The organism is Mesorhizobium zhangyense, assembly GCF_011045115.1.
In the GTDB taxonomy this organism is placed as follows: domain Bacteria; phylum Pseudomonadota; class Alphaproteobacteria; order Rhizobiales; family Rhizobiaceae; genus Mesorhizobium_M; species Mesorhizobium_M zhangyense.
Genome location: NZ_JAAKZG010000013.1, coordinates 56,673 through 110,363, shown reverse-complemented (window position 1 = coordinate 110,363; position 53,691 = coordinate 56,673). Strand labels below are relative to the sequence as shown.

The 53,691-nt window shown below is 63.0% G+C and carries 62 protein-coding genes (2 of these 62 running past the window's edge); 34 read left to right on the top strand and 28 right to left on the bottom strand.

All coding sequences use genetic code 11. From position 1 onward, the window contains the following. The 4 genes in view from G6N74_RS23995 to G6N74_RS23980 are tightly spaced (at most 59 nt apart) and all read left to right on the top strand, a layout consistent with a single transcriptional unit that may run on beyond the window. Positions 1-235: the final stretch of a response regulator transcription factor gene (locus G6N74_RS23995; protein WP_165120536.1), read on the top strand. Its footprint begins 440 nt before the window's first position; 235 of the gene's 675 nt are visible here — the last part of the coding sequence; the start codon falls outside the window, past its left edge; it ends in the stop codon at positions 233-235. Further along, on the top strand, positions 232-1,608 hold the full coding sequence (locus G6N74_RS23990) for a sensor histidine kinase (RefSeq protein WP_165120535.1): 1,377 nt from the start codon (positions 232-234) through the stop codon (positions 1,606-1,608). Before G6N74_RS23995 ends, G6N74_RS23990 begins: the two co-directional genes overlap by 4 nt. Positions 1,609-1,667: 59 nt before the next feature. Beyond that, a complete protein-coding gene (locus tag G6N74_RS23985; protein WP_165120534.1) occupies positions 1,668-2,117 on the top strand; it encodes an RrF2 family transcriptional regulator in 450 nt (149 codons plus the stop codon). Continuing rightward, a complete protein-coding gene (locus G6N74_RS23980; protein WP_165120533.1) occupies positions 2,107-3,003 on the top strand; it encodes an NAD(P)/FAD-dependent oxidoreductase in 897 nt (298 codons plus the stop codon). Before G6N74_RS23985 ends, G6N74_RS23980 begins: the two co-directional genes overlap by 11 nt. A 4-nt stretch (positions 3,004-3,007) precedes the next feature. Here the strand turns inward: G6N74_RS23980 and G6N74_RS23975 are convergent, their stop codons facing one another. After that, a complete protein-coding gene (locus G6N74_RS23975) occupies positions 3,008-3,787 on the bottom strand; it encodes a DeoR/GlpR family DNA-binding transcription regulator (RefSeq protein WP_165120532.1) in 780 nt (259 codons plus the stop codon). A gap of 242 nt (positions 3,788-4,029) precedes the next feature. Here G6N74_RS23975 and G6N74_RS23970 point away from each other — a divergent pair, with 242 nt between their 5' ends. The 5 genes from G6N74_RS23970 (at position 4,030) to G6N74_RS23950 (ending at position 11,470) form a co-directional block, all read left to right on the top strand. Next, on the top strand, positions 4,030-5,004 hold the full coding sequence (locus tag G6N74_RS23970) for an ABC transporter substrate-binding protein (RefSeq protein ID WP_165120531.1): 975 nt from the start codon (positions 4,030-4,032) through the stop codon (positions 5,002-5,004). A gap of 77 nt (positions 5,005-5,081) precedes the next feature. After that, positions 5,082-6,101: a quaternary amine ABC transporter ATP-binding protein gene (locus tag G6N74_RS23965; RefSeq protein WP_165120530.1), complete on the top strand. Its 1,020-nt coding sequence runs from the start codon at positions 5,082-5,084 to the stop codon at positions 6,099-6,101. A 4-nt stretch (positions 6,102-6,105) separates the two neighbouring features. Next, positions 6,106-8,139 (top strand): ABC transporter permease, encoded by a 2,034-nt coding sequence (locus G6N74_RS23960; RefSeq protein ID WP_246245911.1) that lies wholly within the window; start codon positions 6,106-6,108, stop codon positions 8,137-8,139. Further along, a complete protein-coding gene (locus G6N74_RS23955) occupies positions 8,139-9,032 on the top strand; it encodes a phosphotransferase family protein (RefSeq protein ID WP_165120529.1) in 894 nt (297 codons plus the stop codon). Before G6N74_RS23960 ends, G6N74_RS23955 begins: the two co-directional genes overlap by 1 nt. Further along, complete coding sequence (locus G6N74_RS23950) at positions 9,029-11,470, top strand: GcvT family protein (RefSeq protein ID WP_165120528.1); 2,442 nt, start codon at positions 9,029-9,031, stop codon at positions 11,468-11,470. The genes G6N74_RS23955 and G6N74_RS23950 overlap by 4 nt, the downstream gene beginning before the upstream one ends. 166 nt (positions 11,471-11,636) lie before the next feature. On the opposite strand, the gene G6N74_RS23945 is transcribed toward G6N74_RS23950, so the two are convergent. From G6N74_RS23945 to G6N74_RS23935, 3 genes are read right to left on the bottom strand one after another with little or no spacing between them, the layout of a single operon-like run. Further along, the gene (locus G6N74_RS23945; RefSeq protein WP_165120527.1) at positions 11,637-12,488 is read right to left on the bottom strand and encodes a C40 family peptidase; all 852 of its coding nucleotides are present in this window, start codon (positions 12,486-12,488) and stop codon (positions 11,637-11,639) included. Next, positions 12,485-13,417: a CHAD domain-containing protein gene (locus G6N74_RS23940; protein WP_165120526.1), complete on the bottom strand. Its 933-nt coding sequence runs from the start codon at positions 13,415-13,417 to the stop codon at positions 12,485-12,487. Before G6N74_RS23940 ends, G6N74_RS23945 begins: the two co-directional genes overlap by 4 nt. Then, on the bottom strand, positions 13,414-13,884 hold the full coding sequence (locus tag G6N74_RS23935; protein WP_165120525.1) for a CYTH domain-containing protein: 471 nt from the start codon (positions 13,882-13,884) through the stop codon (positions 13,414-13,416). The genes G6N74_RS23940 and G6N74_RS23935 overlap by 4 nt, the downstream gene beginning before the upstream one ends. Positions 13,885-13,962: 78 nt before the next feature. Here G6N74_RS23935 and G6N74_RS23930 point away from each other — a divergent pair, with 78 nt between their 5' ends. From G6N74_RS23930 to G6N74_RS23910, 5 genes are all read left to right on the top strand, one after another. Beyond that, a complete protein-coding gene (locus G6N74_RS23930) occupies positions 13,963-14,661 on the top strand; it encodes a CerR family C-terminal domain-containing protein (RefSeq protein ID WP_165120524.1) in 699 nt (232 codons plus the stop codon). Then, positions 14,658-15,602, top strand: coding sequence for an HlyD family secretion protein (locus tag G6N74_RS23925; RefSeq protein ID WP_165120523.1), 945 nt, complete (start codon positions 14,658-14,660; stop codon positions 15,600-15,602). Before G6N74_RS23930 ends, G6N74_RS23925 begins: the two co-directional genes overlap by 4 nt. 119 nt (positions 15,603-15,721) lie before the next feature. Further along, on the top strand, positions 15,722-16,639 hold the full coding sequence (locus G6N74_RS23920) for an ABC transporter ATP-binding protein (protein WP_165120522.1): 918 nt from the start codon (positions 15,722-15,724) through the stop codon (positions 16,637-16,639). Continuing rightward, a complete protein-coding gene (locus G6N74_RS23915) occupies positions 16,636-17,772 on the top strand; it encodes an ABC transporter permease (protein ID WP_165120521.1) in 1,137 nt (378 codons plus the stop codon). Before G6N74_RS23920 ends, G6N74_RS23915 begins: the two co-directional genes overlap by 4 nt. Positions 17,773-17,819: 47 nt before the next feature. After that, positions 17,820-18,629, top strand: a complete 810-nt coding sequence (locus G6N74_RS23910) for a DUF2066 domain-containing protein (protein ID WP_312857915.1) — start codon at positions 17,820-17,822, stop codon at positions 18,627-18,629. Positions 18,630-18,733: 104 nt separating this feature from the next. On the opposite strand, the gene G6N74_RS23905 is transcribed toward G6N74_RS23910, so the two are convergent. Further along, entirely contained in the window at positions 18,734-19,051 is a 318-nt protein-coding gene (locus G6N74_RS23905; protein WP_165120519.1) for a hypothetical protein, read from the bottom strand. A 166-nt stretch (positions 19,052-19,217) separates the two neighbouring features. On the opposite strand from G6N74_RS23905, the gene mbfA reads away from it, so the two are divergent. Further along, positions 19,218-20,201, top strand: coding sequence for an iron exporter MbfA (gene mbfA / locus G6N74_RS23900; protein ID WP_165120518.1), 984 nt, complete (start codon positions 19,218-19,220; stop codon positions 20,199-20,201). 243 nt (positions 20,202-20,444) lie between these two features. Here mbfA and G6N74_RS23895 read toward each other — a convergent pair whose 3' ends face one another. The 3 genes from G6N74_RS23895 to G6N74_RS23885 form a co-directional block, all read right to left on the bottom strand. After that, positions 20,445-20,789 carry an antibiotic biosynthesis monooxygenase family protein gene (locus G6N74_RS23895; RefSeq protein WP_165120517.1) on the bottom strand — a complete coding sequence of 115 codons (345 nt, stop codon included), beginning with the start codon at positions 20,787-20,789 and terminating at the stop codon, positions 20,445-20,447. Then, positions 20,786-21,118: an NIPSNAP family protein gene (locus G6N74_RS23890; protein WP_165120516.1), complete on the bottom strand. Its 333-nt coding sequence runs from the start codon at positions 21,116-21,118 to the stop codon at positions 20,786-20,788. The genes G6N74_RS23895 and G6N74_RS23890 overlap by 4 nt, the downstream gene beginning before the upstream one ends. A gap of 75 nt (positions 21,119-21,193) precedes the next feature. Beyond that, positions 21,194-21,418: a DUF1127 domain-containing protein gene (locus tag G6N74_RS23885; protein ID WP_165120515.1), complete on the bottom strand. Its 225-nt coding sequence runs from the start codon at positions 21,416-21,418 to the stop codon at positions 21,194-21,196. 70 nt (positions 21,419-21,488) lie between these two features. On the opposite strand from G6N74_RS23885, the gene G6N74_RS23880 reads away from it, so the two are divergent. After that, entirely contained in the window at positions 21,489-22,169 is a 681-nt protein-coding gene (locus G6N74_RS23880) for an ArsR/SmtB family transcription factor (protein WP_165120514.1), read from the top strand. Positions 22,170-22,371: 202 nt separating this feature from the next. Here G6N74_RS23880 and G6N74_RS23875 read toward each other — a convergent pair whose 3' ends face one another. Continuing rightward, a complete protein-coding gene (locus G6N74_RS23875) occupies positions 22,372-22,878 on the bottom strand; it encodes a YciE/YciF ferroxidase family protein (RefSeq protein WP_165120513.1) in 507 nt (168 codons plus the stop codon). A gap of 421 nt (positions 22,879-23,299) precedes the next feature. Between G6N74_RS23875 and G6N74_RS31270 the strand changes: the two genes are divergently transcribed. Then, entirely contained in the window at positions 23,300-23,431 is a 132-nt protein-coding gene (locus tag G6N74_RS31270) for a hypothetical protein (protein WP_091917298.1), read from the top strand. Here the strand turns inward: G6N74_RS31270 and G6N74_RS23870 are convergent. The 4 genes from G6N74_RS23870 to G6N74_RS23855 form a co-directional block, all read right to left on the bottom strand. Beyond that, the gene (locus G6N74_RS23870; RefSeq protein WP_165120512.1) at positions 23,425-23,796 is read right to left on the bottom strand and encodes a DUF1850 domain-containing protein; all 372 of its coding nucleotides are present in this window, start codon (positions 23,794-23,796) and stop codon (positions 23,425-23,427) included. The genes G6N74_RS31270 and G6N74_RS23870 overlap by 7 nt on opposite strands. Further along, the gene (locus tag G6N74_RS23865; RefSeq protein WP_165120511.1) at positions 23,793-25,901 is read right to left on the bottom strand and encodes a TRAP transporter permease; all 2,109 of its coding nucleotides are present in this window, start codon (positions 25,899-25,901) and stop codon (positions 23,793-23,795) included. Before G6N74_RS23865 ends, G6N74_RS23870 begins: the two co-directional genes overlap by 4 nt. 228 nt (positions 25,902-26,129) lie before the next feature. Further along, positions 26,130-27,089 (bottom strand): TAXI family TRAP transporter solute-binding subunit, encoded by a 960-nt coding sequence (locus tag G6N74_RS23860; protein ID WP_165120510.1) that lies wholly within the window; start codon positions 27,087-27,089, stop codon positions 26,130-26,132. Positions 27,090-27,241: 152 nt separating this feature from the next. After that, a complete protein-coding gene (locus tag G6N74_RS23855) occupies positions 27,242-28,531 on the bottom strand; it encodes an MFS transporter (RefSeq protein ID WP_165120509.1) in 1,290 nt (429 codons plus the stop codon). A 91-nt stretch (positions 28,532-28,622) separates the two neighbouring features. Here G6N74_RS23855 and G6N74_RS23850 point away from each other — a divergent pair, with 91 nt between their 5' ends. The 3 genes from G6N74_RS23850 to G6N74_RS23840 all read left to right on the top strand — a co-directional run bounded on the left by G6N74_RS23850 (position 28,623) and on the right by G6N74_RS23840 (position 30,832). After that, positions 28,623-29,081, top strand: a complete 459-nt coding sequence (locus tag G6N74_RS23850; protein WP_165120508.1) for a winged helix-turn-helix transcriptional regulator — start codon at positions 28,623-28,625, stop codon at positions 29,079-29,081. A gap of 141 nt (positions 29,082-29,222) precedes the next feature. Beyond that, complete coding sequence (locus G6N74_RS23845; protein ID WP_165120507.1) at positions 29,223-29,585, top strand: YciI family protein; 363 nt, start codon at positions 29,223-29,225, stop codon at positions 29,583-29,585. After that, entirely contained in the window at positions 29,558-30,832 is a 1,275-nt protein-coding gene (locus G6N74_RS23840) for an RNA polymerase sigma factor (RefSeq protein WP_165120506.1), read from the top strand. The genes G6N74_RS23845 and G6N74_RS23840 overlap by 28 nt, the downstream gene beginning before the upstream one ends. A gap of 11 nt (positions 30,833-30,843) precedes the next feature. Here the strand turns inward: G6N74_RS23840 and G6N74_RS23835 are convergent, their stop codons facing one another. Further along, the gene (locus tag G6N74_RS23835; RefSeq protein ID WP_165120505.1) at positions 30,844-31,464 is read right to left on the bottom strand and encodes a glutathione S-transferase family protein; all 621 of its coding nucleotides are present in this window, start codon (positions 31,462-31,464) and stop codon (positions 30,844-30,846) included. Between the two features lie 252 nt (positions 31,465-31,716). Beyond that, a complete protein-coding gene (gene cysK, locus G6N74_RS23830; protein WP_165120504.1) occupies positions 31,717-32,697 on the bottom strand; it encodes a cysteine synthase A in 981 nt (326 codons plus the stop codon). Here cysK and G6N74_RS23825 point away from each other — a divergent pair. After that, positions 32,690-32,842: a hypothetical protein gene (locus G6N74_RS23825; protein WP_165120503.1), complete on the top strand. Its 153-nt coding sequence runs from the start codon at positions 32,690-32,692 to the stop codon at positions 32,840-32,842. The genes cysK and G6N74_RS23825 overlap by 8 nt on opposite strands. 4 nt (positions 32,843-32,846) lie before the next feature. Here the strand turns inward: G6N74_RS23825 and G6N74_RS23820 are convergent, their stop codons facing one another. Beyond that, a complete protein-coding gene (locus G6N74_RS23820) occupies positions 32,847-33,461 on the bottom strand; it encodes a LysE family translocator (protein ID WP_165120502.1) in 615 nt (204 codons plus the stop codon). Positions 33,462-33,621: 160 nt separating this feature from the next. Between G6N74_RS23820 and G6N74_RS23815 the strand changes: the two genes are divergently transcribed. Next, a complete protein-coding gene (locus tag G6N74_RS23815; protein WP_165120501.1) occupies positions 33,622-34,224 on the top strand; it encodes a cytochrome b in 603 nt (200 codons plus the stop codon). 2 nt (positions 34,225-34,226) lie between these two features. Continuing rightward, positions 34,227-34,823, top strand: coding sequence for a YceI family protein (locus G6N74_RS23810; protein WP_165120500.1), 597 nt, complete (start codon positions 34,227-34,229; stop codon positions 34,821-34,823). A 13-nt stretch (positions 34,824-34,836) separates the two neighbouring features. Here G6N74_RS23810 and G6N74_RS23805 read toward each other — a convergent pair whose 3' ends face one another. The 3 genes from G6N74_RS23805 to hrcA form a co-directional block, all read right to left on the bottom strand. Further along, positions 34,837-35,034, bottom strand: a complete 198-nt coding sequence (locus G6N74_RS23805) for a hypothetical protein (RefSeq protein WP_165120499.1) — start codon at positions 35,032-35,034, stop codon at positions 34,837-34,839. A 51-nt stretch (positions 35,035-35,085) separates the two neighbouring features. Continuing rightward, the gene (locus tag G6N74_RS23800) at positions 35,086-35,949 is read right to left on the bottom strand and encodes a DUF2189 domain-containing protein (RefSeq protein WP_165120498.1); all 864 of its coding nucleotides are present in this window, start codon (positions 35,947-35,949) and stop codon (positions 35,086-35,088) included. A 175-nt stretch (positions 35,950-36,124) separates the two neighbouring features. Next, positions 36,125-37,201, bottom strand: coding sequence for a heat-inducible transcriptional repressor HrcA (gene hrcA / locus G6N74_RS23795; RefSeq protein ID WP_165120497.1), 1,077 nt, complete (start codon positions 37,199-37,201; stop codon positions 36,125-36,127). A gap of 150 nt (positions 37,202-37,351) precedes the next feature. Between hrcA and rph the strand changes: the two genes are divergently transcribed. From rph to G6N74_RS23765, 6 genes are read left to right on the top strand one after another with little or no spacing between them, the layout of a single operon-like run. Next, positions 37,352-38,068 carry a ribonuclease PH gene (gene rph, locus G6N74_RS23790; RefSeq protein ID WP_165120496.1) on the top strand — a complete coding sequence of 239 codons (717 nt, stop codon included), beginning with the start codon at positions 37,352-37,354 and terminating at the stop codon, positions 38,066-38,068. An 8-nt stretch (positions 38,069-38,076) separates the two neighbouring features. Further along, positions 38,077-38,487: a VOC family protein gene (locus tag G6N74_RS23785; RefSeq protein ID WP_165120495.1), complete on the top strand. Its 411-nt coding sequence runs from the start codon at positions 38,077-38,079 to the stop codon at positions 38,485-38,487. Continuing rightward, positions 38,488-39,135 (top strand): RdgB/HAM1 family non-canonical purine NTP pyrophosphatase, encoded by a 648-nt coding sequence (gene rdgB / locus G6N74_RS23780; protein ID WP_165120494.1) that lies wholly within the window; start codon positions 38,488-38,490, stop codon positions 39,133-39,135. Positions 39,136-39,146: 11 nt separating this feature from the next. Beyond that, on the top strand, positions 39,147-40,301 hold the full coding sequence (gene hemW / locus G6N74_RS23775) for a radical SAM family heme chaperone HemW (RefSeq protein ID WP_165120493.1): 1,155 nt from the start codon (positions 39,147-39,149) through the stop codon (positions 40,299-40,301). A gap of 5 nt (positions 40,302-40,306) precedes the next feature. After that, positions 40,307-40,630 (top strand): low molecular weight protein tyrosine phosphatase family protein, encoded by a 324-nt coding sequence (locus G6N74_RS23770; RefSeq protein ID WP_165120492.1) that lies wholly within the window; start codon positions 40,307-40,309, stop codon positions 40,628-40,630. 17 nt (positions 40,631-40,647) lie between these two features. Further along, a complete protein-coding gene (locus G6N74_RS23765) occupies positions 40,648-41,085 on the top strand; it encodes an EamA family transporter (RefSeq protein WP_165120491.1) in 438 nt (145 codons plus the stop codon). Positions 41,086-41,155: 70 nt separating this feature from the next. Here the strand turns inward: G6N74_RS23765 and G6N74_RS23760 are convergent, their stop codons facing one another. Further along, the gene (locus G6N74_RS23760) at positions 41,156-41,323 is read right to left on the bottom strand and encodes a hypothetical protein (protein ID WP_165120490.1); all 168 of its coding nucleotides are present in this window, start codon (positions 41,321-41,323) and stop codon (positions 41,156-41,158) included. Between the two features lie 166 nt (positions 41,324-41,489). Between G6N74_RS23760 and rsmI the strand changes: the two genes are divergently transcribed. From rsmI to G6N74_RS23745, 3 genes are all read left to right on the top strand, one after another. Continuing rightward, on the top strand, positions 41,490-42,362 hold the full coding sequence (gene rsmI, locus G6N74_RS23755; RefSeq protein WP_165120489.1) for a 16S rRNA (cytidine(1402)-2'-O)-methyltransferase: 873 nt from the start codon (positions 41,490-41,492) through the stop codon (positions 42,360-42,362). Continuing rightward, a complete protein-coding gene (locus tag G6N74_RS23750) occupies positions 42,355-42,726 on the top strand; it encodes a YraN family protein (RefSeq protein WP_165120488.1) in 372 nt (123 codons plus the stop codon). Before rsmI ends, G6N74_RS23750 begins: the two co-directional genes overlap by 8 nt. A gap of 79 nt (positions 42,727-42,805) precedes the next feature. Then, positions 42,806-43,633 (top strand): cyclase family protein, encoded by an 828-nt coding sequence (locus tag G6N74_RS23745; RefSeq protein ID WP_165120487.1) that lies wholly within the window; start codon positions 42,806-42,808, stop codon positions 43,631-43,633. Here the strand turns inward: G6N74_RS23745 and G6N74_RS23740 are convergent. Continuing rightward, positions 43,630-43,914 (bottom strand): acylphosphatase, encoded by a 285-nt coding sequence (locus tag G6N74_RS23740; RefSeq protein WP_165120486.1) that lies wholly within the window; start codon positions 43,912-43,914, stop codon positions 43,630-43,632. The genes G6N74_RS23745 and G6N74_RS23740 overlap by 4 nt on opposite strands. 11 nt (positions 43,915-43,925) lie before the next feature. Beyond that, positions 43,926-45,296, bottom strand: a complete 1,371-nt coding sequence (locus G6N74_RS23735) for a cytochrome P450 (protein ID WP_165120580.1) — start codon at positions 45,294-45,296, stop codon at positions 43,926-43,928. Positions 45,297-45,501: 205 nt separating this feature from the next. Here G6N74_RS23735 and G6N74_RS23730 point away from each other — a divergent pair, with 205 nt between their 5' ends. Beyond that, on the top strand, positions 45,502-46,092 hold the full coding sequence (locus tag G6N74_RS23730) for an NADPH-dependent FMN reductase (RefSeq protein ID WP_165120485.1): 591 nt from the start codon (positions 45,502-45,504) through the stop codon (positions 46,090-46,092). Positions 46,093-46,289: 197 nt separating this feature from the next. Further along, positions 46,290-48,764 (top strand): DNA topoisomerase (ATP-hydrolyzing) subunit B, encoded by a 2,475-nt coding sequence (gene gyrB, locus G6N74_RS23725; RefSeq protein WP_165120484.1) that lies wholly within the window; start codon positions 46,290-46,292, stop codon positions 48,762-48,764. Positions 48,765-48,871: 107 nt separating this feature from the next. Here gyrB and G6N74_RS23720 read toward each other — a convergent pair whose 3' ends face one another. The 6 genes from G6N74_RS23720 to ubiB all read right to left on the bottom strand — a co-directional run. Continuing rightward, positions 48,872-49,135: a hypothetical protein gene (locus G6N74_RS23720; protein WP_165120483.1), complete on the bottom strand. Its 264-nt coding sequence runs from the start codon at positions 49,133-49,135 to the stop codon at positions 48,872-48,874. Between the two features lie 232 nt (positions 49,136-49,367). Beyond that, the gene (locus G6N74_RS23715) at positions 49,368-50,660 is read right to left on the bottom strand and encodes an ArgE/DapE family deacylase (RefSeq protein ID WP_205826833.1); all 1,293 of its coding nucleotides are present in this window, start codon (positions 50,658-50,660) and stop codon (positions 49,368-49,370) included. 3 nt (positions 50,661-50,663) lie between these two features. Next, the gene (gene coaBC, locus G6N74_RS23710) at positions 50,664-51,881 is read right to left on the bottom strand and encodes a bifunctional phosphopantothenoylcysteine decarboxylase/phosphopantothenate--cysteine ligase CoaBC (protein WP_165120482.1); all 1,218 of its coding nucleotides are present in this window, start codon (positions 51,879-51,881) and stop codon (positions 50,664-50,666) included. Continuing rightward, a complete protein-coding gene (locus G6N74_RS23705; RefSeq protein WP_376767745.1) occupies positions 51,878-52,264 on the bottom strand; it encodes a type II toxin-antitoxin system VapC family toxin in 387 nt (128 codons plus the stop codon). Before G6N74_RS23705 ends, coaBC begins: the two co-directional genes overlap by 4 nt. Before the next feature lie 38 nt (positions 52,265-52,302). Then, positions 52,303-52,542: a FitA-like ribbon-helix-helix domain-containing protein gene (locus tag G6N74_RS23700; protein ID WP_165120480.1), complete on the bottom strand. Its 240-nt coding sequence runs from the start codon at positions 52,540-52,542 to the stop codon at positions 52,303-52,305. Between the two features lie 85 nt (positions 52,543-52,627). After that, positions 52,628-53,691: the 3' portion of a 2-polyprenylphenol 6-hydroxylase gene (gene ubiB, locus G6N74_RS23695; protein WP_165120479.1), read on the bottom strand. It continues 511 nt past the right edge of the window; the window shows 1,064 of its 1,575 coding nt (coding positions 512-1,575); its start codon lies beyond the right edge, outside the window; it ends in the stop codon at positions 52,628-52,630.

The following is a 53,691-nucleotide window of genomic DNA, read 5'->3' as shown; positions in this document are numbered from 1 at the left end:
GTTGACCTTGCCGCGGCGCGAATTGCTGGTGCTGGAGACCTTGATGCGGCGCACCGGCCGCATGGTTCAACGCTCCTCACTCATGGAAGCGGTGTTCGGCATGGACGACGAGATCCAGTCCAACGCACTCGACACCCACATCTCCCGCCTGCGCCGCAAGCTGGCGGATGCCGAAGGCGGCGTGACGATCAACGGCATTCGCGGCGTCGGCTATCTGCTGCGCGAGACGCCATGACCAAACGCTGTCATTATTCGCTGAAGTGGCGTCTGATTTTTCGCATCGCGCTGTTGCAGGGCGTGATGGTGACGCTGTTCATCCTGCTCATATTCGCGGCCATGATCGTTACCGGCGCCATTCCGCATGAATATGAGGGCGGGACGATGGATGTCCTCGTTGATGCCATGGACCGTGATGCGAACGGCAACCTTGTGCTCAAGGAGACGCACGAACTCACCAATTTACGGTCAAAAGTGCCTGACCTCTGGTTCATAGCCCGAGACAAGGATGGACACAGACTGGAGGAAGGCACCGTGCCGCCGGAATTCAAGCAGTTCGTGCCATTGCTCGACAATCTCAGCGACGCGCGCATCGACAGAACCCCTGGCGAGGGATCGCCACCCGCGGTCAGGATACGCTGGACGGATACCGCTGCCGGCAATGTCCAGATCATGACCGGAACAAAGGGCGAGCTTTCGCTTCTGCGCCTGCTGATGGAAGCGCCGCACTTCTTCCTCAAGGGTATCCTGCCCATCACCGGGCTGATGGGGCTGGCCACGCTGTTCGCCACGCCGTGGGTGGTGCGCGGCGCACTTTCGGGCCTTGGGCTTGTCGCTGCCGAAGCCGAGCGCATCGACATCCACAAGCGCGGCGTGCAATTGCCGGTGAAGGATATTCCGCAGGAAATCGTTCCGCTGGTCAACGCCGTCAACGACGCCTTGTTGCGGCTGGACAGCGGCTATGAGCGCCACAAGCGTTTCCTGTCCGACGCAGCCCATGAACTGCGCACGCCCGTCGCCATCCTCAGCACGCGCATCGCCTCGCTTCCGCCGACGCCGGAACGCGCGAGGCTGCTGCAGGACACGGCGAGACTCGCGACATTGACCGACCAGCTTCTCGACCTGCGCCGCCTCGACCAGCATCGGCCCAAGAGTTTCTCGCCCATCGATCTGGTCGAAATCGCGCGCAATGTCGTCATGGACCTTGCTCCGATCGGGTTCGCCGCCGGCTACGAAATAACATTCGAGCCATCTGCCAAGACGCTGTTCATCCACGGTGACAGCGTTGCGGTAGAGCGGGCCGTGACCAACCTCGTGCAGAACGCGATCGAACATGGCGGCAATTCCGGCAAGATCAGCGTCGCCGTGTCTGCGCCGGCGATCATCGAGGTTTCCGACGAAGGCACAGGCGTGCCGGAGAACGAAAGGGAGCGGATCTTCGAGCCTTTCTATCGCTCCGTCCCGCAAAACCGCGGCGCGGGTCTCGGCCTCACGCTGGTTCGGGAAATCATGGAACTGCACGACGGGCATATCGAACTGGCCGCGGCAAGCAGGGTCGGCGCCTGCTTTCGCATGATCTTTTCGCCAAGCGCCCTTCCCGCCCAGGCTTGAAAACCGGCGTGTTTTCGACGGCCATTGACGACGGTCAAATTCGTAACTAAATAAGTTACATGAAACGAAACAGCAAACTTTCCTCGACCCTGCACATCCTCGTCCACATGGCCGAGGCGCGGGAGGGCATTCAAACCTCCGAGCAACTCGCCTCCTTCATCCACACCAATCCGGTCGTCGTGCGCCGCACCATCGCCGGTCTGCGCGAAGCCGGCATCGTCGCCTCTGCGCGCGGCCATGGCGGCGGCTGGCAGCTTGCGCGAGCGCCGGAGACGATCTCGCTGGCCGAGATCTGCACAGCGCTCGGCGAAACGCTGCTGCCTTTCAGCACCGCGCCGGAAAGCCCCGGCTGCCTGGTTGAGCAGGCGGTGATTGCGGTGCTCGACGATTTTCGCGCCGAGGCGGAACGCCTGCTTCTGCAAAAGCTCGCCCGCGTGACGCTTGCCGACATCGCCGCCGATTTCCGCCGCCGCTATGCCGCACTTGGAGTGACCGACCATGCCGTATGATATCATCATCGTCGGCGGAAGCTTTGCCGGCCTGGCCGCAGCGACGCAGATCGCGCGGGCGCGGCGGCGGGTGCTGGTGATCGACGCCGGCCTGCCGCGCAACCGTTTTGCCGAACATTCGCACGGTTTTCTCGGACAGGACGGGCGAGCGCCGGCCGAAATCCTCGCAGACGCACGCAGGCAGCTTCTTGCCTATCCGACGGCCAAGATCGTCGATGGCCAGGCTACTAAAGCGGAGGTCACGGATTCCAGCCTTCGCGTCGGGATCGGCAGCGGCGAAACATTCGAAGCGTCACGGCTGATCCTGGCCACCGGCGTGCGCGATACGCTACCGGACATTCCCGGCCTTGCCGAGCAGTGGGGCAAGACTGTGCTGCACTGCCCCTATTGCCACGGCTACGAAGTGGCCGGCGGTGCGCTCGGGGTTCTTGCAACCGGCCCGATGGCCATTCATCAGGCCCAAATGATTGCCGACTGGGGCGATGTGACGTTGTTCACCAACGGCATTTTCGTGCCGAATGCGGAACAGCTGCAGGCGTTGAAAGCACGCAATGTGGCGATCGAGCCTGCGAGTGTGATCCATGTCGAGGGCGATAGCGCCAGCGGCCTTCTCCTCAAGCTCGACGATGGCAGCACGCGAAAGATCAAGGCGCTGTTCACCGCTCCGCGCACCAGCATGGCGAGCCCGCTCGCCGAACAACTGGGCTGCGAATTCGTCGATGGCTTTTTCGGGCCTGTCATCAAGGTCGATGAACGCCAGCAGACGACAGTGCAAGGCGTCTATGCCGCAGGCGATGTTGCGCGCGAGCCGCACAATGTGGCCTTTGCCGTCGCAAACGGCACATGGGCCGGCGTGGCGGCCCACCAGTCGCTGATCTTCGGGTAGTCGCTCAGGCCACTTCGCGATGGTCGCCGGCGATCCTCAGCCGTGTGCCGGCGGTATTGAGCGCGGCCACGATCTCGCGCGGCGGCATACGATCCGTCGCCAGCTCGCCAAAGCCGGAGAAGTTGCAGACCTGAACGAGGCCCTGCCGGCCGAATTTGGTGTGGTCGGTGATGACCACGGTTCGCGTGGCGCGCGACAGCACCATGCGGGCGAATTCGGCTTCCTCGAGATCGTAGTCCATCACGCCCATCTGGGCATCCACGGCGCCGGTCGAAATGACGGCGTGGTTGACGCTGAAGCGGCTGACGAATTCGATGGCCGAGACGCCGAAGGCCGCGCCTGAATCGCTGCGTAGCTCGCCGCCCGCCATATAGACCTTGTTGCCGTTGACGGTGGCCAGCGTGCGGGCGATGTCGGAAGAATTCGTCACCACGGTCAGCCGGCGATGGCCGAGAAGCTCGCGGGCGAGATAGCTCGTCGTCGTGCCGGTATCGAGCATGATCGACTCGCCATCGCGGATGGTTGCGGCAACCACCTGAGCGATCGCGCGCTTGGCCTCGGCGTTGTCGCGCATGCGCCGCTCGAAGGGCGCCTCGCCGACCAAGGTGGGCAGGCCGATGGCGCCATGCATCTTGATGACCGTGCCTTCGCTGGTCATCGGCTTCACGTCGCGCCGTATCGTCTCCAGCGACACGCCGAGCTTTTCAGCAAGCTCGGCAACGCTGATCGTGCCCTCTTCCTGAATGATCCGCAGTATCTCGCTGTGCCGTTTTGAATGGTTCATGGATCGCCGTGTCAGATGCCATCATCTATGCCCGCTTATTAAGCAATTTTGTGGCATTTAACAACTAGCTTGCTTTAATACGGTCAAAAAAACACAAAAGACCACAAATTTCCGTTGACAGCCACCTTACGTTGCGTGACACTCATCATCAGGGAACAGACCTGAAGCTGGCTGAGAAACACAGGCAACCGCAGCTTCGGGCGCATAAAACGAATACGAAAACGATGAGCAGGAGGGTCAGCATGCCATTGGGCACCCGCACCATCAGTTCCGCGTTCGGCGCGTTAGCGCTATCGGCGGCTGCCCTCCTCTCATCGTCGCAGTGGGCGGGGGCCCAGGAGTCGACCGATCCGATCAAGCTGACGCTGCATGACTGGACCGGACAGCTCATCACCACCCAGATCATGGGTGAGGTGCTGAAAAAGGCAGGCTACAGCGTCGACTATGTCCAGGCCGATTATCTGGCCCAGTTCGCCGGCCTCGAGACGGGCGATCTCGATGTGGCAATGGAAATGTGGGAGACCACCGGCCGCGACGCCATGGACGCCGCGACCGCCACCGGAAAGGTCGAGAATTTCGGCCCGACGGGCATGAAGGCCAAGGAAGAGTGGTGGTTTCCGGAATACATGAAGGAAAAGTGCCCGGGGCTGCCCAATTGGGAAGCGCTGAAGGACGAGAAATGCGCCGAAGCCTTCTCCACCGCCGAAACCGCACCCAAGGGCCGCTATCTCGGCGGACCGGTCACCTGGGGCGGCTTTGACGACGAACGTGTCGAGGCGCTCAATCTGCCTTTCGAAGTCATTCATGCCGGCACGGACGCGGCACTCTTTGCCGAACTGGAAAGCGCCTATCAGCGCAAGGCGCCGATCCTGCTCTGGATCTACGCGCCGCACTGGGCGCCGGCCAAATACAAGGGCGAGTGGATCGAATTCCCGGAATACACGAAGGAGTGCTACACCGACCCGAAATGGGGTTCGAACCCCGACGCGCAATATGACTGCGGCAAGCCGCATGGCGAGATCTGGAAGGTCGGCTGGGCCGGCGTGAAGGACAAATGGCCGGGCGCCCACAAGGCGATAAAGGCCTTCACGCTCGACAATGACGAGATGGGCCAGATGATCACCAAGGTCGACCTCGACGGCAAGAAGGTGGATGACGTGGTCGCCGAGTGGATGGGTGGCAACGAAGCGCGCTGGTCGGAGTGGATCAAGAAATAGGATAGAAATTGCCCCTGCCCGCCGCCCCGTGCGGCGGGTTTTTTTTGCTTTCACAGACACCCCAGACCGGACGGATGATGACCGCATCGGAACCAAAACTCATCTGTCGTAATGTTTGGAAGGTTTTTGGTGCCGGGGCCGGGGAGTTTCTGGGCGTGAAAGACGCCGATACGTCGTTGGCAAGCCTCAGCAAGGCCGGGCTGGTCGGGGCGGTGCGCGACGTCAATCTGGAAGTCCACGCCGGCGAAATCTTCGTCATCATGGGGCTGTCCGGCTCCGGCAAATCGACGCTGGTGCGCTGCCTGTCGCGGCTGGTTGAGCCGACATCAGGCGAAATCCTGTTCAACGGCGAAAACCTGCTGGCGGCGAGCGAAAGCCGCATGATCGAGATTCGCCGCCACCAGATGGGAATGGTGTTCCAGCATTTCGCGCTGCTGCCGCACATGACCGTGCTGGCAAATGTCGCCTTCCCGCTTGAAGTGCAGGGTGTCGACCGCGAGACCCGTGAAGCTCGCGCGAAAAAGATGATCGATCTGGTCGGGCTCTCGGGCAAGGAGAATTTCTTCCCGCGCGAGCTTTCCGGCGGCCAGCAGCAGCGTGTCGGCATCGCGCGATCCTTGTCTGTGGAGCCGGAGCTGTGGTTCCTCGACGAGCCGTTTTCGGCGCTCGACCCGCTGATCCGGCGCGAGATGCAGGACGAATTCGTGCGCCTGCAATCTGTACTGAAGAAGACCATCGTCTTCATTACCCATGATTTCGACGAAGCGATAAGGCTGGCCGACCGCATCGCCATCATGAAGGACGGCTCCATCGTGCAGGCCGGCACGCCGGAAGACATCGTGCTCAACCCGGCGACGCCCTATGTCGCGGAATTCACGCGCAACGTGCCCAAGGCCAAGGTGGTCAAGGTCGGCTCCATCATGCGCGCCGCCAAGTCTGCTTCCGGCACGGGTGCTACCGTGCGCGAACGCGCGACGATCGCCGAAGCCGCACCCATCTTCGCCAATGTCGACCGCATCGGCGTGATAGACAGCACCGGCAAGCCGGTCGGCGTGCTGCATCGCGACGATGTCGTCGAACTGATGATGCGGGGGTGACGCGATGAGCATGCCCGCCCGCCCTATAGAAACATCCGCGCCGGCGCAGCACCGGCCGCGAGAGGCTATGGGTGCCGCGCATCTCACGGCCTGGTTTGCGGCCTTGGCCATATTCGTCCTGCTCTGGCAGTTCGGCGAGCCGATCTCGAAATGGGCTTTCGACTATCCGAAAGCGTGGCAGATTCCGTTGGCGCGCTGGATCAGCGACGCGATGAAATGGCTGGTCAATGAAGCGAGTTTCGGCCTCTTCACCTTCACCGATCTGACCCGATTCATCGCCGATATCGTCAACCTGCCCTACCGGCTGGCGCTTAGCCTGCTTTCGACCGGCTTTCTTTCCGGACAGGGTTCGAGCGCGGTACAGATCCTGCCGCCGCTGTCGTGGATCGCGGTGATCGCCGTCGTCACGCTGATCGGCTACCATGCCGGCGGGCGCAGGCTTGCGGCAATCGTCGCCATCTGCTTCGGCTTTCTTGCCGTCTTCGGCCAATGGCAAAGCGCCATGGTGACGCTGGCGTCGATCCTCGTCGCCGTGCCGCTCGGCGTCGTCGGCGGGCTGCTGCTGGGCATCGCCGCCTATCGCTGGCCGCGTTTTGAGACGGCGCTGACGCCGATTCTCGACCTGATGCAGACCATTCCGGTCTTTGCCTATCTGGTGCCGATCCTGTTCCTGTTCGGCTTCGGACCGACGGCGGCAATCGTTGCAACGCTGATCTACGCCATGCCGCCGATGACGCGCATCACCGTAATGGCGCTGCGCGCGGTTCCGTCGGAGTTCCGCGATCTCGGCAACATGATCGGCTGCACGCGCCGGCAAATGACATGGCGGGTGCTGGTGCCTTCGGCCAAGGACAGCCTGATGGTCGGCGTCAACCAGGTGATCATGCTGTCGCTCAACATGGTCATCATTGCCTCGATGATCGGCGCCGGTGGGCTCGGCTTCGACGTGCTGGCCGCGCTGCGGCGTCTCGACATCGGTGCGGGGCTGGAAGCGGGGCTGGCCATCGTCGCCCTTGCAATCGCGCTCGACCGGCTGAGCCAGGCCTATGCCGCGCGCGCCGGCGCACCGGTCGCGCCTGCATCCACCGGCGGCCTCGTCGCCCGCCATCCCTATACGGTTGCTGCCGTCGCAGTGATCCTCGTCACGGGGGTCGCCGGGCTTATCCTGCCTGCGGTGCAGACCTATCCCGATGCACTGAAACTCTCGACCGGTTCGTTCTGGTCGAATGTCGTCGGCTGGATCAACGTCAATTTCTTCGACACCTTCGAGGCGGTCAAGAACGCCGTCCTGCTCAACATACTGATACCGTTCAAACGCCTGCTCGGCGGTCTTCCCTGGCTCGGCGTGACGGGCATGCTGGCCTTCGCCGGCTGGCGGCTCGGCGGCTTGAAGCTCGCCGCAATCGTCGGCGTGCTCGCCTTCCTCATCGCCGCTACCGGCCAGTGGGAAAAAGCGATGATCACCACTTACCTCTGCGGCATCTCGGTGATCTTCGCCGCACTTCTCGGCATTCCGATCGGCATATTGTCGGCTGAGCGGGCGCGGCTGTGGAGCTGGGTTCGCGTCATCATCGACACGCTGCAGACGCTGCCGTCCTTCGTCTATCTGATGCCGGCGGTGATGCTGTTCCGCGTCGGCGATTTCACCGCCATGATCGCGGTCGTCGCCTATTCGATCGCACCGGCGATCCGCTACACCGTGCACGGCCTGATGAAGGTCGACCCGCGCCTGATCGAGGCCGGCCGCGCCATGGGCTGCACGCCGTTCCAAATCCTCACCAAGATCAAGCTCAAGCTGGCGCTGCCTGAAATCATGCTGGGGCTGAACCAGACGATCATGTTCGCGCTATCGATGCTGGTGATTACTGCGCTCGTCGGCACGCGCGATCTCGGCCAGGAGGTCTATATCGCCCTGACCAAGGCCGACACCGGACGCGGGCTGGTGGCAGGATTTGCCGTCGCCTTCATCGCGATCATTGCCGACAGGCTGATTTCTTCGGGGGCGGCGCGAACCAAAGCAAGGCTGGGGTTGGTGTGATGGGAACGAAAACCGAAGACCGCATCCGCGCCCTGCCCTGCTGGAATGGCGGCATCGCCATCGAGCCGCTGAAGGGCGGGCTGAGCAACGAGAATTTTCTCGTCACCGACGCTGCCGGAAAACATGTCGTGCGCTTCGGCAGGGACTATCCGTTTCACCACGTCTACCGCGATCGCGAGATCATGACCGCGCAGGCGGCGTACGAGGCGGGCTTTGCGCCCGAACTGCAATATGCCGAGCCGGGCGCGATGGTCACCGCCTATCTCGGCGCAAAAACCTTCGGGCCGGATGATGTGCGTGAAAACCGCATCCGCATAGCCGAACTGGCGCGACGTTTCCACGAGGAGATGCCGAAGCATATTTCCGGCGCCGGCTTCATGTTCTGGGTGTTCCACGTCATTCGCGACTATGCCCGTACGCTCGAAGCCGGCGGCAGCCGCATGACGGCCGAGCTGCCCCACTATGTCGCGCTGGCCGACGAACTGGAGCGCGCGCAAATGGCGCTGCCGGTGGTGTTCGGCCACAACGACCTGCTGCCGGCCAATTTCCTCGATGACGGCAACAGGCTTTGGCTCATCGATTTCGAATATGCCGGCTTCAACACCGCAATGTTCGACCTCGCCGGCGTGGCCTCCAATGCCGGCATGTCCGAGCAGGAATCGGAAGACCTGCTTGGCGCCTATTTCGGCCACGCGCCGAACATCCCGCTGCGCCGCGCCCATGCGGCCATGCAATGCGCCTCGCTGCTGCGCGAGGCGATGTGGAGCATGGTTTCGGAACTGCACCTGACCGCGCCCGGCGCGGACTATGTCGCCTACACCGCTGAAAATCTCGAACGGCTCGATGCCGCTCTCGAGCACTACCGCATGATATATGGAAAGACCGCATCATGACCCTGCCATCCCATGCCCAGATCGTCGTCATCGGCGGTGGCATCATCGGCTGCTCGACAGCCTACCATCTGGCGCGCGACCACAAGGCCGACGTCGTGCTGCTGGAGCAAGGCCGTCTCACCTCTGGCTCGACCTGGCATGCGGCGGGCCTCGTCGGGCAGTTGCGCTCTTCAGCCTCGATCACGCGCGTATTGAAATATTCGGTCGATCTCTACAAGCGGCTGGACGAGGAAACCGGGCTCGCCACCGGCTGGAAGATGACCGGCTGCCTGCGGCTCGCCACCAACCAGGACCGCTGGACCGAGTTCAAGCGGCTGGCCACCACGGCCAAAAGCTTCGGCATGGAAATGCATCTTATCTCGCCCGAGGAGGTCAAGCGCATGTGGCCGCTGATGGAAACCTCCGACCTCGTCGGCGCAAGCTGGCTGCCGACCGACGGTCAGGCCAGTCCCTCGGACATCACGCAATCGCTGGCCAAGGGCGCGCGCATGCATGGCGCCAAGCTTTTCGAGGAGGTGCGCGTCACCGGCTTCGAAATGAAGGATGGCCGCATCACCGCGGTGAAGACCAGCAAGGGCGACATTGCCTGCGAAAAGGTGGTGAACTGCGCCGGCCAGTGGGCGCGGCAGGTGGGCACCATGGCCGGCATCAACGTGCCGCTGCAGCCGGTGAAGCACCAGTACATCATCACCGAGAAGATCGACGGGCTTTCCACCGACGCGCCGACAATCCGCGACCCCGACCGGCTGACCTATTTCAAGGAGGAGGTAGGCGGCCTCGTAATGGGCGGCTATGAGCCGAACCCGCAGGGCTGGACGACGGGCGACGTGCCGAACGATTGGGAATTCCGCCTGTTCGACGACGATTTCGACCATTTCGAGCAGCATATGACGCAGGCCATCGCCCGCGTGCCGGCGCTGGAGAAAGTCGGCGTCAAGCAGATGATAAACGGACCCGAAAGCTTTACGCCGGACGGCAATTTCATTCTGGGCATCGCGCCGGAGTGCTCGAACATGTTCGTCGGTGCCGGCTTCAATGCTTTCGGCATCGCCTCGGGCGGCGGCGCTGGTTGGGTGCTGGCGCAGTGGGCGGTGGACGGCGAGGCGCCGCTCGATCTGTGGACAGTCGATATCCGCCGCTTCTCCGGCCTGCATCGCGACCGGCAATGGGTGTCGGACCGCACGCTGGAAGCCTATGGCAAGCACTACACGATCGGCTTTCCGCATGAGGAATATCAGTCCGGTCGACCGCGCATCGTCTCGCCGCTCTATGAGCGGCTGAAGAAGCATCGCGCCGTGTTCGGCTCGAAACTCGGCTGGGAGCGGCCGAACTGGTTCGCGCCGGCGGGCATCGAGCCCAAGGACATCTATTCCATGGGGAGACAAAACTGGTTCGAGCCGGTGGGCGACGAGCACCGCCATGTGCGTGAAGCCGTCGGCATCTTCGACCAGTCGTCCTTCGCCAAATATGAGATGAGCGGCCCCGACGCGCTGAAGGCGCTGGACTGGATCTGCGCCAACGACGTCAACAAGCCGGTCGGGCGGCTGACTTACACGCAGCTTCTCAACACGCGCGGCGGCATCGAGGCCGATATCGTTGTGGCGCGGATTGCCGAAGAAAAATTCTACATCGTCACCGGCACCGGCTTCCGCACGCATGACCTGTCGTGGATCAGCGACCACATTCCCGCCGGCCTTGACGTGAAACTAACCGACGTGACCGAGGATTTCGGCACGCTGTCGCTGATGGGACCGCGAGCGCGGGACGTTCTGTCGGTGGTGACAGACGCCGAGGTCTGCAATTCGGCCTTCCCCTTCGGCCATGTCCGCGAGATCGTCATCGCCGGCCACACGGTTCGGGCCTTGCGCGTTACCTATGTCGGGGAACTCGGCTGGGAACTGCATGTGCCGATAGGTGCTGCCGGCGAAATCTTCGACGCGCTGATGGTGGCTGGCAAGCCGCATGGCATCCGCCCGGTCGGCTATCGCGCACTGGAATCGCTGCGCCTCGAAAAAGGCTACCGCGCCTGGGGCGCCGATATCACGCCCAACGACACGCCACAGGAAGCCGGGCTGGGCTGGGCGGTGAAGCTGAAGAAGAACACCGATTTCCTCGGCCGGCGCGCCCTGGAAGGGCTGAGCGGCGAGCCGTTGAAGAAGCGCTTCGCCGGCTTCACTGTCGATGACCCGGACGTGGTGCTGCTCGGCCGCGAGACCATCCTGCGCAATGGCGAGCCGGTCGGATATCTCTCCAGCGGCGGCTTCGGCTACACGCTGGGCAAGCCGGTCGGCTACGGCTATGTCCGCAACGCCGACGGCGTCAGCGACGAGTTTTTGACCTCGGGCGAGTATGAATTGGTGGTGGCAATGGAGCGTACCAAGGCGAAGATTCACCTCAAGCCATTTTATGATCCCGCAATGGCGAAGGTGAAGGCTTAGAGCCTTTCCGGCCCTGGCGGAATCGCCCCTCACCCTTACCCTCTCCCCGTGAAGGACGGGGAGAGGGGGCGTCAGCGCTGGAGCTTTATCCTTCTCCCTGTTTACGGGAGAAGATGCCGGCAGGCGGATGAGGGGCGATACTATGTGAGCCGGAAAGGCTTAAGCGCTACGGCAATTTCGCGGCGGTAATGTCCCGGCGGCTCGCCTCCGCAGCCGCCGCCGGTTCTTCCTCGACCGGCCGCTGTTCATCACCCCAGGTCACCGTCTTGTAGTCAAAACCATATTCCAGCGTCGGCTTGACGATCTGGAAATAGGGCGACAGGTCGAAGTCGCGCGGGGTGTAGAGCGAGTGATGGCGGATGTGCAGGATTTCCTGGCGCATATAGGTCGACTGTGCCGAGGCGCGGCCGGGGGCGCGGGTGATTTCGGGCAGGATCGGGTAGCGGATCTGGCCATAGGCTTCGGCGATCATCGACGAGCAGATGGCACGGGTCGGATCGCCCGACCCGAAGGCTATCAGCCGCCGGCGCCAGCGCACCGGTATGGGCGGCGTCGGCATGAAATAGCGCAACATGTCGGTGATGTTCTTCAGGTCGTATTTCAGGCCGAGTCGCTCGATCATGAACGCGACAACCTTGCTGCGGTCGTCCGGCGTCAGCCCGCGGGCGCGGCAGATGCGGGTGTTGTAGGTGCGGTATTTCGACAGTGGCACCGCCACGCAACCCTCACCGAGATTGACCTCGATCAGGCGCGGCCGCTCCGAGCCGTCCTCAGGTTCAGGCAGCGCGTCACCGACATAGAAGGCCGAATGCGACCAGGTCGATTGGGTGAGATATTTGATAACGGCCGAAATCCGCTGGTTGCCCTCGATGAGCAGGATATCGCCGGGCTCCAGCACGCGTCGCAGCGTTTCGGGATCGGACGGCGTGTAAGGCTGATAGCCCGAAGATTCCTGCTGCAGCCGGCCGGCCAGCCAATGACCGATCCGATCGAGCAGCGTGTCCCTCGGCCCCGTCATTGGCCTGTCGCGGGGCGCTCTTCATCAGCCCCGGCCTGGTAATTCTTCACGATCCGGCGGACCGTCTTGTTCGGCGCGTCGTCGAAAAGCCGCGCGGCTTCGCGCAAGGTTTCCTTCTTCAGCGCCTTCTCGGAGCGCTTGATCAGCCGGCGCAGCAGCGCCAGTTCCCTGCCATTGCCCAGCGCCTTGCCTTCCTCGTCGACCAGCCGGCGCAGCACGAAAAGGTCGTTCAGTTCGCCAAGCCGCTCGCCCAGCTCGTCCACCGCCTTGCGGCGCGGTTTCAGCGGGCGCGGCCAGAAGGCATGCAGCAGCAGAAGATGCATCCAGTGCGTCTTCACGCATTTGCGCAATTCGTGGAAATCTTCCGCCGCGCCATGCCTTTGCGCCTTTTCGAGCGCGCGCGACGCCTGCCGCATAGCCTTGCGGGCACCGTCGGCAAGGAGGTCGGCGGCAGCCTCCGGCTCGTATGGCAGCACGAAAGTGCCAAGGGCCATGCGCCCGCGTTCGCAGTCGGCGAGCGCCTCGTCGATATCGGCCTCCAGTCCGGCGCCATTGGTCGAGATCGCAGCGCGGCGCGCGACGAGGATGCCGCGCGGGCCGGCAAGCGCGTTATAGGCGGTGTCCTGCGGAAAGGCCTTGACCAGCCGGTCGATCGTTTCGATCAGCGCGGTCGCCTCGCGCGCTCCAGCCAGGCTGCGGCCAAGATCGCGATAACGGGCATTTTCGCTGCGGCAGAAATCCTCGTCCGCATCCCGCACCAGCCGGAACAGCGCGCGCAAGCGCTTGAAGCGGCGGCGCGAATGGTGAAGCTTGACCTCCGGCTCGGTACGAGCCGCCGCAAGGTCCTCCATCGCCGTGCCGATTTCCTCGGTGGCGATGCGCCGTATCTCGGCGGTGAGCGGCAGGCGCGGATCGATGCGAAACGTCATGCAACCTCTCCCGGCCGGCCGTGCAACGCCAGCGAAGCGTTGTAGAATTCCGTTTGCCCGGTCACTTCGCGGCCAAGCCAGGCGGGCAACGCACTATTCGGGACATCCTCCGGCGTTTCGAGCTCCGCCACGACCAGCCCGGCCAGATCGCCGCCAAAGACGTCGACCTCGTAGAGATGCCCGCCATGGCGGACATTGTAGCGCGTTTTTTCCACGACGCATCCGACGGCAAAGTCCAGCATTTCCTCCGCATCCGCCAGCGGGATCGTATATTCGAACTCGTCGCGGATGCGGGCATGGACCCCGAATTTGAGCGTGAGAAGTGCCGCGCCTTCGCGGATGCGCACGCGCACCGAGCGATCAGGCTCGGCATCGAGATAGAATTGTCGGATCGAGACGGCAGCCTCGGCCAAGGCACGCCAGCCTTCGCCAGTCACCAGGAATTTGCGTTCGATTTCCTTGGCCATGGCGCGAGAATAAAGCCTACCCGGCCCTCCGGGGCAAGCCGTATTGACTTTAATCATTCGATTGATTAAATTGTTTTCATGAACAGACGACCAAAAGACATTCCAGCGCTGCCGGCGTCCTCCCCGTCCGCCGACCAGACGCGGACCGCGCTCATTCGCGCCGCCCTGACGCTTTTCGGCGCCAAGGGCTTCGAGGGCACATCGACGCGCGAAATCGCCGCCCAGGCCAACGCCAATATCGGCTCCATCGCCTATCACTTCGGCGGCAAGGAGGGGCTGAGGACGGCAGCCGCCGACTATATCGTCGCCACCATTCAGGGCATTGCCGGCCAGGCGCTCGGCAATTTCGCAGCTGCGAGCGGGACAAAGATCACGCCGGAAGCCGCACATGCCCAGCTTCGGGCAGCCCTTGAACGTATGGTCGCCTTCGTGGTCGTCCAGCCCGAAGCAGGCGAGATCGTGCAGTTTCTGCTGCGCGAACTTGCCCATCCGACGGCAGCGCTGGACCGCATCTACAGCGGCGTGTTCGAACCGACCCACCGGCGGCTTTGCGCGATGTGGGAGGCGGCCACCGGAGAACCCGCCGAGGGCGAGGAGACCAAGCTCGTCGTCTTCACCCTGATCGGCCAGGTCGTCTATTTCCGCATCGGTCGCGAGGCCGTGAAGAGGCGTATGGGCTGGCCTGAAATCGGCCAGGCGGACGCGGCCAAGATCGCGGCAGTCGCCGGCCAAAATCTCGATGCAATCCTGAACTCCCGGAAAGGCAGGAAGCCATGAGCTTTCTTTGCGCCATCCCTCTTGCGGCATCGCTCTTTTCGTCCTGCGCGAGCGAAGCGCCACTGGCCGTCGGCTATGTCGAGGGCGACTATGTTCTGCTGGCCCCGATCGAGGTGGCGCAGGTCCGCTCTATCGCGGTGAAACGCGGCGACCGCGCCGAGCCCGGCAAGCCGATCGCGCTTATGGAAGACGCCGACGCGAAGATCGCGGTGGCGCAGGCGGAAGCCGCACTCGCCCAGGCGCAGGCCGAGCTTGCCGACCTGCAGATCGGCAAGCGGCCCGAGGAAATCGCCGTGCTGGAGGCGACCGTGCAATCGGCCAAGGCGCAGGCCGACGACGCGCAGCGCACGTTGAGCCGAACACAGGACCTGACCAAGCGCGGTGTCGCCACGCAGGCGCAGCTTGACGATGCGACGACAAAAATGGAGGTCGCGGCAGCGGCGATCGGACAGAGCACGGCCAATCTTGCAGTCGGCCGCCTGCCGGCACGGCCCGAGACGATCAAGGCTGCGGAGAATGCGGTTAAGGTCGCGCAAGCCAAACTCGAGCAGGCGCGCTGGCAGCTTTCCAAGCGGACCATCGAAGCGCCTGCACCGGGCCGCGTCAGCGACGTCATTCGCAATCCGGGCGATGTCGCCGGACCGTCCGCGCCGGTGATTTCCATGCTGCCCGACGGGGCGGTGAAGCTGAAGGTCTATGTGCCGGAAGGCCAGTTCTCGTCGGTCAAGATCGGCACCGAGCTGTCGGTGCGCTGCGACGGCTGCCGCCCGGATTTGAGGGCACGGGTGAGCTACGTCTCACCCGACCCTGAGTTCACGCCGCCGGTCATCTACTCGCTGGAGACGCGCCAGAAGCTGGTCTACCTCGTCGAAGCGCGGCCGGAGGGCGATGCGACGCCTCTGCAGCCGGGGCAGATCGTGGATGTGAGTTTAGGGCAGTAGGGGAGTAGGGGAGTAGGGGAGTAGGGGAGTAGGGGAAGGTTCGATCGGATGGAAGCGATGTCAAAATTACTCTTACTCCCTCACTCGCCTATTCCCCTACTCCCCTCGTGGGAACCACAATGAACGCCATCGAAGTCCACAACCTCGTCAAGCGCTTCGGCACCAAAACCGTCGTCGATCATGTGACGATGAGCGTGGCCGAGGGCGAGATCGTCGGCTTTCTCGGGCCGAACGGCTCGGGCAAGACCACGACCATCCGCATCATGTGCGGGTTGCTGACGCCCGACGAGGGCGACGGCCAGGTGCTCGGCTACGATCTTCTGACGGACAGCCTGAAGATCAAGCGCGAGGTCGGCTACATGACCCAGAAATTCTCCTTCTACGAAGACCTAACCATCGGCGAAAACCTCGAATTCGTCGCAAGGCTCTACCAGCTTCAGCCTGTGGAAGAGCATGTCGCCCGCACGCTGGAAGAGCTGGGGCTGACGACGCGGCGCGACCAGCTGGCCGGCACGCTCTCGGGCGGCTGGAAGCAGCGGTTGGCGCTCGCCGCCTGCATCATGCACAAGCCGAAGCTGCTGTTGCTCGACGAGCCGACCGCCGGCGTCGACCCCAAGGCGCGGCGCGAATTCTGGGACGAAATCCACCGGCTGGCGCGCGACGGCCTGACCGTGCTGGTCTCGACCCACTACATGGACGAGGCCGAGCGCTGCCATCGCATCAGCTACATCTCCTACGGCAAACTGCTGGCCACCGGCACGGTGGACGAGGTGATCGCTAATGCGGGGCTGTCGACATTCGTGGTCAGCGGGCCGAGGCTGAACGAGGTCGCCGCAGCGCTCGAAGGTAAGCCCGGCGTTGAGCAGGTCGCGCCTTTCGGCACGACGTTGCATGTCGTCGGCTCCGACCGCAAGCTGCTCGAAGCGTCCCTGAAGGAGATCAAGGCGCGCAAGGACACCAAGGTCGAGCCGGGCGAAACCAGCCTGGAGGACGTGTTCATCCAGTTCATGGCCGGGTCGAAGGACAATATGGCATGAACGCGGTGTTTTCCTTCGCCCGCCTCGGCGCGCTGTTGATGAAGGAATTCATCCAGATGCGCCGCGACCGCATCACCTTCGCCATGATGCTCGGCGTGCCGCTGATGCAGCTGGTGCTGTTCGGCTTCGCCATCAACAGCGATCCGAAGAGCCTGCCGGCGGCCCTCGTCGCCACCAGCAACGACCAGTACACCCGCGCTATGGTGTCGGCGCTGCAGATGACCGACTATTACCGCTTCGACTATGTCGCGCAGAGTGCTGAGGAGGCCGAAGAACTGATGGCCAAGGGCGCTGTCTCTTTCGTCGTCACCATTCCGTCGGACTTTGCGCGGCGCGTCGAGCGGCGCGACAGCCCGCAAATCCTGATCGAGGCAGACGCCACCGACCCATCAGCAGCGAGCGGCGCGGTTTCGACGCTGAGCACGGTTGCAAGCCAGGCGTTGCTGCGCGAACAGGGCATGCAGGCCGAGGCCGCCGAGACCGCCAAGACCCAGCTTCAGGTGGTCGTGCACAAGCGCTACAATCCTGAAGGCATCTCGCAATACAACATCGTGCCCGGCCTGCTCGGCGTCATCCTGCAGATGACCATGGTGATGATGACCTCTATGGCGCTGACGCGCGAGACCGAACGCGGCACGATGGAAAACCTGCTGGCTATGCCGGCAAGCCCGGCCGAGATCATGCTGGGCAAGGTGCTGCCCTTCCTGGTGGTCGGCGCGGTGCAGGTGGCGGTGGTGCTGGTGGCGGCCAAGCTGCTGTTTGCGATCCCCTTCATCGGTTCGCTGTCGCTGCTCTTGTCGGCCGTGCTGGTGTTCGTGCTGTCGCTGGTGCTGCTCGGCTACACCATCTCGACCATGGCACGCACGCAGATGCAGGCGATGCAGCTCACCTTCTTCTTCTTCCTGCCGTCGCTGCTCCTGTCGGGCTTCATGTTCCCCTATCGCGGCATGCCGGACTGGGCGCAGGTTCTGGGCGAGATTTTCCCGCTCACCCACTTCCTGCGCATCGTGCGGGCGGTCATGCTCAAGGGCGCTGATTTTCAAGCCATTGCGGGAGAGGTCAGCGCGCTGGTGCTGTTCGTGTTCCTGTTCGCGGGGCTGGCCTTGTTCCGCTTCCGGCGGACGCTGGACTGAATGGAGCGTCGAAGATGCGATACCGCGCTTCAAGATTTCTCGCGCTGGTGTTGGTTTTGGCGTTCGCTCTGCCTGTGCCGGCGCGAGCTGCCGAAAACGATCTTTACCAGACGAAGGCCGTCGTCAGCGGAACAGGCGAAGCACGGCGCGCGCTTGGCTTCAGCCAATGCCTGAGCGACGTTCTGGTGAAGGTTTCGGGCGACCCGCGCCTGCGTGACGACCCCCGCGTTGCGGAACTGGCGAAACAAGCGGGCGCGTTCATCTCCAGCTTCTCCTACCGCGACCGCCTGTCGGGCATTCCTATCCACGACGAGCAGGGCAGCTACGACCGCCCGCACGACCTGACATCCGAGTTCGACAGGGAAAAGATAGACGCTGTATTGAAGACCCTCGGCCGCGAGCCTTGGATTGGAGAGCGACCGCGCATCGTCGTCTTCCTGAGCGTCCGCAATCGGAAAGGCGCGGAAGCAATTCTCGCCGCCGACAGCCGCGGCGCAAGCGACGCGGACATGCGGTTCTCGCTTGCCGCTGCCGCTGAAAAGCTTGGGCTGACGATGGAACTGCCCACACAGGCGGAAATGATGAAAGCCGCCCTCACCACCACCACATTTCTGAAGGCCGATATCGCGAAGCTCAATCAATCAGCGAAGGCGGATGGCGGCATGGCTCTTGCCGGCTCGATGGTCTGGAGCGACGGCGCGCTCGGCTGGGTCGTGGATTGGCGGCTTGCCGCCGAGGCCAAGACCTATCAATGGCAGGTCCGGGGTGTCGGCTTCGACGACGCATTCAGGGACGGGATGGCCGGTGCCGCGCAAATCCTGTCGGGACACGGCCAGCCGCCCACGTCCCGACGGTGATTATGTTTTAGCTCGATGCCGCCCCTGTCCTCCGCTATGGCTCCGGGCGTTCGTCGCTCGAAAAGCCGAATCGTTGGCTTTTCGTCCGCTACGCGGACCGCTCCTCACCCCAAAAGCACGCTCTTGCGCTTGTCGCCGCCGGCCTTGCGCCATGCGTTGAGGCGGTGCGTGGCGGCAGCGAAGGAAATCTTCATCGCCTGCGCCACCGAGTAGCGGCTCTTGCCCTCGTCGAACAGGCGATAGCAGCATTCGACGCCGTCGGCGGTCAGCTTGCCGTCGCAGGTCTTGTTGCGCGGGTCGGCGGGGTCGAATTTCTGTGCCGGCGGCTGGAGCATGCCCTTGAGGCGTTCGAGATCGGACTCGATGCTGGCGATGAGTTCGAGCACGGGCTTGGGATCGAGAGGCTGCTTCCTGGCCGACATCGGGACGTCCTTCTTATGAGTATAGCTTAGCCTATATAGGTGAAGGTATGGCTATAAAAAGACCGAGGGCTGCTTTTTTGTCGCGGCGGCCCACGCTGCCTCGGCCATTGACCACGGCGGGACATAATCCTAGTTTAGAACTATTCTAAACTAGGTATTTGCACTCATGCTTTCCCGTGTTTTCGGCTTTGGCCGCCGCCCCTTCGAATCCCTGTCGGAACAGGAAATCCTGGCGCTTGCAATCTCGTCGGAAGAAGACGACGCGCGCATCTACCGCGCCTATGCCGACGGCCTCGCAGAGCAATATCCCGACTCGTCCAAGGTGTTCGAGGAAATGGCGGAGGAGGAGGACGGCCATCGCGCCGTGCTGATCGAATTGCACCGCAAACGCTTCGGCGAACGCATTCCGCTGATCCGGCGCGAGCATGTGCGCGGCTGGTATGAGCGCAAGCCCGACTGGCTCGTGCGCCCGCTCGGCCTTGACAAGGTGCGCGCCATGGCCGAGCAGATGGAGGACCAGGCCTACCGCTTCTACATCGAGGCGATAAAGCGCACCTCCGACGCCTCGACGCGCAAGCTGCTCGGCGACCTTGCGGCGGCTGAAAAGGTGCATGAGTCGCTGGCGGTGCGGCTTGGCCACAAGCATCTGACCGACGACGTGAAATCGCAGGAGGCCGCGACCGAGCGACGGCAATTCATCCTGACCATGGTGCAGCCAGGGCTGGCGGGCCTGATGGATGGTTCGGTCTCGACGCTGGCGCCGATCTTCGCCGCAGCCTTTGCCACGGGCGACACATGGCAGACGTTTCTGGTCGGCCTGTCGGCCTCGGTGGGTGCCGGCATTTCCATGGGCTTCACCGAAGCAGCGCATGATGACGGCAAGATTTCCGGGCGCGGCTCGCCGATCATCCGGGGGTTGGCTTCCGGCATCATGACGGCGATCGGCGGGCTCGGGCATGCCCTGCCCTATCTGATTACCGACTTCTGGACGGCAACGACGATCGCCGCGATCGTGGTCTTCATCGAACTCTGGGCCATCGTCTTCATCCAGAACCGTTTCATGGAAACACCCTGGCTGCGCGCCACGCTGCAGGTCGTGCTCGGCGGCGCGCTGGTGCTGGCGGCGGGCGTGCTGATCGGGAATGCTTGAGGCGGAAGATTTTGTAGCTTTCTCGACTTTGTCGCGCCCTACGTTGCCCCCCTCTGGCCTGCCGGCCATCTCCCCCACAGGTGGGGAGATTAGCGGTTTCGCCTACATCGCCCATTCTGCAATGCTGAAGGTTGGCGAAAGCGGGTATGAAAGCTGATCTCCCCACCTGTGAGGGAGATGGCCGGCAGGCCAGAGGGGGCGCGAAGGAATGCGACAGTGGCGATTTCAATCGCGGACGCATCGTCACCCATTCACCACCAAACTATCCGCCGGCGCTTCCGCCCGCTCATCCAACCCATAATCCCGCACGACATGGGCGATGCGCAGGCGGTAGCCTTCAAAAACCCCGCCGCGCCCGGCCTTCTGCGCCTGCCGGTGCTCCTCGGTGTTGCGCCACGCCTTCACCGCTTCCTCGTCGCGCCAGAACGACAGCGACAGCATGCGGTCGGGATTGGTCAGGCTCTGGAACCGCTCGACCGAGATGAAGCCGTCCATGCTCTCCAGCAGCGGCTTGAGGTTGCCGGCGATGCCGAGATAGGCGTCGCGCTTGCCTTCCGCGGGCGTGACTTCGAAGATGACTGCGATCATGGCAAGACCTTTGCGGCGTGCGGCCCCGAGGCCAGTTTCAGGAAGATGCGGTCTTCGCGGCGGATGAATTTTTTCTCCTTGGCGAAAGCGTAATTTTCTCTCCCGAGCGGGTCGGCAGTCAACCGGGCGCGGTAAGCCTCGTAGGCAGCGAGGTTTTCGATGTTGTAGACGCCGTAGGCCGTCGTTGCCGAGCCTTCATGCGGCGCGAAATAGCCGATGAGATCGGCACCGCAGCGCGGAATCGCCTGACCCCAGTTGCGCGCATAGTGCTCGAAATCGGCCTTGCCGAACGGGTCGATCTCGTAGCGGATGAAACAGGTGATGGTCATTTTTCTTTCCTCATGATTGCGGGAGGGGAATGGTTCGATCTTCATCGAAACATCCGGTCGGTCGATCTGTCATGCTCAGCGCCGCCAGAACGGCTTGGCGCATTCGCGCGCCACTTCGTGCGGCGAGATGCCGATGTCGCGCAGCAGGTGATCCTCGAGTTCGGCAAGGTCCTGGCGCTGAAGCCAGCGCTCGTAGAGGGAAACGATGCAACGGCAGCAACGGAGAAATGGCGCGAAGGCAGAGCCGGGCCTCTCGGGTTGCTCCAAATTCGCAGCGTCTCGAAGGGCGGTATCGGTCATGTTCTTCTCCATCGTCATGCAACGGAGAATACAGCTTGCAGCGCATCAATGCTTCGACTAGCATCGAACTATGAAGAACGGTCCAGACATAGCGCGCATTGCCAGCCTCGTAGGCGACCCGGCCCGCGCCAACATGCTGACAGCGCTGATGGGCGGCGGCGCGCTGACTGCCAGTGAGCTGGCGCTGGAAGCCGGCGTCACCGTGCAGACGGCGAGTTCGCATCTGTCGAAGCTGATGGAGGGCGGGCTGCTTTCACTCGCGGCACAAGGCCGCCACCGCTATTACGGCCTCGCCAGCACGCAGGTGGCCGGCATGCTGGAATCGATCATGGGCGTGGCCGCCACGTCCGGGCCGCAGCGCGTGCGCCCCGGCCCGCGCGACGCGACGATGCGGGAAGCGCGCATCTGTTACGACCACCTCGCCGGCGACCACGCCGTGGCGATGCTGGACGGGTTCCTGGCGCGCAAGATACTCATTCGCGACGGCGACAAGATCACGATGGGAAAGGCCTGCGCCGGTTATTTCCAGGCAGTCGGCATCGAACCGGAAACGCTGAAGAAATCCCGCCGGCAGGTCTGCCGCGCCTGCCTCGACTGGAGCGTACGGCGTTCGCATCTGGCCGGCACGCTGGGTGCCGCGATCTTCGACAAGATCCTTGCCGAGAAATGGGCGCGGCGCGACGCTGAAAGCCGGGCGGTGGTGTTTTCGCCAAGTGGCAAAAGGGAATTCGAGAAGGCTTTTCTTGGTTAAGCAAAAAGCTCTCGGTTAAGGCAAAAAGCTCAGCGTCATCCCGGAAGCCGTAGCGGAGCGAAGGTTAACCGGGACTCATTCCGTGACGTTGAAATTCCGGAATGGGTCCCGGGTCTTCGCATTCGCTTCGCTCATGCTCCGCCCGGGATGACGGTCGCTTTACCTGCCGGCGAATTGCCGGAGTAAACCACGCGCCTCAAAACTACTCGGCAGCCTGAAGGTTGATGTTGCCCTCGGCAAGCGTCGTCAGCTTCTTGTCGGTCGCTTCCTCTTCCCTGAGGTTCTTCACCAGCACGGCGGCGCAGTCGTCGCGGCCAAGCTGCTTGGCCCAGGCGGCCAAGGTGCCGTAGCGTGTGATCTCGTAGTGCTCGACAGTCTGAGCCGAAGCGATGAGCGCCGCGTCCAGAACCTGCTTGTCGTCGATGTCGCCGCTGACCTCGTCGGCCTCTTCCAGAATGCCGTCAATGGCCGGGCAATTGACCCCCTTGGCCGTGACCCCGTGCATCTCGAAAACCTGCTCGACGCGTTCGATATGGCCCTTGGTTTCCTGGAGATGCTTCTGGAAGCCAACCTTGAGGTCGGCGTTCGTTGCCTTGTCGATCATCTTCGGCAATGCCTTCTCGATCTGCTTTTCGGCGTAATAGATGTCCTGCAGCGTGTGCACGAAAAGATCGTCGAGTGTTTTGATGTCTTTCGAAAAAAAGCCCATGGTTTTGGCCCTTCCTGTTTCACGTTGATGTGGGAAGTTTTTGAGCATGTGTGCTCGTGTTCGAAGGAGGCCGGTCGAACCGGTGCTCCCTCAGCCGGGTCTCCCCGGTCCATTAGCCAACGTGCCGATACGGGCGCGGTTCCGTCAAATCGTCATCGAAACGGAAAAACTTGGTCTCGCACCGATGCAGGTAAGCTTTTGCGCGGTCGGCCGATTCAACGCAAAATATGTGGCGCAAAAGGCACAGTTGGTGGAATCACGACGGCTGCCGGAAAAACACCGCCAAACCAACGCTTTTCGGCCATGATCGGGGCCGGTTTTGTGAAGAAGTTAACATCGCATTCACCGTCTATTCACGACAATAGCCTAACAATCGCGTCCATATTCGGAAGGGACATCCGAGGGACTGGAAAGTAAGAAAATGGCACTCTGGCACCGCATCACCAACTACGCAGTAGCGCTCCGCGAATTCGTCGCGCCGACCTACCGCCCGGAGCGTCACTACATGCGCGGACCCGGTCCTGCCTGCGCTCGCCGCGCTGCATTTCATTGAGCAGATTGTTCACACGGCCTGATCGTTACCGGCGCGCCTGCGGCAGCGCCGATAACGGTGCATTGGCCGTTCGCACACAGCGACCAGCCCTCGCCCGTCGCGCCTGAAGCGGCAAGCATAAGCTCCGGCCGCGCCGGCAGCTTCGGCGCATAGACCCACCAGCCATCCTTCAGCACGGCATCCGCGGGCGGCTCCATGCCAGCGCCCGAACCCTTGATACGCGCCTCGACGATTTCGAGCCCGGCTGGCGTTACCCGCCAATCCTCCTCCCAACGCGTCTTCTGGACCGAGTGGGTCCACGACAGCGTGAAGGCGGTCGCCGCCATTACCGTGACCTTGCCGGCGGCGAGGATACAGAGGCTCATGCCGGTGCAGGCGCGTCACCCGCCTTGCGCGCCCGCCACCAGTGCCAGCCGATCCACAAAGCAGCGAGTGCGAAGCCGGCCTCGTCGGTCAGCGGCAGTGCGACGACCAGCAGGACGCCGGCCGCGAATGCGATCAGGCGCTCCCACAGCGCCATGCGCACGACCAGAAAGCCGACGACCGCTGCACCCCACAGGCCGATGCCGAGACAGGCCTTGAAGACGATGTAGACGACCTCGACGGGATAGCCGTAGGCAGCCGCCATCGGGCCGGCATCCTGCAGCATCAGCGCCGGCGTGTAGACCGCCATGAAGGGTACGACGAAACCGGCGACCGCGAGTTTCGTCGCCTGAATGCCGATCTTGAGGCCGGATTCCTTGGCCATGGGTGCTGCGGCAAAGGCTGCAAGCGCAACCGGCGGCGTCAGGTCGGCCATGATGCCGAAATAGAAGACGAACATGTGGCTGACGATGAGCGGCACGCCGAGTTCCAGCAGCGCCGGGCCGGCCAGCGACGAGGTGATGATGTAGTTGGGGATGGTCGGGATGCCCATGCCGAGCACGAGGCAGGTTAGCATGGTCAGCACCAGCGACAGGAACAGGTTGTTCTCGCCGATGGAGATGATCCAGCCTATGAAGGTCGAGGCGATGCCGGTCAGCGTCAGCGTGCCGATGACGATGCCGACGATGGCGCAGGCGATGCCAACCGGCAGCGCGTTCTTGGCGCCTTCGGCCAGCGAGTCGATGCAGATCACCAGCGTCTCGCGACCACCCTTGAACAGCGCGCAGGCGATGACCAGCGCGCCGATGACCAGCGCCAGGATGTTGACGCCGAATTTCATGAAGGCCGCTGCCGCCAGTCCAAGCGCGATCCAGAACACGACGCGGAAGGCGAACGGGCCGATGAGTGCTGCCAGCGGCGTGCCGAGAATGAGCACGACAGTCAGCGCCAAGCCCATCGTGCCGGCAAAGATGGGCGTGTAGCCGGCAAAGAGCAGATAGACGAGTGCCGCCAGCGGCAGCACCAGCGGCCAATGCTGCTTCACCGCTTGCCATGGGTTGGGCAGCGTTGCCTTGTCCATGCCGCGCAGATTGGCCTTGCCAGCCTCGAGATGCACCTGCCAGAAACAGGCGCCGAAATAGAGGATCGCCGGGATGATCGCGGCCTTGACGACGGCCGCATAGGGCACGTTCAGCGTCTCTGCCATGATGAAGGCGACCGCGCCCATGACCGGCGGCATGATCTGCCCGCCCATCGACGATGTCGCTTCCACACCGCCGGCAAAAGCCGAACGGAAGCCGAAGCGCTTCATCAGCGGGATGGTGAACTGGCCGCTGGCCACGACATTGGCAACGCCGGAGCCCGAAATCGTGCCCATCAGCGCCGACGACAGGATGCAGACTTGCGCCGGCCCACCGCGCCAGCCGCCGACGAGCCCGAGCGCGAAATCGTTGAACAGCGCGATCATGCCGGCGCGTTCGAGGAAGGCGGCGAAGACGACGAAGATGAAGATGTAAGCCGCCGAAACATAGATCGGCGTGCCGTAGATGCCCTCTGTGCCATAGGCGAAGTTTTCGATGATCTGATCGAAACTATAGCCACGATGCACAAAGGGATCGGGCAAATAATTGCCGAAGAAGCAGTAGGCGAGAAATAGCCCCGCGATGATGGTGAGCGGCAGGCCCATCAGCCGCCGTGCGCCTTCGAACACCAGCGCGATCAGCACCACGCCGACAAAGAGATCGACGTGGGTAAGGAAGCCGCTGCGCTGGATCAGCGGCACATATTCGACCCAGTTGTAGATGCCGGTGAGGAAGCCGACGATGCCAAGCAGCCAGAACCAGGCTTTTCCCGCCGTCGTCTTGGCGCGCAGATTGGCAATCAGCGCGAAGCCGAGCAGCAGCAGGAAGCCGACATGCATGGCGCGCACCACCTGGCTCGGCAGCGCGCCATAGGCGGCGGTGTAGAGCTGGAAGGCCGAGAACGCCACCGCGATCCAGAAGGCGATTTTTCCAGCAATGCCCTCGCCGAAACCCGGCGGCAGGCCTTCGATCGGCTCCTCGACGCTGGGAGAGATGACGTTGGGGGTTGGCTGATTCTGGCTCATGCGCAGCAGGGCCTTTCCTGAATGCAGGAATGCGAGGCATCCCCCTCTGGCCTGCCGGCCATCTCCCCCTCAAGGAGGGAGATCAGCTGTCTCTGTGGCATTCGCCAATCGTCAACATTGAAGGACAGGCGCGGCTGCCGAAGCTGCTGATCTCCCCCCTTGAGGGGGAGATGGCCGGCAGGCCAGAGGGGGGTGGTCAGGTTCAATGTGCTGGTTGCGTTGGTGGAACTACTTCAACAGCCCCTTTTCCTTATAATAACGCTCGGCGCCCGGATGCAGCGGCACGGGCATGCCATCGAGCGCCTTGGCCGGATCGATCGCCTTGGCGGCGGCATGGGCTGCCGTCAGCTTGTCGAGATTGTCGAACAGAAGCTTGGTCATCTGATAGGCGGTCTCGTCGGAGACGCCGTCATGGGTGATGAGGAAATTGCCGACGGCCGCCGTTTCGACATCGGCCTCCTGGCCGTCATAAGTGCCGGCCGGAATGATGACCGACAGATAGGGCGTGCCGATCTTTTCGACATCGGCCTTCGGCACCGCCACGACGTTGATCTTGAGCGACGTCGCAAGATCGCGGATCGAGGCGACGCCAAGGCCGGCAGATTGCAGCGTGGCGTCGAGCTGGCGGTTCTTGATGAGTTCGACGGATTCGGCGAAGGGCAGATATTCGACCTTGCCGAGATCCTCATATTTCAGGCCCGCAGCCTCGAAGATCGCCCGCGCATTGAGCTCGGTGCCGGAAGCCGGCGCGCCGACCGACAGGCTCTTGCCCTTCAGGTCGGCCAAGGTCTTGATGCCGGAATCGGCACTCGCCACGATCTGGATGTAATTCGGATAGATGGCGGCAATGCCGCGCAGTTTGTCGAGCTTGCCGGGGAAGCCGGCTTCCTTGTGGCCTTCGACAGCGAGCTTCACGGAATCGCCCAGCGAAAAGCCGATCTCGCCCTTGCCCTGCTGGAGCAAATTGAGGTTTTCGACCGACGCCTTGGTTGCCTGCACCTGCGTGCGTGCGCCCTCGATGCCCTTGCCGTAGATTTCCGACAGCGCCACGCCGAGCGGGTAATAGACGCCCGAGGTGCCGCCGGTCAGCACATTGATGAATTCGGCCGCCCTGACAGAGACGCTTCCCATGCTGAGCGACAGCACGACAGCGCCGGCGGCCAGAATCTTCGTTTTCAGATTAAGCATGCAATTTCCTCCCTCGAGTTTCCTTGCCGCGCCACCGCTCCACCCGGCACAACCGGCGCGAGTTTAGACAGCGGGCGCGAAATGCCAACCCGCAATCTTCGCTTGTGCGACGAAGGGTTTAGAAAGGGCTTCGGCAGTTCTCCCACGCAACGTCAGTTGCTCCCTGTCGCCTGCGTGGCGGTTGCGGGCGTCGCGTTCAGCGTCGCAGCCCAGAAGGCGATCGCCAGAGCGCTGATGCCGGCTCCGAGCAGGCAGACGCCGGTCCACCCGGCATAGACGTAGACCATCGTCGACAGCGAGGAACCAAGGGCGCTACCGATCGAATAGAAGACCATATAGGCCGCAGTCAGCCGGCTCTGCGCTTCGGGCCGGACGCGATAGATCATGCCCTGATTGGTGACGTGCACGGCCTGCAGGCCGAAATCGATGATCAGAACGCCGGCGATCAGCCACAGGATCGAATGCGGCAGCAGCGCAATCGGCAACCAAGCGACAAGCATCAGCGTCAGCGCAATGCCGGTGGTGCGCTGGCCGTAGCCGCGATCGGCCCAGCGCCCTGCCCTCGCCGCGCCGAGTGCTCCTGCGGCGCCTGCCAGACCGAAAAGGCCGATGGCTGTGTGCGACAGCGAGAAAGGCGGCGCGCTGAGCGGCAGCACCAAGGGTGTCAGCAGCGTCGTGATATCGGCAAAGATCAGCATGGCGATGATCGCCCGGATGCGAAGCACCGGCTCTTCAACAAATAGCGTGAAGAGCGAGCCGATCAGGCGCGGATATGACATGCGCTTGTCCCGCGCCTCCTGCGCCGGCAGCACTTTGTAGAGCAGTGCGGCAATGATCAGCGTCAGCACGGCTGAAACGAAGTAGACCGTGCGCCAGCCCGAGAGATCGGTGAGCGTTCCTGCCACGGTACGTGCAAGCAGAATGCCGAGCACGATGCCGCTGGTGACGACGCCGACCACCTGCCCACGCTCGGCCGGCCGCGCCAGGCTTGCGGCATAAGCGACAAGAGCCTGGGTGACGACAGCCATCAAGCCCATCGCCGCCATGGACGCCAGCAGCATGGCGCCCGTTGTCGAGAACCCCACCGAGACGAGCGCCAGCACCGAAAGAAGCGACTGGCCGACCACCAGCTTGCGCCGGTCGATCAGATCGCCGAGCGGCACCAGCAGCACGAGCCCCAGCCCGTAGCCGAGTTGGGTGAAGCCGACAATCAGTCCGGCGGTGGCGCGAGCGATGCCGAGATCGTCGGCCATCACGTCGAGCAGCGGATGGGCGAAATAGGCATTGGCCACGGCAAGTCCGCTCGCCACGGCAAAAAGCAGCACGACAGGGCGTGACAGGCCGGAGGAAAGCCGCTCGTTGCCCCTGTCGAATTCGCCTGCCTGAAGACGCGCAGCAGCGCTAGCAGCGCCGGCGGACGCCACCTCGTTTGTCGATCGCATTATAAGCTCCAAATATGGAATCGGTTTTATTATGAAACCATTTGATCGATAGCAAAGAAGGTTTTATAATGCAACCGAAATTGGAGACGGCATGGTCAAGCGGAGAAGCCTGAAGGGAGATTACTGCCCGAGCGCCAGATCACTGGATGTGATCGGCGACTGGTGGTCGCTGCTGATCGTGCGCGACGCGTTCGACGGGCTGACGCGCTTCGGCGAATTCCAGAAGGGCCTCGGCATTGCCAAGAACATCCTTTCCGAACGGCTGCGCACGCTGATTGCGCGCGGAATTCTGGAGGCGGTTCCGGCGGCGGATGGCGGTGCGCATCAGGAATACCGCCTGACCGCAATGGGACGCGACCTCTTCCCGGTGATGGTGGCGCTGAGGCAGTGGGGCGAGCAGCATCTGTTCGCGCCGGGTGAAGAACATTCAAAGCTCGTCGAGCGGGATACCGGCTTGCCGGTTCGGCTGGATGTCCGTGTCAACGACGGACGGCCTGCCGGACCGGACAACACTGTTATCCTCAAAGTGCCCGAGCTGGATCAAGACTGATCCCGCCCTGCTGAAACCGGCCCCTTGCGCAATATCGTATCGAGGACGAAAGATTTCTCGGGCGCCTGTCGAAATCGGGCGAGGCCGCGCGACATTGGTTCGGCACGCAACGGTGCGGCCCCGAAACAAGAGGAAACGACCATGCGCTACATGCTTTTCATTCACCTCGACGAAAGCCAGATGCCGAAGAGCCCGGCGGACAAGGGCTATGAAATGCTCGCCGCCTATGGCGCCTACAACGAGGCGCTGAAGAAAGCCGGCATCTATCTCGCCGGAGACCGCCTGACGCCGAGCGCAACAACCACGCAGGTGCGCATTGCCGACGGAAAGACGAGTGTTCTCGACGGCCCTTATGCCGAAACACGCGAGCAGATCGGCGGTTACTACATCATCGAGGCAGAAGACCTTGATTCCGCAATCGCCTGGGCCGCGCGCTGTCCCGGTGCGAACCACGGCACCATCGAGGTTCGGCTGATATGGGAAGCGACATCGGTCGCGCAGTGAAGCAGCCGGCAACCGAAAGCGATGGACGCGCGGCGGCAGAGGCAGCCGCGCGCCGCAGCTACGGCAAGCTTGTCGCCATCCTCGCCTCGCGCAGCGGCGATGTCGCGGCTGCCGAGGATGCGCTCGCCGATGCCTTCGCGGCAGCACTCGAACAATGGCCGGTAAGCGGCGTCCCGGCCAATCCGGAAGGCTGGCTTGTGGCGGTGGCGCAGCGGCGCACCGTAGATGCGATCCGCCGGCGCAGGACCAGTGCCGAGGGTGCCGCGCATCTGCAACTGATCGCCGCGGAAATCGAGGCATCATCCATGGAAGACGACCTGCCCGACGAGCGGCTGCGGCTGATGTTTGCCTGCGCCCATCCGGCAATCGAGCCGAGCATCCGCGCGCCGCTCATCCTGCAGACGATCCTTGGCTTCGATGCCGCCGTTATCGCCTCGGCCTTCCTCGTCTCACCGGCGACGATGGGCCAGCGGCTGGTGCGCGCCAAGAACCGCATTCGCGAGGCCGGTATTCCCTTCCGCATCCCGGAGCGCGACGCGCTCGACGAGCGGCTGGACGCAGTGCTGGAGGCGATCTATGCCGCCTTTGCCGAGGGCTGGGCCGACCCGACTGGTGCGGAAAGCCGGCGCAGGAACCTCGCGACCGAAGGCATCTGGCTCGGCCGGCTGACCGCTTCGCTGATGCCGGATGAACCGGAGACGCTGGGGCTGCTGGCGCTGATGCTGTTTGCCGAAGCGCGGCGTGCTGCGCGGCGCGATAGCAATGGCGACTATGTGCCTTTGGCCGAGCAGGACACGAAAGTGTGGGATAGCGGGCTGATCGACGAGGCCGAGGGGCTTCTGCGCCGCGCCGGCGTCATGGGCAAGATCGGGCGCTACCAGCTGGAAGCGGCGGTGCAATCGGCGCATGTCGCGCGCCGCCTGACCGGCGAAACGGACTGGCAGGCGATCGCCCGGTTTTACGAGGCGCTGTCACGCATGACGCAGTCGCCGGTCGTGGCGATCAACCACGCGGTCGCGCTGGCGCATGCGGGCGATACGGGCGCCGGCCTGGCGTTGCTGGGAACGCTTGCCGACGACAAGCGGCTGCTGACCTATCAACCCTACTGGGCCGCGCGCGCCGAACTGCTGACTTTAGCGCAGAAGCCGCTTGAAGCCCATGAGGCCTATGGCATGGCGATCGGGCTGGAAACGGACCCGGCGATCCGCAAGTTTCTGCAAAGTCGACGCGCCCGCCTCAGAAACTGAACCGAAGGCGCTCACCACAGTTCGTGTGTGATGTTCAGCTTCAGGATCACCGGATGCTGCCGCAACGCGGCGCAGAGCTGCTCGATATTCGGCCAGACGATATGAGTGTCGCTCCACTGAGGATGCCAGTGCGCCAGCATCAGCAGGTAGACATCGGCCGTGGAAAAATCGTCGCCGGCCAGCCAGTCGCGTCCTTCGAGCCACTCGTCCATGATCGATAGACCGCGCTCGAATTCGGCGATTGCCGCTTCCTTGACGACGTCGGCGCCGTCGGCAGCAGCCGTGTAGCGCGGAGCGTAATAGTAGCGCAGGACCGCCGGATACAGGACCGAGGACAGGAATGCCATCCAGCGCAGGAAGTCAGCCCGTGCGGGCGAGCCAGCCGCTGGCGCAAGCGCGGCGTCGGCGTGACGCTCTGCCAGCAGGATGCACATTGCCGCCGATTCCGTCATCGTCTGCCCCTCCGGCAATGTCAGGACGGGGACCTGGCCGAGCGGGCTGATTTCCAGAAAATGGGGATCAGGCAGCGCGGACTTGATGACATTGACCCGCTCGAATGGTGCTGCCGCCAGTTCGAGCGCTGCCTCGACCACGAAGCCGCCGCTGCCGGGACGCGTATAGAGTTTGTACATGGTATCTCCGCCAACCGGCACAGCACCGGTCGGCAGGGATATGACAGGCAAACCGGCGGATTCTCAACCGGCCGACGCCTGCGCCACGCAGTTTTTTCGCCGGTCCAGTCAGGATAATCGCGACGGTTCGGAATTCAGATCAGGCCGAGCCGAAAATGATGATTTTCGAGAACCGGAGCGGAGTGGACATTCTGTCCATGAGCACCGGAAGCGCAGACAACCATCATTTGCAGGCCGGCCTCACCTGAATTTTCAGCCGCCGAGGCCTTCGAAGAGAATGGTCGACAGATACCGCTCGGCGAAGGACGGGATGATGACGACAAGATTCTTGCCGGCATTTTCCGGACGCGAGCCGACGACTATTGCCGCCTGAAGGGCAGCACCCGACGAGATGCCGACCGGCACGCCTTCGAGGCGGGCGACGAGGCGGGCATTGGTGATGGAATCATCGTTGGAGACCTGCACGATCTCGTCATAAACCGTGGTGTCGAGGATTTTCGGCGCAAAGCCGGCGCCGATGCCCTGGATCTTATGCGGGCCGGGCTGGCCGCCCGACAGTACCGGCGAGGCTTCCGGCTCGACCGCGATGACCTGTACGCCGGGCTTGCGCTTCTTCAGCACCTGCCCAACGCCGGTGATGGTGCCGCCGGTGCCGATGCCGGAAACGAGGATATCGACCTCGCCATGGGTGTCGTTCCAGATTTCCTCGGCGGTCGTCTGGCGGTGGATTTCAGGATTGGCCGGGTTTTCGAACTGCTGCGGAATGATCGCGTCAGGCAGGGTCGCGGCCAGTTCGTCGGCTTTGGCGATGGCGCCCTTCATGCCTTTCGGCCCTTCGGTCAGCACCAGCTCGGCGCCGAGCAGCGCCAGCATCTTGCGGCGCTCCAGCGACATGGTTTCGGGCATGGTCAGGATAAGCTTGTAGCCCTTGGCAGCAGCAGCAAAGGCCAGCGCGATGCCGGTATTGCCGGAGGTCGGCTCGATCAGCGTGGTCTTGCCGGGCGTGATCTTGCCGGCGGCTTCCAGCGCCTCGATCATGGCAACGCCGATGCGGTCCTTGACGCTGGCGATCGGGTTGAAGAATTCGAGCTTGGCGATGAGGTTAGCGACGATGCCGGTTTCCTTGGCGAATTTGTCAAGACGCACCAGCGGTGTGTCGCCGATCGTCTCGGTGATCGAGTTGTAGACACGGCCGCGGCCGGGGGCGCGCGCGCTGGTGACGGGCTTGTTCATCGATATGGCTCCAACATTGAAATTCGGACGCAACAATAGGCGCGCCGCCCGAAAAAACCGAGTGGGCGGCGTGCTTAAAATGCCGGAACTCCAGAAAATCGTTTTCTATATGCGCCGCATTGGAGAACAATTTGGCGCGAAATAGGCCTTCAGCGGGAGGCGATGGCTGCGGCGGCACCCGCCATGAAAACAGCGGCAGTGCGGTTCAGCGTCCTTAGCGCACGCGGTGTCTTCAACAGCCAGCGCGCCTTCGCCGCCAGCGCCAGATAGGGCACCAGAACGACGAGCAGGACCAGCACGGTCACCACCGCCAGAATGCCGTAGTCTGCGACCGTTATCGTGCGCAGGTCGACCAATGTCGGCGTCAGCGCCAGATAGAAGATCATCGTCTTGGGGTTGCCGAGCGTCACCGTCAGCCCAGCCAGGAAGCTGGTGAACAGCCCGCCCTTGCCCTTCCGCGCCTCGATGTTTTCCGGCGTGATACCGCTCGTCCAGAAGGTCCAGGCGAGATATGCGAGATAGGCGACGCCGAGCCATTTGATGACGAGGAAGACGGTGCCGAAGGTCTGCGCCACCAGAGCCAGACCCAGCACGACGGCGGTGAGATAGGTAAGATCGCCGCAGATCAGCCCGAGCGACATGGCAAGCGACGAGCTGAATCCCGAGCCGAGGGCACGCGCCACCAGTGCGGTGACGCCGGGTCCGGGGATCGCGGCGGCAATGGCCAGCGCGCCGGCATAGGTAACGAAGCCTGCAAGGGTCATGGATCGAACTCGACAAATTTCAGAGGCGGATAATCGCACGGACGTTACGCGCTGCAAATAGGCCAGAAATCGGCAGCGGCCTATCAATTTATTCGGCCAGGGCGGAAGATATCCAGACGCGCAACGTTGTCTGTCGTAACCGCCGCGTGCCGAGACGCCGATGCTTCGCAACAGAGACAATGCCTACGGGCTGATCGCGATCCTGTTCCACTGGACGATCGCGGCATTGTTCGTCGGCCAGATACTGCTCGGCCTCGCGACGCAATGGGTGGCGAGCTTGGCGCTGCAATTCACACTGATCCAGTGGCACAAATCCTTCGGTTTCCTGATCCTGGGACTCGCGGCGCTGCGGTTGTTTTGGGCGCTCGCCAGTAGGCGACCCGCGCGGCCAAGGGATTTCAGCCGGACCGAATGGCTGGCCGCGAAGCTCGTGCAAGCATCGCTCTATGTGCTGATGCTCGCCGTGCCTCTTGCTGGTTGGGCACTGGTTTCGACATCAACGCTTGGAGTTCCGACGTTCGCCTTCAACATGTTCGTCATTCCGCATTTGCCGCTGGCAAGATCGGAAGCTGCCGAGCATTTCTGGCGCGACGTTCATGAATGGCTGGCCTATGGCACGGCCCTCGTCGCCGCCGGCCACATGCTGGCTGCCCTTCGCCATCATTTCTGGCTCGGCGACGGCATTCTCAAACGCATGCTGCAACCGGGCGCAGAAAGCCCAAACCGCGGGACCGTCAAAGGTCAGAAAGCCGCCGGGAGATGACAATGCCGACGCATGTCTGGAAATCGCCACGCAACGCAATCCTGAGCGCCGGTCTGGCCGCGCTATTGGCCGGCCTGCCCTATGCCGCCCTTGCCGACCCGCTGGCGGAGGCTGCCGGCAAATACAGCATCGCTCCTTCCTCACGCATCGCCTTCAGCGTGGCGCAGGTCGGCGGCGGCGGTATCGCCGGTGATTTCGGGGAATTTCGTGGCATATTCCGCATCGACGGCAAGGATATCGGGCGATCGAATGTCAGCTTCACGCTGCTGCCGGCAAGCGTGCGCACCGGCGAGGCGCGCGTGGAAAACTTCCTGCGCTCCGACGCGGTGTTCGACGTCGCGAATTTCCCCGAAATCTCGTTCCGTTCCACCGGGATCACGCAGACGGGCGCCAGCAGCGCGCGCATAGACGGCGTCCTGACGGCGCGCGGTAAGACGCGCCCGGCTCAGTTCGACGCCAGCGTCAGCGACCGCACCAAGCGCAAGATAACCTTCCGCGTGCAGGGAAAAATCCTGCGCTCGCCCTATGGCATGGATGTCGGCACACCGATCTATTCGAACGTCGTCAAGTTCGACATGGTGCTACAGGGAACGCGTTGACCGGCACGAAAGGTCAACTGCCCTCTTCGTAGAAGCCGGCGTCCAGCTTCCGCTCAAGCTCGACGAGATCATCGGGCAGCGGCATGCCCATGGCGCGCAATTCGTTCAGCTTTTCGCGAAGACGCTCATGCACTTCATGAGCGTCTTCGGGCTGTTCGATCATCTGCTCGAGCAGGAGGCTTATCTGCGCCTTGAGTTGTTCCAGTGCCATCCGTGCCTCCTGTGATCGATGCCACAGCCTACACCCGATGGCGCGCAGGTACTACGCTCGCTTTGCGACTGGCTTGGTCGAACGCCGACGCTTTTCGGCGGCTTTCGAGCTCGCAGTCACGCTCGGCTCCACCACCTTGCGGTAGAGATGCCAGGTCGCGTGACCGAATATCGGCATGACAACGGCAAGTCCGGCAAACAGCGGCAGCGAGCCGATGACCAGTCCGACGGCCACGAGAAGCCCCCAGAACAGCATCGGCAGCGGGTTGACGATGAGCGCGCGGGCCGAGGCTTCCATCGCCGCAATCACGCCGACGTCACGGTCGAGCAGCAGCGGGAAGGCAATGACCGTGGTGGCGAGCGCAACGATGGCGAATGCCAGCCCGACCAGATTGCCCCACAGGATCAGCGACCAGCCGCGATCTGTCGTCAATACGTCGGTTGCGAACTGCCCGATCGACGTCGGCGGCTCGGAACCGAAGGTCATTGCATAGATCGCCTGGGCCACGAGCAGCCAGGCAATGAACAGCGCAAACAGCCATATGCCGACGGCGACGATCGACGGCAGCGCCGACGAATGGCGAACGTCGAAGGCATGAACCCATGACGTGTCCATGCCGAGTTCGCGGCGGCGGCTTATCTCATAGAGTCCAATCGCGGCAATCGGCCCAAGCAGGGCAAAGCCGGACATCAGCGGAAACAGCAACGGCAAGGCATTGTTGCCGGAAGTCCAGGTCGCCAGCACGACGCCGACGATCGGATAAATTACACATAGAAACACGTAGTGGGACGGTTTTTCCCAAAAATCCTCGGCGCCCTGTCTGAGCGACGTGGTTACGTCGGAAAAACTGATCTTGCGCACGGCGACATGATTATAGGTCTCGCCGGCGCCTGCCATGACATGAAATTGTGCCATTCTCATACCTCCGCTGCTTGAAAGTCGCGGTGGTTAGGGAGCCGTCGAAACATGCCGCTCGACGAGCCGCGACCTGCAGTGACCGGACTATACACAGCCTGAGCCATTTTGTCGCATCACAAGGGTGAAAGCGATTGTCAGAGAGCTTTTGCAAATCCGGGGTGCGCTAGCAGCCTCAACGCAGCATGCGTGAAATGAGCTGCGCGGTGTAATCCACCATCGGCACGATGCGGGCGTAATTCAGCCGCGTCGGGCCGATGACGCCGAGCGCGCCGACAACGCGGGCGTCCTTGTCGCGATAGGGTGCCACGACCAGCGAGGAACCGGAGAGCGAAAACAGCTTGTTTTCCGAGCCGATGAATATCCGCACGCCGGAGCCGGCTTCGGCAAGGTCGAGAAGCTGGACCATGCCCTCCTTGGTCTCGAGATCCTCGAAGAGATGGCGCAGCAGTTCGATATCGGCCTGCGCCGTCACATTCTCGAGCAGATTGGCGCGGCCGCGCACGATGAGCCGTGACGGCAAGCCACTCTCGACGCCCCCGCCTCCCCACACGGCGAGGCCCTTTTCGACAAGGTCCTGCGACAGCGTGTCGAGTGCCGCCTTGGTTTCTTCTTTCAGCCGCGCGATCTCGGTTTTCGCTTCGGCCAGCGTGCGCCCGCCGATATGGGCATTGAGATAGTTCGACGCCTCATGCAACTGCGAGGTGGTGACGCCGGGCGGCAGTTCCACGACCCGGTTCTCGACATCGCCGTTCTGCGAGACCATCACCGCCAGCGCGCGCTGCGGCTCGAGCTGGATGAACTCGATATGCTTCAGCGGCACCTCGTTCTTGGTCGCCAGCACCAGGCCCGCGCCCCGCGACATGCCCGACAGCATCTGGCTGGCTTCCGTCAGCATCTGTTCCAGCGTGGCGCCGCTGCCCGACGCCTTGACCTGCGCATCGATGACCCGGCGCTCTTCGTCCGAGAGGTCGCCGAGTTCCATGAAGGCATCGACGAAAAAACGCAGGCCCTTCTGCGTCGGCAGGCGGCCGGCCGAGATATGCGGCGCATAGACGAGGCCGAGATGCTCCAGGTCGCTCATCACATTGCGCACGGTGGCCGGCGACAGCGACGACGGCAGCATGCGCGACAGGCTGCGTGAACCGACGGGCTCGCCGTCCAAAAGGTAGGAATCGACGATGCGTCGGAAAATATCGCGCGAGCGCATGTCGAGCGATTGCAATGTCGGATCCAGTACGGGTTTCGTCATGGTTTCACCAAACCTCCGGAATCAAGATATAGATGGCTCGCGCCGGAACACAACATGGGGTCATGAGGCCAACCCGGTTTTCCTTTGCGCCGGAAACGGCATGGCGTTACAAGCCGCGACGACTCCACCAATTTTCACAGAAAGAACCGTATGCGCCCTTCCAAACGCCAATTCGACGAAATGCGCGCCATCTCCTTCGAGCGCAACGTCTCCAAACATGCGGAAGGCTCGTGCCTGGTCAAATTCGGCGACACCCATGTCTTGTGCACCGCAAGCCTTGAGGAAAAGGTGCCCGGCTGGATGCGCAACACCGGCAAGGGCTGGGTGACGGCCGAATACGGCATGCTGCCGCGTTCCACCGGCGATCGTATGCGCCGCGAAGCCTCTTCCGGCAAGCAGGGCGGCCGCACGCTGGAAATCCAGCGGCTGATCGGCCGCTCGCTGCGCGCCGTGGTCGACATGCAGGCGCTGGGCGAAATGCAGATCACGGTCGACTGCGACGTCATCCAGGCCGATGGCGGCACGCGCACGGCCGCCATCACCGGCGGCTGGATCGCACTGCATGACTGCCTGCGCTGGATGGAAGCGCGACAGATGGTCAGCGTTTCCAAAGTGCTGAAGGATCACGTCGCCGCCATTTCCTGCGGCATCCATGACGGCCAGCCGGTGCTGGATCTCGACTATCTCGAGGATTCGTCGGCCGGCACCGACTCCAATTTCGTCATGACCGGCAAGGGCGGCATCGTCGAAATCCAGGGCACCGCCGAAGGCGCCCCCTTCACCGAAGAAGAATTCGCCGCGCTGATGGCGCTGGCCAAGAAGGGTATTTCCCGGCTGGTCAGCCTGCAGCAGATGGCGGTGGCCTGAGGTTCGCCATGCAGCCCTCCGCCATCCTCGAATCCGCGCTCTACGTCACCGACCTCGACGAGGCTGAGCGGTTCTATGGCGAAGTGCTTGGGCTGGACCTGATCTTGAAAGCCGAAGGGCGGCACGTATTCTTTCGCTGCGGCTCAGGCGTGCTTTTGCTGTTCAACGCAGAAGCAACCAGAAACCAGCTGGCAGCCGGCGCGAAACTGCCGATTCCACCGCATGGCACGACAGGCGAAGGACATCTGTGCTTTGCCGCGACCGCAGACGAGATCGTGCAGTGGAAAGCCGTCTTTGAAGCCAAAGGTATCGCCATCGAGGCGGATTTCGAATGGCCAAACGAAGGCCGCTCAATCTACATCCGCGACCCTTCCGGCAATTCGATAGAATTTGCCGAACCACGCATCTGGGGACTTTGAATGCGCATTCTGACCGAACGGGAAATCGTCGTCGCCAGCCACAATGAAGGCAAGCTGCGCGAATTCGCCGACCTGATGGCGCCCTTCGGCTTCAAGGCCAAGTCGGCCAAGGAATACGACCTGCCCGAACCTGACGAAACCGGCACGACCTTTGAGGAAAACGCACTTATCAAGGCCTTCGCGTCGGCCAAGGCGACCGGCCTGCCGGCTCTGTCGGACGATTCCGGCCTTGTCGTCGATGCGCTTGGCGGCCAGCCGGGCGTCTACACCGCCAATTGGGCGGAAAAGCCTGATGGAACGCGCGACTTCGGCATGGCCATGCAGCGCACGGAAGTGGCTCTTCATGAAGTCGGCGCGACCGAGCCTGAAGATCGCAAGGGCCGTTTCGTCGCCGTCATCTGCGTTGCCTGGCCGGACGGGCATGCCGAATATTTCCGCGGCGAGGCCGAGGGCACACTGGTGTGGCCGCCGCGCGGAGAAAAGGGTTTCGGCTATGATCCGGTCTTCATGCCGGACGGGCACGATATGACATTCGGCGAAATGACGGCCGAGCAGAAGCATGGCTGGAAGCCAGGGCAGGCGGACGCGCTTTCGCACCGCGCCCGCGCCTTCCAGAAATTCGCCCGCGCCATGCTCGGCTCGGCGTGAAGGACAAGGCATTGACGGGCAGCGAACCGGGATTTGGCGTCTACATCCATTGGCCTTTCTGCGCGGCCAAATGCCCTTACTGCGACTTCAACAGCCATGTCCGCCACCAGCCGGTCGACCAGGAGCGCTTTGCCAGCGCCTTCGAGACAGAGCTTGCGACGATGCGCGAGCGCACCGGCCCGCGCGACGTCACCAGCATCTTTCTCGGCGGCGGCACGCCCTCGCTGATGAAGCCTGAGACGGTGGCCAGGGTGCTGGACGCCGTGGCGAAGAACTGGACGGTGCCGGACGGTATCGAGATCACGCTGGAGGCCAATCCTTCGTCGGTGGAGGCCGAGCGTTTTCGCGGCTACCGCGCCGCCGGCGTCAATCGCGTCTCGCTCGGGGTGCAGGCGCTGAACGACGCCGACCTGCGCTTTCTCGGCCGCTTGCACAACGTCTCCGAAGCGCTGCACGCCATCGGGCTGGCGCGCGAAATTTTTCCGCGCCTGTCCTTCGACCTGATCTATGCCCGCCCCGGCCAGACACCGGAAGCATGGAGCGCCGAGCTCGAACAGGCGATCGACCATGCCGCCGACCATCTGTCGCTCTACCAGCTGACCATCGAGGAAGGCACGCGCTTCCACACGCTCTATGCCGCGCATAAATTCGAGCTGCCGGATGCCGAAGCCTCCGCCGAGCTCTATGCGATCACGCAGGAAGTGACCGCCGCGCGCGGGCTTCCTGCATACGAGATTTCCAACCACGCCCGCCCCGGCGCGGAAAGCCGGCACAATCTAACCTATTGGCGCTATGGCGAATATGTCGGTGTCGGCCCCGGCGCGCATGGCCGCTTCATCGAGGATGGCCGACGCATCGTCACCTTCACCGAGAAGATGCCGGAAAACTGGCTCGATCTCGTCGAAACAAAAGGGCACGGCGTGATCGGCGGCGAGACGCTGACGCGTTCCGAGGAAGCCGACGAGTTCCTGCTGATGGGGCTGCGGCTTGCCGAGGGCATCGACCTCGACCGCTTTGAGCGGCTTTCCGGCCGCGCGCTTTCTTCGCCGCGCATGTCGATCCTGCAAGGAGAAGGTCTGATCGCGCCCGTCGGCAATTCACGCCTGCGCGCCACCGCCTCGGGCATGATCGTGCTGGATGCTGTCGTGGCAGATCTGGCGCGGTAGCGGCTGTGAAGAATGTTCTCTTCGTCTGTAGCCAAAATCGTTTGCGAAGCCCCACCGCCGAGCAGGTGTTTTCTACACGCAGAGATATCGAAGTCGCCTCCGCCGGCACAAACCATGATGCCGACAACCCGTTGACGGGAGAACTCGTCGCATGGGCCGACATTATTTTCGTGATGGAAAAAGCCCACAGGGCGAAGCTGCAGAAGAAATTCAAGGCAAGCCTGAAGAAGGCGCGGATCATCTGCCTCGATATCCCTGACGACTATGAATTCATGGACCCAGCGCTGGTTCGCCTTCTCGAAGCGCGCGTTCCGAGATATCTCGGTTAGACAACGAGGGTTAAGAGATGAATTCCGCTTTCGCGTCCTGGCAGTTCTGGGCCGTCCTGTCGGCAATGTTCGCCGCACTCACCGCGATCTTCGCCAAGGTCGGCATCGAGAACATCAATTCGGATTTCGCCACGCTGATCCGCACCGTCGTTATCCTTCTGGTGCTGGCGGGAATCGTTGTCGCCACCGGACAGTTCCAGAATCCGGGCGAGATCTCGGGAAAGACCTACGGCTTCCTCGTCCTGTCGGGACTGGCGACGGGGGCGTCGTGGCTGTGCTATTTCCGCGCGCTGAAGCTGGGCAACGCCGCCCAGGTCGCGCCGATCGACAAGCTAAGCGTGGTTCTTGTCGCGGTGTTTGGCGTGGTGTTTCTCGGCGAGCGGCTGAGCGGTGCCAACTGGCTTGGCGTCGCGCTGATTGCCGCGGGTGCTGTTCTGGTCGCCTACCGGGTCTGAGGGCCGCTCGTCGGCGTGCCGTTTTTCCAGACGCGGCAGGAAGGCATCGAAGTGATTGGGCATTGTATCTTCAGGCCTTTTTCGAGTTAGGCTCTGGCGTGGCCGGCTTTTTATCGCTGGCCTCGTCGCTGTCCTTGCGCTCGGCTTTCGGAGCCGGCGCCATTGCACCGTCAGCGAGAAAACTCCTGCGGTCGGCATAGTAGGGCTGGAACACGTCCTGTAGCTGAAGGCCTTGCATTGGATCCTCCCGAATGAACATGCCAAACCCGACGCACTTGGTTTCGTTCCCGATTGCGGCAAAATTTACGTAAGGGCCGAAAGGTTTTTTGCAAGGCGCCCAGTGCCGTGCCAAAGAGGGAGCTCAAGGAGAATACGGCGTGCGGGCAGACGGCAGGAAGAGTTTCATGATCGGGCAGACGGAGGTCGCCGCCCGTCCGATGGAAGCCGCGCTCTATCTCGTCGCCACGCCCATCGGCAATCTCGGCGACATCACGCTGCGCGCGCTGGAAACGCTGGCCGGCGCCGATATCCTCGCCTGCGAGGACACCCGGGTTACCCGCATTCTGCTGGAACGCTACGGCATCCGCCAACGCCCGACGCCCTATCACGAGCACAATGCCGCCGAGGCAGGCCCGCGCCTGATCGAGGCGCTGGAAAGCGGGCAGAGCGTGGCGCTGGTATCGGATGCCGGCACGCCACTGGTTTCTGACCCGGGCTACAGGCTGGTCGGGCAGGCGCTGGAAAAGGGCATCCGCGTCGTGCCGATACCCGGCGCTTCGGCGGTTCTGGCGGCACTTACCGCATCGGGTTTGCCCTCCGATGCCTTCCTGTTCGCCGGGTTCCTGCCGGTCAAGGACGGACAGCGGCGCACGCGGCTTTCCGAGCTGACCGCAGTTCCGGCAACGCTGATCTTCTTCGAATCGCCGCGGCGGCTGGCCGACACGCTTGTCGCGATGGCCGACGTCTATGGCGACCGCCATGCCGCCATCGGCCGCGAACTCACCAAGAGGTTCGAGGAGATGCGCACCGGTACGCTGTCGGCGCTCGCCGCGCATTATGCCGAAGCGCCGACGCCCAAGGGCGAGATCGTCATCTGCGTCGGCCCGCCGGAAGAACAGGCCGTGACCGGGCCTGAAGACATCGACCGGCTGCTGCTGTCGCTGGCCAAGGAAATGCCGACCTCCAAGGCTGCCGCGGAAGCCGCGCGCATGACCGGCGGGCAGAAGCCCGCGCTCTATCGCCGCCTGCTCGAACTCAGGGAAGGTGCGGGTGACTGACGCGAGCGCGCGGATCAAGGCCTACAAACGCGGCCATCGTGGCGAATGGCTGGCCGCCCTTGCCCTGATGCTCAAGGGTTATCGCATCATCGCCCGGCGCTACCGGACAAAACTCGGCGAAATCGACCTGATCGCGCGGCGCGGCAATCTCGTGCTGATCGTCGAGGTCAAGGCGCGGCCGACGCTCATTTCGGCCATGGAAGCCATCGCCTACAGCTCCGAACGCCGCATCGAGGGCGCGGCCGATCTGTGGCTGTCGCGCCAGCCCGACTATGGAAAATTGTCGGTGCGTTTCGACATGGTGGCGGTACTGCCGCGCCGCTGGCCGGTGCATATCGAAAACGTTTTTCACGGGCGCAACTAAACGCGCAAGATCAGGCACTTGCCGTTGCGGCAACCGTGTAACAAACTCCCTTCGTCAACCAGAATGAAGAGGGGTTATCATGTGCCATCACTGCGTAATGGAATCCGTCAAGGCGGGCATGCTCAGCCGCCGCAGCTTCTTCAAGGGCACGATAGCGGCAGCCGGTGCCGCAGCACTTGCCACGACCTTGCCATCACGGCCGTTGTTCGCCGCCGAAACGCCCAAGAAAGCCGAAGATCTCACCCATGAAATCTGGGAGCAGTTTCCGACCTATTTCGGCGGGCAGCAGCTTTTCATCGACCAGAAATTCAGCCACGCCAAGGACACGTTCAACCTGAACGAATGGCGCATCAGCGAGCACACCGGCACCCATATCGACGCGCCGCTGCATTTTACCGCCGACGGCAAATCGGTGGCCGAGCTTCCGGTCGAGGACCTGATCGCGCCACTGGTGGTGATCGACATCCGCGCAAAGGCTGCGGAAAACCCGGACGCGCAGGTCACGCCCGACGACATCAAGGCCTGGACGAGCGCCAATGGCGACCTGCCGGAAGGCGCGGTGGTGGCGCTGCTATCGGGCTGGGGCGATCATGTCGCGACCGAAAAATTCCGCAATGTCGGCGACGACGGCAAGACCATGCATTTTCCGGGCTTCCACGTCGAAACCGCGCAACTGCTGATCGAGCAGCCGTCGATCAAGGCGATCGCCGTCGACACGCTGTCGCTCGATCACGGCCCCTCGCCCGACTTCATCGTCCACAACACCTGGCTGCCCAGCGGCCGCTACGGCATCGAAGGCGTCGCCAATCTCGACAAGGTGCCGGTGAAGGGTGCAACGATCGTAGTCGGCGCACCGAAGATCAAGGGCGCGACGGGCGGGCCGGCGCGGATTTTTGCACTGGTCTAGCCGGTGATTTCGAAGCTGGCAGGTGCGGCCTCCGCACTTGCCGCTTTGGCGTCCACATTTGACACCACCGCCCCACGCGGCCCAGTCCATAGCAGCTTCAGCATGATCGCGGTCGCCTCGCCGGAACCGGCAATCATCGCCGTGACGGAGCCGTCGCGCTCATTGCGCACCCAGCCGCGCAGCCCGAGCCTTTCGGCCTCCTCCTGCGTCCACATGCGAAAGCCGACGCCCTGGACCCTCCCGGTTATCCGCACCAGAAAAGCCGAAGGAGCTTTGCTCACCGTCCCCTCCCTCAGCGCCGCGTCACCCGCATCGGCAGGCCGCCCTGCGGCTGCGTCGTCAGCTTCTGCACCGGCCAGGGCTTGGTCTCAGCAACGGTGTCGAAGCGGAAGCGCGACAGCATGACCGCCAGTGCGATGATCGCCTCCTGCATGGCGAAACTCGCGCCGATGCAGACGCGCGGGCCGGCGCCGAAGGGTAGATACTGGAAGCGGTCGATCTTTTCGCGGTTTCCCGGATGGAACCGCTCGGGCATGAAGGCGTCGGGCTGGTCCCACAGCTTGCGGTGGCGATGCACGACCCACGGCATGACCAGCACGGCGGCACGTTTCGGGATGTAGAGATCCTTGTAGGTCTCCGGCTCGATCGGCTCGCGGTTGATCGACGGCGCCGGCGGATAGAGCCTAAGCGCCTCGTCGAAGGCGGCGCGCGTCAGCGGCATGGCGTCGAGCCATTTGGTCGGGTCGGGCTCGCGCGCCAGCACAGCGTCGATCTCGGCCTCGACCTTGTCGCGCTCCCAAGGCGCTTCGGCAAGGCAGTAGACGGCCCAGCCGAGTGCGCGGGCCGTGGTCTCGTGGCCGGCACCGATGAAGGTGATGATGTTGTCCTCGATCTCGGCGCGCGTCAGGCCGTTCGGCCCTTCGGCGCGCAGGAGAAGCGTCAGGAAATCTTCGGGTACATTGCCGGGGTCGCGCGCCAGCCGCTCGGTGCGCATCGACACCGTGTCGGTCACGATCTTGCGGAAATAGGCCATCGTCTTGCGGCCGCGAATGCGGGTAAGGCGCGGCATCCAGTCGGGCGCGCGCAGGAGATCGAGCGGGTCGACCCGGCCCATCGTCTCGAACAAACGATCGATTTCGCGGGCAAAACTGCCCGGTTCGCCGGCGATCTCGCCTGAAAACAGCGTTTCAGCGAGAATGTCGTAGGTCAGCAGCGTCATGTCGTGCGCGACATCAACCGTGCCCGGCGCTTCCTCGTAGCGCGTGACGAATTCCTCGGTGCGTTTCAGCATCGGCCCGGCAAAGCCGAAGATATGGCGCGGCGTGAACACCGGCGCCATCGCCTTGCGCGAGCGCTTCCAGACATCGCCTTCCGCCGTCAGCAGTCCATCGCGCAGGATCGGCCGCAGGATCTTCTGGCGCACCGTCGCCATCTTGTAGTTCTTGGCATTGTCGACCAGCACGTGGCGGATCAGGCCGGGATCGTTGGCGATGACCAGCGGCCCGCCAACACCGTTTACCGAAATCCACGGCTCGTTGTAGGAGGGCTCACCCCACAATTCGAGCGGGTTGCGGTAGACGATGCGGATCATCTCCAGCGTCGAAGGCGGCGAGGTGCGCGGCTTCGGCGCGGGCGGGATGAAAGGCGAAGGCGCGATATCCATCAATTGCTCCATTCGGGTCCTTCCTATGTAGGCACGCCTGTGGCCAGCGTCCATGCGAGGGCATTGTCGCACCCCGTTTGGTGAACGCTCTGTCACCAAAACCTTCCCCAGTTACCGAAAGGTGCCCCCTTGTGCACTGCACACAAGAGCGCCTATTTGCACTCGGTCACCATTGTATACCTAATCCTCCCACAGGATCACGACTATGACACAGAAACTCAACATCATCATCGGCAGCACCCGCCCCGGCCGCGTCGGCCCGGTTTTTGCGAAATGGTTCGCCGATTTCACCCGCAAGCACGGCAAGTTCGAGCCGGTTCTGGTCGACCTGGCCGATTTCAACCTGCCGATCTTCGACGAGCCCAAGCATCCGCGCCTCGGCCAGTATGAGAACGCCCACACCAAGAAGCTGTCCGAAGCGATCGATGCCGGCGACGCCTTCGTCTTCGTGACGCCGGAATACAATTACTTCGCGCCGGCCTCGCTCATCAACGCCATCACCTATCTGTCGGCCGAGTGGAAATACAAGCCGGCCGGCTTCCTGTCTTATGCCGGCGTCTCCGGCGGCCTGCGCGCCGTGGAGTCGATCAAGCCGCTGCTGATGGCGCAGAAAGTAGTGCCGCTTCAGGAAGGCGTGCCGGTGCCGAACTATCCGCAGTTCCTCAAGGACGGCGTGTTCGAGCCGAACGAGCTCATCACCACCGGTGCGACCGCCATGCTTGACGAGCTCGACCGCTGGGCCGGCGCGCTGAAGGTGCTGCGTCCGTCCAAGGCCGTAGCCGACAAGGCTGCTTAGCACGCACGGGCAGCACCCCCAGCAAACATGATTACCCGGCTCTCGAGCGGCGCTTTCCTTCCTCTCCCTTTTCCCCGGCAAAATCCTTGGAAAACTTGGAAAAAAGCCATGAAGCGCCTATATCTAGGACATGATCGGGCGCGCGATTCGGAATGGAATTGCGCGCCTGTCCCGCGATAGAGAGACGAAAGCACTTCATGAGCGATACGACCGAAAACCAGGCCGATGCGCCGGCTGAGTATGGCGCCGATTCCATCAAGGTTCTCAAGGGCCTTGATGCGGTGCGCAAGCGGCCGGGCATGTATATCGGCGACACTGACGATGGCTCGGGCCTGCACCACATGGTCTACGAGGTCGTCGACAACGCCATCGACGAGGCGCTGGCCGGCCACGCTGACCTGGTGACGGTAACGCTCAATCCCGACGGTTCCTGCACGGTCATCGACAATGGCCGCGGCATTCCGACCGACATCCACACCGGCGAAGGCATTTCGGCTGCCGAAGTCATCATGACGCAGCTTCATGCCGGCGGTAAGTTCGACCAGAATTCCTACAAGGTTTCCGGCGGCCTGCACGGCGTCGGCGTTTCCGTCGTCAACGCGCTTTCGGTCTGGCTGAAGCTGAAGATCCGCCGCGACGGCAATATCCACGAGATGAGCTTTACCCACGGCAATTCCGATGCGCCGCTCAAGGTGACCGGCACCTATGTGCCGAACAAGCTTCCCGCCACCTATGAAGGGCGCAGCGGCAGCGAAATCTCCTTCATGCCGTCGACCGACACCTTCACCATGGTGGAGTTCGACTACAACACGCTGGAACACCGGCTGCGCGAACTGGCGTTCCTGAATTCCGGCGTACGCATCGTACTGACCGACAAGCGTCACGCCGACATCAAGACGCAGGAACTGCTTTACGATGGCGGTCTGATCGAATTCGTCAAATATCTCGACCGGGCGAAAAAGCCGCTGATTTCATCGCCGATCGCCATCAAGGCCGAGCGCGACGGCATCACCGTCGAAGTGGCGATGTGGTGGAACGACTCGTACCACGAGAACGTGCTGGCCTTCACCAACAACATCCCGCAGCGCGACGGCGGCACCCATCTGGCCGGTTTCCGTGGCGCGCTCACGCGCCAGGTGACGGGCTATGCGGAATCCTCGGGCATTTCCAAGAAGGAAAAGGTTTCCATCACCGGCGATGACAGCCGCGAAGGCCTGACCGCCGTTCTTTCGGTCAAGGTTCCCGACCCGAAATTCTCCTCCCAGACCAAGGACAAGCTGGTTTCGTCGGAAGTCCGCCCGGTCGTCGAAAGCCTCGTCAACGAAGCGCTCGGCACGTGGTTTGAGGAACACCCTTCGGAAGCCAAGATCCTGATCGCCAAGGTGGTGGAAGCAGCCGCAGCCCGCGAAGCCGCGCGCAAGGCGCGCGAACTGACCCGGCGCAAGGGCGTGCTCGACATCACCTCGCTGCCCGGCAAGCTTGCCGACTGCCAGGAGCGCGACCCGGCCAAGTCTGAAATCTTCATCGTCGAGGGTGACTCGGCAGGTGGCTCGGCCAAGGGCGGGCGCTCGCGCCAGAACCAGGCCATCCTGCCGCTGCGCGGCAAGATCCTGAATGTCGAGCGCGCGCGCTTCGACCGCATGCTGGGCTCCGACATGATCGGCACGCTGATTACCGCGCTCGGAACTTCGATCGGCAAGGACGAGTTCAACGCCGACAAGCTGCGCTATCACAAGATCATCATCATGACTGACGCCGACGTCGACGGCGCCCACATCCGCACCCTGCTGCTCACCTTCTTCTTCCGGCAGATGCCGGAGCTGATCGAGCGCGGCCACCTCTATATCGCGCAGCCGCCGCTCTACAAGGTTTCGCGCGGCAAGAGCTCGCAATACATCAAGGACGAAAGCGCCTTCGAGGCATTCCTCATCGGCTCGGGCCTTGAAGAGGCGTCTCTCACCCAGTCGACCGGCGAGGTTCGCACCGGGCAGGATCTGCGTGGCGCGGTGGACGATGCGATGGCCGTGCGCACTCTGCTCAACGGCCTGCACACGCGCTACTCGCGGACGGTGGTCGAGCAGGCGGCAATTGCCGGCGCTCTCAACCCGGACATTTTCTCCAATCTCGGCCGCGCCGACGCCATGGCCGCGACCATAGCCCAGCGCCTCGACGCCATCGCCGAGGACACCGAGCGCGGCTGGCAGGGCCGTACTTCAACTTCGAACGAAGGCCCGGGTGGGTTCATCTTCGAGCGCACCGTGCGCGGCGTGAAGGAATATGCCCATCTCGACATGGGCCTCATCAACTCGGCCGATGCACGCGCGCTCGATCGCTACGCGGCCCGCCTGCACGAGGTCTACGCCCAATCACCCGTGCTGCGGCGCAAGGAAGTGTCCGAGACGATCTCGGGGCCGATGGCATTGCTCGACGCGATCTTCGCGACCGGCCGCAAGGGCCTGACCATGCAGCGCTACAAGGGTCTTGGCGAAATGAATGCCGAGCAGCTCTGGGAAACCACGCTCGACCCGAACGTGCGCTCGCTGCTGCAGGTCAGGGTACACGACGCCACCGACGCCGACTCGCTGTTCTCGCGGCTGATGGGCGACGAGGTTGAGCCACGGCGTGAATTCATCCAGGAAAATGCGCTGAGCGTCGCCAATCTGGACGTTTGACGGGTTGGGTTTTCAAGCGTCGGCGCGGCGTAGTTCCGACCTTCGCTAGATCGTAGCGGATGTTTCTGAACTGCTGCTACGATCCGTCCGTATCACCAGCAACGATTTCACGCGCTGCCGGCCGATGAAGCGGCACGCTGATCCGGTATTGTTTTCGATGAGGTTGGCACGGATTCAGCATCGCTCGAGGCCCGTGCAAGGCTTATGCCCTCGGCGGAAGCGCGCGTACGGACCGCTCCGACCGTGCGGTTGAGACGCCGCGCGATCAGGGCGACGCTTTCGTTCTTGCGCGCAAGCCGTTTCAGAAGGTTGATATCGTCCTTCGACCAGTGCTTGTACCTGCCGGCATATTCACTTTCGTATCGGACCATTGCCACGCTCGTCAGCGAGTAGAATCGGCGAAATTTTGAAGCCAGCGGACCGCATCGCACATCACCCGGACGGGTAGAAACGACGGGTTTGAGGTACCAAATTCGCGGTAGATTCACCTTTGAGATGAACCGACAGCTGTAGAAAACATGCCCTCGCCTACGCCATCTGGATTAGACCACTTAGCTTTTGGATGATGCCTGTCACGGGCTCCGGCCTGACGGGACCTCGATCCTACGATCGTATCCCGCACCAGCCGGCAGCAAAGAGCGCGATGGTCTTGGTGACACGCTTGAGCGACGACAGGCTGACGCGCTCGTCCACGGCATGGATGTTTTCCGCGACCGGCCCATAGACCAGCGACGGGATGTTGCCATGCACGGCAAAGACCGCCGCGTCGAGGTAACAGGCCATGACATAGGCTTCCAGCGACCCGCTTCCATCACGCGCGGCCTGATGCGCCAGCGCCAGCATGGCCTCGGCATCGGAGCCGGGTTCCAGCGCATAGCCGGCATGCATGACGCCGACCCATTCCACACGCGGCGGCGGGCAGTTGCGAAAGCCCGGATCGCCGGCAACGGCGTCAGCGACGAACGCTTCGAATTCGCGTGCCCGCCGTTGCGGATCATCGCCAGGATAAAAGCCGATGCGTCCTTCGAAGCGGCATGAGGACGGCACCGAGGCGATCCACTCACCGCCGACGATGGTGCCGATGGTAAGGGCTGCGGGATTTTCCACATCATCGAAGAACGGCTTCGACGGCCGCTCCTCATTCCATTTCGCTTCGAGCTTGCGCAGGTGGCCGATCAGCCGCACTGCCGCGTCGATGGCGCTGATGCCCTGGTCGATCTCGCGCGGATGTGCCGGCACGCCCTCGACTGTGATGGCGAATTTGTTGACGCCGGAATTGGCCCGCACCAGCTTTTCGTCGGTCGGTTCGGGAATAAGGATTGCGTCGGCGACGTAACCCTTGACCAGCGCCATGGCCGCGCCGTTGCCGGTGATCTCTTCCTCGACGACGGACTGAAGCTGGACGTCCGCTGTCAGTTCGAACCCTGCCGCCCTTATCGCATCGAGCGCGAACAGCGCCGCCGTCAGGCCGGCCTTCATGTCGCCAGCGCCGCGGCCATACAGCCAATCGCCGCGCTTCACGGCGTCGTAAGGCGGAAATTCCCACCGCACCGGGTCGCCCGTCGGCACGACATCGACATGGGCGTTGAGCGCCAGCGAACGTCCTTTCGGCGTTCCGGCTTTGCGAACGCCGACGACATTCGCCATCTTGTCGTAGGGCACCGTCACCGGCGAAAAGGCCGGGTGCTTGCCGACCAAATCCGGGTCGATCAGGAAGCGGTCGACATGATAGCCGCGGTCCCGCAAGGCGGCCTCGACGATATCCTGCACACCGGTTTCCGCGCCCCGTTGCGAAGCGCAACGGACAAGGCTCGCCAGGAAATCCACCTGCGCGTCGAAAGCCGCGTCAACGGCATCTAAAATGCGCTGGCGCGCCGTGTCATCGATATGTTGCAAGGGCTAAACCTCGATCGTCTTGAGGCGTTCGGCGATCAGCGCTGCCAGCCTGCTTGCTACCTCGTCCTTGCCCATTTCCGGCCACTCCTCGACGCCGGCGCTGGAGACGATCTTCACCCGGTTGCGGTCACCGCCCATGACGCCGCCCTCGTGCGAAACATCATTGGCGACGATGAAATCAGCACCCTTCTTCTTCAGCTTGGCTTGCGCATTCCTGACCACATCCTGCGTCTCGGCGGCAAAGCCAACGACCAGATAAGGTCGTTTCTTGTGGTGGCCGACCCCGGCCAGAATGTCAGGGTTTTCGACCATTTTCAGCGCAGGCGGCCCCTCACCTGCCACTTTCTTGATCTTCTCGCCGGCGGAATCCGCCGTGCGCCAATCGGCAACCGCCGCGACGAAAACGGCTCCGTCAGCCGGCAGCAACTGCTCGACCGCGTCCTGCATCTCGCGGGCGCTTTCGACGTGCACTGTCTTCACGCCGGCAGGATCGGCAAGCGTCACAGGGCCGGATACGAGGCGCACATCCGCACCGAGCTTGGCCAGAGCTGCCGCAATGGCATGGCCCTGCTTGCCGGAAGAGCGATTGGCGATGTAGCGCACCGGGTCGATCGGCTCATGTGTCGGGCCGGAGGTGACGATGATTTTCCGCCCCGACAGCGGCTTGGCGCCGGCATCGAAAAAGGCTTCGACAGCGGCCGCGATCTCCAGCGGTTCGGCCATGCGGCCCTCCCCGGCTTCCGCACTTTCGGCCATCTCGCCCCGGTTCGGGCCGATGAAGGCAATGCCGTCCTTTTCCAGCGTGGCGCGATTGCGTCGCGTCGCCGGATGCGCCCACATTTTCGGGTTCATCGCCGGCGCCATCAGCACGCGTTTGTCGGTGGCGAGAAGTGCTGTGGATGCGAGGTCGTTGGCAAGTCCGTTGGCGAGTTTCGCCATCAGATCGGCGGTGGCCGGCGCAACGACGACCAGATCGGCCTCTCGCGACAGGCGGATATGGCCGATGTCGTGCTCGGCCTGCCGGTCGAACAGGTCAGTGAAGACATGATCGGCCGAAAGCGCGCCGACCGACAGCGGCGTCACGAATTGCTGTGCCGCCTCGGTCATGATGCAGCGCACCGCCGCGCCGCGCTCGCGCAGGCGGCGGATGAGGTCCAGCGACTTGTAGGCCGCGATGCCGCCGCCGATGATGAGCAGAATACGCTTGCCGGAGAGGGTCATGCCTTGCCTGCCGTTGGAGCCAGCTTCAATGCCGGCTCGATGTCGGTATGAATGAAATCGTCGCCCTTGAAAAGCAGCGGCAGGTTCCGCGTCTTGGCAAGCGCGTAGGAGAAGCAGTCGCCCATGTTGAGATTTGCCTTATGGCCGGAACCGCGGCCATAGCGCTGATAGGCGCTTCGGGCCGCTATCAGTTGATCGAGATCAAAGGCGACCATTTCAGGTTCTACCAAGGCAAGCAGATCATCGACCTGCCGCGCCTTTTGCGGAAAGCTCTCACGTGCCGAAACGCAATAGGCTTCGTGCAAGGTCGCCACGCCGATCATCGGCGACAACTGTTGATCCAGATAGAGCCTGAAATGGTCAGCGTCATGCTCCCGGAGCAAAATCGCGATAATCGCGGACGTATCAATGACAAAGCCGCTCAAAGCAGGCCTTCATTCCACATCTCGTCGCTAATCTTCTTCTGATCGAATGGCTTGTCAGGATTGGCACCCAAGCGCCTTAGATCCTCGAGGATGGATTTTCTCTGCCGAGGTCCGGCAATGCGATCGGCCAACGCATCGCGCACCTCCTGCTCCATCGAAACTCCACGCTCGGCCGCGCGTTTGCGCAGCTCCTGTTTGACGCCATCGTCGAGGTTTCGGATCGTAATGGTGCTCATGGCTTCGCTCCTGTACTCAGAAGATAGCGCACCAAGGTGCTGCTTTCAATGACAGCATTGCTAGCAATGCTGTCATTGAAAGCAGCTACAGCAGCTTCCACGCGATCCACACCATCGTCAGCGCGATCACCCACAGCGCCACCCGACCAGAGCGAGTATGGCGCGCCTCGGCCTTGCCGATGGCTTTCGCCGTCTCGTCATCGAAGCGCAGGCCGTGCTCGGCCATCTTGTCGATCTCGCGCGACAGGCGCTCGGTGCGGGCGGCGAAGTCCGGGGCCTGGCGGGCCAGCGACAGCAGCGCCTTCACGCCGTCGCGTGCGTCGGTCAGCATGCCGCGCGGGCCGAGATTGCTGGCGATCCAGTTGCCGACGACGGGTTCGGCCGTCTTCCACATGTTGAACGCAGGATCGAGCGTGCGGGCAACGCCCTCGACCACCACCATGGTCTTTTGAAGCAGTACCAGTTCGGGCCGTGCCGCCATATCGAACAGCTCCGTCACCTCGAACAGAAGCGTCAGCAGCTTGGCCATGGAAATGGTTTCGGCCGGCTGGCCGTGGATCGGCTCGCCGATGGCGCGGATGGCCTGGGCGAAGGCGGCGACATTGTGCTTGCGCGGTACGTAGCCGGCCTCGAAATGCACTTCCGCCACACGCAGATAGTCGCGGGTGATGAAGCCGTAGAGGATTTCGGCCAGGAAGTGCCGCTCCTTCTTGCCGAGCCGCCCGGCGATGCCGAGATCGACGGCAACGATGGTGCCATTGTCCTCGACGAAGAGGTTTCCCGGATGCATGTCGGCATGGAAGAAGCCGTCGCGCAGCGTGTGGCGCAGGAACGACTGGATCAGGTTCGCGGCAATCAGCGGCAGGTCGTGGCCGGCGGCGCGCAGGCCCTCGACATCGCTCATCTTGATGCCGTCGACCCATTCCATGGTCAGCACATCGCGGCCGGTGCGCTCCCAGTCGACATGCGGCACGCGAAAGCCGGGATCACCTTGCGTGTTCTCGCCGATTTCCGAGAGGGCCGCCGCCTCAAGCCGCAGATCCATCTCGATCTTGGTGGTCTGGGCCAGCGTTTCGGTGACATCGACCGGCCGCAGACGCCGGCTCGACGGAATGTAGCACTCCTGCAGACGGGCAGCGAGGAAGAAGC

What these genes read in the sequence shown, in the direction of transcription:
- G6N74_RS23845 (WP_165120507.1), top strand. Translation starts at nt 29,223, where the DNA reads ATGCGCTACATGCTTTTCATTCACCTCGACGAAAGCCAGATGCCGAAG.
- G6N74_RS23800 (WP_165120498.1), bottom strand. Translation starts at nt 35,949, where the DNA reads ATGGCACAATTTCATGTCATGGCAGGCGCCGGCGAGACCTATAATCAT.
- G6N74_RS23915 (WP_165120521.1), top strand. Translation starts at nt 16,636, where the DNA reads ATGAACGCGGTGTTTTCCTTCGCCCGCCTCGGCGCGCTGTTGATGAAG.
- G6N74_RS23820 (WP_165120502.1), bottom strand. Translation starts at nt 33,461, where the DNA reads ATGACCCTTGCAGGCTTCGTTACCTATGCCGGCGCGCTGGCCATTGCC.
- rsmI (WP_165120489.1), top strand. Translation starts at nt 41,490, where the DNA reads ATGATCGGGCAGACGGAGGTCGCCGCCCGTCCGATGGAAGCCGCGCTC.
- G6N74_RS23890 (WP_165120516.1), bottom strand. Translation starts at nt 21,118, where the DNA reads ATGACCATCACCTGTTTCATCCGCTACGAGATCGACCCGTTCGGCAAG.
- G6N74_RS31270 (WP_091917298.1), top strand. Translation starts at nt 23,300, where the DNA reads ATGGCACTCTGGCACCGCATCACCAACTACGCAGTAGCGCTCCGCGAA.
- G6N74_RS23965 (WP_165120530.1), top strand. Translation starts at nt 5,082, where the DNA reads ATGACCGCATCGGAACCAAAACTCATCTGTCGTAATGTTTGGAAGGTT.
- G6N74_RS23805 (WP_165120499.1), bottom strand. Translation starts at nt 35,034, where the DNA reads ATGGCACTGGAACAACTCAAGGCGCAGATAAGCCTCCTGCTCGAGCAG.
- G6N74_RS23810 (WP_165120500.1), top strand. Translation starts at nt 34,227, where the DNA reads ATGCCGACGCATGTCTGGAAATCGCCACGCAACGCAATCCTGAGCGCC.
- G6N74_RS23865 (WP_165120511.1), bottom strand. Translation starts at nt 25,901, where the DNA reads ATGAGCCAGAATCAGCCAACCCCCAACGTCATCTCTCCCAGCGTCGAG.
- hrcA (WP_165120497.1), bottom strand. Translation starts at nt 37,201, where the DNA reads ATGACGAAACCCGTACTGGATCCGACATTGCAATCGCTCGACATGCGC.
- rph (WP_165120496.1), top strand. Translation starts at nt 37,352, where the DNA reads ATGCGCCCTTCCAAACGCCAATTCGACGAAATGCGCGCCATCTCCTTC.
- G6N74_RS23940 (WP_165120526.1), bottom strand. Translation starts at nt 13,417, where the DNA reads ATGACGTTTCGCATCGATCCGCGCCTGCCGCTCACCGCCGAGATACGG.
- G6N74_RS23745 (WP_165120487.1), top strand. Translation starts at nt 42,806, where the DNA reads ATGTGCCATCACTGCGTAATGGAATCCGTCAAGGCGGGCATGCTCAGC.
- G6N74_RS23985 (WP_165120534.1), top strand. Translation starts at nt 1,668, where the DNA reads ATGAAACGAAACAGCAAACTTTCCTCGACCCTGCACATCCTCGTCCAC.
- G6N74_RS23905 (WP_165120519.1), bottom strand. Translation starts at nt 19,051, where the DNA reads ATGTCGGCCAGGAAGCAGCCTCTCGATCCCAAGCCCGTGCTCGAACTC.
- G6N74_RS23950 (WP_165120528.1), top strand. Translation starts at nt 9,029, where the DNA reads ATGACCCTGCCATCCCATGCCCAGATCGTCGTCATCGGCGGTGGCATC.
- coaBC (WP_165120482.1), bottom strand. Translation starts at nt 51,881, where the DNA reads ATGACCCTCTCCGGCAAGCGTATTCTGCTCATCATCGGCGGCGGCATC.
- gyrB (WP_165120484.1), top strand. Translation starts at nt 46,290, where the DNA reads ATGAGCGATACGACCGAAAACCAGGCCGATGCGCCGGCTGAGTATGGC.
- G6N74_RS23930 (WP_165120524.1), top strand. Translation starts at nt 13,963, where the DNA reads ATGAACAGACGACCAAAAGACATTCCAGCGCTGCCGGCGTCCTCCCCG.
- G6N74_RS23960 (WP_246245911.1), top strand. Translation starts at nt 6,106, where the DNA reads ATGAGCATGCCCGCCCGCCCTATAGAAACATCCGCGCCGGCGCAGCAC.
- G6N74_RS23955 (WP_165120529.1), top strand. Translation starts at nt 8,139, where the DNA reads ATGGGAACGAAAACCGAAGACCGCATCCGCGCCCTGCCCTGCTGGAAT.
- G6N74_RS23860 (WP_165120510.1), bottom strand. Translation starts at nt 27,089, where the DNA reads ATGCTTAATCTGAAAACGAAGATTCTGGCCGCCGGCGCTGTCGTGCTG.
- G6N74_RS23875 (WP_165120513.1), bottom strand. Translation starts at nt 22,878, where the DNA reads ATGGGCTTTTTTTCGAAAGACATCAAAACACTCGACGATCTTTTCGTG.
- G6N74_RS23935 (WP_165120525.1), bottom strand. Translation starts at nt 13,884, where the DNA reads ATGGCCAAGGAAATCGAACGCAAATTCCTGGTGACTGGCGAAGGCTGG.
- G6N74_RS23945 (WP_165120527.1), bottom strand. Translation starts at nt 12,488, where the DNA reads ATGACGGGGCCGAGGGACACGCTGCTCGATCGGATCGGTCATTGGCTG.
- G6N74_RS23855 (WP_165120509.1), bottom strand. Translation starts at nt 28,531, where the DNA reads ATGCGATCGACAAACGAGGTGGCGTCCGCCGGCGCTGCTAGCGCTGCT.
- G6N74_RS23870 (WP_165120512.1), bottom strand. Translation starts at nt 23,796, where the DNA reads ATGAGCCTCTGTATCCTCGCCGCCGGCAAGGTCACGGTAATGGCGGCG.
- G6N74_RS23970 (WP_165120531.1), top strand. Translation starts at nt 4,030, where the DNA reads ATGCCATTGGGCACCCGCACCATCAGTTCCGCGTTCGGCGCGTTAGCG.
- G6N74_RS23885 (WP_165120515.1), bottom strand. Translation starts at nt 21,418, where the DNA reads ATGACCGATACCGCCCTTCGAGACGCTGCGAATTTGGAGCAACCCGAG.
- mbfA (WP_165120518.1), top strand. Translation starts at nt 19,218, where the DNA reads ATGCTTTCCCGTGTTTTCGGCTTTGGCCGCCGCCCCTTCGAATCCCTG.
- G6N74_RS23785 (WP_165120495.1), top strand. Translation starts at nt 38,077, where the DNA reads ATGCAGCCCTCCGCCATCCTCGAATCCGCGCTCTACGTCACCGACCTC.
- G6N74_RS23730 (WP_165120485.1), top strand. Translation starts at nt 45,502, where the DNA reads ATGACACAGAAACTCAACATCATCATCGGCAGCACCCGCCCCGGCCGC.
- G6N74_RS23990 (WP_165120535.1), top strand. Translation starts at nt 232, where the DNA reads ATGACCAAACGCTGTCATTATTCGCTGAAGTGGCGTCTGATTTTTCGC.
- rdgB (WP_165120494.1), top strand. Translation starts at nt 38,488, where the DNA reads ATGCGCATTCTGACCGAACGGGAAATCGTCGTCGCCAGCCACAATGAA.
- G6N74_RS23765 (WP_165120491.1), top strand. Translation starts at nt 40,648, where the DNA reads ATGAATTCCGCTTTCGCGTCCTGGCAGTTCTGGGCCGTCCTGTCGGCA.
- G6N74_RS23850 (WP_165120508.1), top strand. Translation starts at nt 28,623, where the DNA reads ATGGTCAAGCGGAGAAGCCTGAAGGGAGATTACTGCCCGAGCGCCAGA.
- G6N74_RS23925 (WP_165120523.1), top strand. Translation starts at nt 14,658, where the DNA reads ATGAGCTTTCTTTGCGCCATCCCTCTTGCGGCATCGCTCTTTTCGTCC.
- G6N74_RS23980 (WP_165120533.1), top strand. Translation starts at nt 2,107, where the DNA reads ATGCCGTATGATATCATCATCGTCGGCGGAAGCTTTGCCGGCCTGGCC.
- G6N74_RS23840 (WP_165120506.1), top strand. Translation starts at nt 29,558, where the DNA reads ATGGGAAGCGACATCGGTCGCGCAGTGAAGCAGCCGGCAACCGAAAGC.
- G6N74_RS23895 (WP_165120517.1), bottom strand. Translation starts at nt 20,789, where the DNA reads ATGATCGCAGTCATCTTCGAAGTCACGCCCGCGGAAGGCAAGCGCGAC.
- G6N74_RS23920 (WP_165120522.1), top strand. Translation starts at nt 15,722, where the DNA reads ATGAACGCCATCGAAGTCCACAACCTCGTCAAGCGCTTCGGCACCAAA.
- G6N74_RS23735 (WP_165120580.1), bottom strand. Translation starts at nt 45,296, where the DNA reads ATGGATATCGCGCCTTCGCCTTTCATCCCGCCCGCGCCGAAGCCGCGC.
- cysK (WP_165120504.1), bottom strand. Translation starts at nt 32,697, where the DNA reads ATGAACAAGCCCGTCACCAGCGCGCGCGCCCCCGGCCGCGGCCGTGTC.
- G6N74_RS23760 (WP_165120490.1), bottom strand. Translation starts at nt 41,323, where the DNA reads ATGCAAGGCCTTCAGCTACAGGACGTGTTCCAGCCCTACTATGCCGAC.
- G6N74_RS23815 (WP_165120501.1), top strand. Translation starts at nt 33,622, where the DNA reads ATGCTTCGCAACAGAGACAATGCCTACGGGCTGATCGCGATCCTGTTC.
- G6N74_RS23700 (WP_165120480.1), bottom strand. Translation starts at nt 52,542, where the DNA reads ATGAGCACCATTACGATCCGAAACCTCGACGATGGCGTCAAACAGGAG.
- G6N74_RS23880 (WP_165120514.1), top strand. Translation starts at nt 21,489, where the DNA reads ATGAAGAACGGTCCAGACATAGCGCGCATTGCCAGCCTCGTAGGCGAC.
- G6N74_RS23720 (WP_165120483.1), bottom strand. Translation starts at nt 49,135, where the DNA reads ATGGTCCGATACGAAAGTGAATATGCCGGCAGGTACAAGCACTGGTCG.
- G6N74_RS23835 (WP_165120505.1), bottom strand. Translation starts at nt 31,464, where the DNA reads ATGTACAAACTCTATACGCGTCCCGGCAGCGGCGGCTTCGTGGTCGAG.
- G6N74_RS23975 (WP_165120532.1), bottom strand. Translation starts at nt 3,787, where the DNA reads ATGAACCATTCAAAACGGCACAGCGAGATACTGCGGATCATTCAGGAA.